Source organism: Pseudoalteromonas sp. SWN166 (genome assembly GCF_015864485.1).
Taxonomy (GTDB): Bacteria; Pseudomonadota; Gammaproteobacteria; order Enterobacterales; family Alteromonadaceae; genus Pseudoalteromonas.
This window is the reverse complement of record NZ_JADYXB010000004.1, coordinates 1-57,671: the sequence shown is the minus strand read 5'-3', so window position 1 is coordinate 57,671 and position 57,671 is coordinate 1. Positions and strand designations below refer to the sequence as shown.

The window sequence follows — 57,671 nt, the reverse complement described above, 5'->3', positions numbered from 1 at the left end:
GTTAATTAGCTCACTTAAATTACGCTGATAACCTCCGCCTAGGGCGCACATTAGTGGAGTTTGTTGTTGCTTACAAAAGTTGAGAACAAAAAAATCGCGCTTATATACGCCATCCAGTGACACATCAAACAAACCTAACTCGTCTTTAGCGTAAATATCAGCGCCTGCGTTATACAAAATAATATCTGGATTATGAATACGCACGCAAAAATCGAGTGCTTGCCATACTGTAGTAAGGTATTCAGTGTCGGTTGTTTTAGCAGGTAATGCAAAATCGTAAGTAGACTGTTGTTTATTACGCGGGAAGTTTTGTTCACAATGAATTGAGCAGGTAATTATTTGGTCATTTTTTTGAGTGATTTGCGCTGTGCCATCGCCTTGATGTACGTCGCAATCAAAAATTAAAACAGTGTCAGCTTGCTCTGTATTTATTAAATGTGCAGCGGTAATAGCTAAATCATTAAAAATACAAAAACCACTGCCAAAATCACTATAAGCATGATGATAACCACCGCTCAAGTTAAAGGTTAGATCGTGACTAAAAGCCGCTTCAGCTGCTTGAATACTCCCGCCAATTGATAAAAGAGTACGCTCTACAAGTTGTTGCGAGTAGGGGAATCCCATCTTTTTAATTGCTTTATTGCCTAGAGTCCCATTTAAAAAGTCATCTATATAACGTTGGTTATGACATAGCGCAAGTTGAGGTGCGGTTGCTTTTTTAGGTTCTTGAAAAGCACTTGCCAAAACACCGAGGCTTTCTATTTCGGTTTTAAGTAACTTATACTTTTGAATAGGAAACCGATGACGTTCTGGCAGTATAAGGTCTGAATACAATGGGTGATAATAAAGCTGCATAGTAAAGTGCGCCTTAACGCAGTTGTTGTTTTTCTACTTGTTGTATTTTGTCTTCAGTGGCAGAAATTGCTTTTCTGCAGCGACCTAACCGAGCATGTGTGCTTAATATTTCAAGGTTAAGCTTTTGTGCTTTAGCAGGCGAGGCTTTATCCATTTGCATTTTTCGCTCTTCAATCATGAGTACTAACCGACGTTCAAACTCATGGTTTTGTTTTAATTCGTCATAAAGCTCGTGCGATGATTGCATTATTTTTTGTACAGCGTGCTTATAAACAGTTTGCTTAGGGCGAGGTTTATAATGGCTTTTGTTTTCTTTAACCCAAATAGGCGTTGATTTAATAACATTAAACACGGCTTGTACTTGTGCGCCAATGCGTTCAAGTGCGTAGGTATAAGCATGACGATGCTCGCTTGGCGGTAATCGTGACACTTCGTCTTCAATTTCTATTACGTAATCGACTAGGTTCATGCTTTTTGTACTAAAAACTGCGCGGTCAAACAAGCTCGGTTGCGCCTGCATATAACGGTTTTTAGAAAACAGTTTAGCTTTATCAAATTGCTCAGCTTGTTGTTTTAGCGTTGCAACTTGTTGGCGTAGTTTATCTAAAGCCATTGAATGCATATTAAAAGTAAGCCTCGTAAATTAGTTTTAATGCTAAAAGTATAACCATAGTATTAAATACAGGGCGAATAAATTTACTACCAAAGCGTATTGCCGAATGCGCGCCAAACCATGCGCCTAGCATAATAAAAAAGCCCATCGTTATGCCAAGTAAAAAGTTTACATGGCCGAGTGCTACAAAGGTAATTAAAGATATAAAGTTAGAAACAAAGTTCATTGAACGCGCTAAGCCACAATTGAGTAGCAAGTTCATATTATAAAGCATGCCATTGGAGGCTGTCCAAAAAGTGCCAGTACCTGGGCCTGCTAAACCATCAAAAAAGCCTAATACTAAACCTTGTAGCCATTGTTTTATTTTCATCGCTTTGTTTAGTTTAGGAAGTTCATCGCCTTCCGTGGTGCTTAAATTACCAAATAAGCTATAGGCAGCAACTAAAATAATAATAATTGGGAGTAGTTTGTTTAAAAAATCGATACTTAAATGGTCAACAATAACAGTGCCTATCAATGCACCTATTGCGGTAGCAATAATGGAGGCAGCCCAAAACTTTGGACTAAATAAGTTCTTTTTATAATAGGTATAGCTTGCTGTTAAGGAGCCAAAACTTGCAGCTAGTTTATTGGTGCCTAATGTTAAATGTGGAGGTAAGCCAGCAGTTAATAAAGCGGGCACAGTCAGCATGCCACCGCCACCGGCGATAGCGTCTATAAAACCTGCGGCAAGTGCAACAGCACATAAAACAGCCCAGGTTGTTGGATCGAGTGCGAGTTCAAACATTAATAATCTATTTGTCTTTTAAAAGGTGGTAGGGTGTCGAGCATGGCTTTACCGTATCGCTTAGTAACTAAGCGTCTATCGAGAATAGTAATACAGCCTTCATCACTCTCTTTTCGCAGCAGTCTACCACAGCTTTGTACCAATTTCTTTGCGGCGTCTGGCACGGTAATCGTTAAAAACGGGTTACCGCCTTTGCTTTGTACAAATTCTGCTTGCGCTTCTTCTATTGGCGAAGTAGGTACAGCAAACGGGATTTTAGTAATTATTAAGTTCTCTAAATATTTTCCTGGTAAATCAAGACCTTCTGAAAGGCTTTGTGTTCCAAATAAAATACTGCCTTTGCCTTCGTCTACATTTTTGGTGTGTAACTTAAGCAACGCTTCTCGCGACATCTCACCTTGTACTAATAAGTTAAAACCTTTTGTTCTAAGAAACTTTGTTACGTGGTCCATTTGCCAATAAGAAGCGAACAATACAAGGTTCGCTTTTTTATCATCTAGGTACTCTGGTAAAGTTTTAGCTAAGTGGTCACTAAAGTCTTTATCGGTTGGCTCTACTTTTGATACAGGAATACGTAAAGTGGCTTGTTTGGGATAATCAAAAGGAGAAGGTACTTTAATAAATTTAACGCCTTCTTCTTTGGCAAGCCCAGTTTCGTAAGCAAAGTGATCAAATGAGCCGAGTGCACTTAATGTGGCTGAGCACAAAACAGCGCCCGCGCATTCGCGCCATAATTTATCTTTTAAGTAATAACCGACTTCAATAGGGCAGTCGCTTAATAAGTGATCGTGATGGCTTTTATATTCAAGGCGTTTTATCCACCGTGCATGCGGAGCACCTTCGCCTTTTTTAGCGTAGCTAAACCAAAGTTTGTTTAGCTGCTCTAATCTGTTTATGTATTGCCCGCTTTCGCCTAGTATTGGGTCGGCAACGTAAGGTTTTATATCGCCGTCACTTACATCTTGGGTAAGGGTGTCGTGCATTTTGTTTAAGCAGCGCAGCGCATCTTGCGTGGCTTCGCTTATGTCTTTTGCTTTACTGTGCAATGATTCTGGAATTTCACCGTGTTCAAAGCGATAAGTATCGTCTTTTGAGTACTCAAAATCGGCTTTGTCGAGAATATCACGCACTACTTTTAAATCTTTATTAGCATCGTTAATACTGTCGCAAAGCTTAAAGTTTTGCCCAATAGCCCTTTGCCCCACTAAAATTTTAGCCATTTTTCCGCTAAACTTGGTGAGCTTATCAAGCCATTCTATCGTGCCTTTAATTGTTGCAGCAGCTGATGAAAAGTCGCGTGTGATGTGCGCCAAATGATGCGCTTCATCAATAACATAAATAGTGTTGTCGGGTTCGGGTAAAATTTTACCACCGCCTAAGTCTAAATCGGCAAGTAGTAATGAGTGATTAATTACCAGAACATCCATTTGCATTAATTGATTACGAGCAAGTTGAAACGGACACGTTTGATGGGCCTTCATTTGACGTTGGCAAGAATGTTTATCGCAAGCTATTAAGTTCCACACTCTGTCGGGTACTGTGTCAGCCCAGCTGTCTCTATCGCCTTGCCATTTTTTATTAACATAGGCGTTGTATAACTCATTTAAACATTTGGTTTCCATTGCGCTCAGTGGTGAAGTAAGCGTTGGCATAAAGTCCATTTGTGTTTGGCTATCGCCGTTTACAGCATTATGTAATTTGTGGGCACAAATATAACGATGGCGACCTTTTACCAAATCAAATTTAAAGTCGAGGCCTGAATGTTTTTTAAAAAATGGCAGTTCTTTTGCTATTAATTGCTCTTGAAGTGCAACGGTTGCGGTAGAAATAACTAGCTTCTTTTTTTGCGCTAAGGCAAGAGGCAGTGCGCCTAAACAATAAGCAAGGGACTTACCTGTGCCGGTGCCAGCTTCAATAACACATATGCGCTGCTTTTTATGGTATTCACCTGCAAGGGTTTTTGCTATTTCAGCAACAAGGTAGTTTTGACTGCTGCGAGGGCGATAATCGTTTAGGTTACTAGCCACATGCTGGTGTACTTGCCTAATTGTTTTTTTTAGTGAGTCAGAAAGCATGGGATGATTTACCTAAAGTATGTATATAATTACAGTGCTATGGATTTTAGAGTTATAAGAGTGTAACTACAAGAAGTGATGAAATTAATTTAGCAAAATAAAGTCTCTGAGTGTTTATTTTGGTTGAATGTATGGCTTTAAAGCATTTTGAATTAAGTAAAAACTTACATATATATGTATAAGGTTTAGTAATAGTGTACTTAACAGGCGGTTTTATTGTTTCTTCTCATGCTTATGATACTGCAAACGGCATATGTTACGAAGCGTGGTTTTGTAGTGATAAAGGACCTATAAAAACGGTGTCGGCTAACGAAAATGCACTGTTTTTTATCAAAAGCAAAGATGCTGAAATAGCGAATGAAATATTAGTAGCTGAATCACTTAACTTTAATATTAAAAGTCTTGAGCTAAAAAACTTTCAGCAAGAAGATATGTCGGCCTGTTACTTCAAATCACTTAAACATTTTTATTCTGCTACTAAAGCTTTAAAGCAACGTGGAGTTGTATTATTTGAAGAAGATATTCGACCAATAGAGCGTTATTTAATGGAACGCTTTATAAAAGGTGGAGCTTGGATAACGGGTAATGTATTTAAACAAGATGGCTATACATTAATAACCGACGCTAAATTAAAAGCGAATGAAGAATATTCCCCAATCCTTAATAAGCTCTCGTTAGACATTGAATGTAACGAAAGTGGGGTTTTGTTTTCTGTTGGACTCGTGGGCTGTAATTTAGACTGTGTTTTAATGATTGGCGAGCCAGATAGAGAAGCTACCAACCTCGAGTTTGATATTATTTGGTGTGTAGATGAGGCTGAGCTGTTAAAGGGGTTAGAGCATTTTATTAAGCTTAGCGATCCTGATGTAATAATTGGCTGGAATGTAATTGAGTTCGACTTTGCTGTTATTCATGAAAGAGCTGAAGCACTCGGGATTAAGTTATTACTGGGTAGAGGAAATCAGCCTTTATATGTTCGAAAAGGGCACTTTACTCGAGTATCGATCCCTGGGCGATGTGTAGTTGATGGAATAGACACTTTAAAAAGTGGCACATATAGCTTTGAGAGTTTTTCGTTAGCTAATGTTTCAAATCAAGTGTTGGGTGAGTCTAAATTAATCGATACGGCTAATAGTCTGCAAGAAATTATTAGGCAATTTAATGAAGATAAGCTTTCTTTAGCAAAATATAATCGACAAGATTGTATTTTGGTAAAGAAAATTTTTGATAAATTAAAGCTACTCGATTTTTCTATTATAAGAACAAAGCTTACGGGATTAGAGCTTGAAAAAAAGGGCGGCTCTGTTGCTGCTTTTATTAATATGTATTTACCATTACTGCATCGCAGTGGTTATGTTGCCCCAAATATGGGCGATCATGGACTTACATTTGAAAGCCCTGGTGGTTATGTCATGGAGTCGATTCCTGGCCTTTATAAAAATGTCATTGTTTTAGACTTTAAAAGCCTATACCCCAGTATTATGCAAACTTTTTACATTGATCCACTAGGACTAATAGAAGGTCTGCAAAATCCTGAACATAGTGTGCAGGGATTTAATGAAGCCGTATTCTCGCGAGACAAGCATCACTTACCTTTACTCGTTAAAAGCTTAGCGTCTCAAAGGCAGCTTGCCAAAGACAACCAAGACCAAATGCTCTCTCAAGCAATTAAAATAATAATGAATAGTTTATATGGCGTTCTAGGCTCAAAAGGATGTCGGTTTTACGATCCTAGGTTATCGAGCTCTATTACGCTAAGAGGGCACGAAATAATGCTACAAACTAAAAAGTGGATAGAGGAACTTGGTTATAGCGTTATTTATGGCGATACCGATTCTACGTTTATTAAGTTGGATGATGAGCTAACACCAGATGAGTGTAATGAAATTGGTGCGTTTTTAGCTAAAAAGATAACTACAGATTGGGTTAATGAGACTAAACAAACGCACAACTTAACAAGTCATTTAGAAATAGAGTTTGAATCTCTTTATAGTCCTTTCTTTTTACCAACCATAAGGGGGAAGCTAGTTGGCTCTAAAAAGCGCTATGTCGGTAAATTAATTAAACCAAACGAATCAAAACTAGTATTTAAAGGATTAGAAACGGTAAGAAGTGATTGGACTAAACTTGCTCAACAATTTCAGTTCGATCTATTTACTGGTCTTTTTGATGGAAATTTAAACATAAATGACCTTGTAAAAGACTATACAACAAAGCTATTTAAAGGTGAGTTTGATGATTTACTCATATTTAAAAAGAGATTAGGTCAAAACTTAATCGATTATAAAAAGAATATCCCTCCTCATATTCAGGCAGTTAAGAAACATCAGAAAAAAAATAGCGAATTTACAGTTAATAGAGGTGAATTTGTTACATTCGTTTACACAACAGGCGGAGTTGAGCTGTATCAAGGCCTTCATAGCTATGACTATGCAATTTATTTAGAAAAGCAAATTGTACCGCTTTTAGATATGGTAGAGCCATTAATTAACCGAAATGTAAATAATTCGGAGAGAAATCAGTTTAAATTATTCTAATTTATACCTTAATGAGATGTATTTGATTACATAATCCACTTTTTCGCTCTTAAATTGTACGATAATTCCTGTTTTATAAATAAAATCACTAAAAAACCTCTTTAATAATTAATATTTAGTTAACAGAGGTTGGCTTTTTGGTTTTTTTTGTTTATTATTTGTTTAAATCACTGTTAATAGCATGTGATTATAAAAAAATAATTAAATAATAGTTGCTTCTATAAAGTTGTAACACCAGGGAGAATCAAATGTTAAATAATCAAGTTTCAAAAGCAGTTCGCTTAGCGATTGCGTTTGGTGCAGCATCCACTGCTGCATTTTCAGTAAGTTCATTTGCTGCGGAAGAAGACGGAGTAGAAAAAGTAGAGCGTATAGAAGTTACTGGTTCGCGTATCAAACGTACAGACCTTGAAGGTGCTTCACCAGTAAATATTATTACGGCTGAAGACATGCAGATCGAAGGTAACTTCACTGTAGCTGATGCACTTCGAGGCAGTAGCTTTAACTCGTTCGGTTCTTTTTCAGAGCGTTCAGGTAGCTCTGCACAATCTCAAGCTACGATTAACCTACGTGGTGCTGGCTCTAGCCGTACACTAGTGCTACTTGATGGCAAACGTATGCCTGGTTCACCAACTCTTGGTGGCCAATCAGCAAATCTAAACTCAATTCCAATGGCTGCTGTTGAGCGTATAGAAATTCTAACTGATGGTGCATCTTCAACTTATGGTTCAGATGCAATGGCTGGTGTTGTAAACATCATCATGAAGAAGAATTATGAAGGTCTTCAATTCCAAGGTGAAGCAGGACACCGTGATCAAGATGAAGGTACAACTTCATCTAGCTTCTCTGTAACTGCTGGTTACTCTACAGATAAAGGTAACGTAACATTTGCTTTCGATCATCAGAAACGTGAAGGTATATCTGATGGTGACCGCGATTACACTAAAGCTTCAGCAACAGACCTTGATGGTGATGGCGTAATTCAGGCGTACGAAGAAACTAAAGGCTGGTCTATCTATGGTGCTACAGTTGCATCACCTGACTTCTCAGAAGCGCAAGCATCACCAATATGTGATGATTTAACAGCAGAGTACGGTGAGGATACTTTCCGTAAGTTTGCAGCTGACAATGATTGGGGTAGTGAAGGTTCTACTTATTGTATGTTTGCTTTCGCAAATGTATCTTACAACAAAGCTTCTATTGACCGTAATACTGTATATTTAGATGCAAATTATGAATTGAATGACGATATAGAATGGTATGGCCGTGCTATGTTTGTTCAAAATAGCTCATTTGGTCGTTATGCTCCACCTGCCGCAGCATGGAATAACTTAGCAGCAGATAATGAAGCAAACCCTTATGATGAAGAAACAACTGGCTACTGGCGTTGGGCTGGTATTGGTAATCGTGATGGTAACGTTGATGATTACAGCCAAGACTACCTAATGGGTCTACGCGGTGATTTAGAATGGAATAACGCATCTTGGGATGTTTATTACCATACTAACAAGGCGGACAACAAATCTGTAGGTACTTACTATCTTAGCTACGGTGGTTTAGCTTATAACCAAGCAAATGGAATCGATTTAGGTTCTGATGAAGGTGTTGCAAATATGAAAGCAACAACTTTACAAAGTTCATCTTCTACTTTTAACCAGTACAATGCAGGTATCGGATTCGATTTGTTTGAGTTGCCTGGTGGAACTGTAGCGCATTATTTTGGTGCTGAATTTTTAGAACAAACGTATGCTGATATTTATGACGGCCAATCAGAAGCTGGTCTAATTGGTGGCTCTGCAGGTAACTCTGCGCTTGGTGATCGCGATATTACAGCTTTCTTTTATGAAGTTGCAATGCCTGTAGTTGACTCGCTAGAAGTTAATATTGCTGTACGTTACGATGATTACTCTGACTTTGGAGATAACGTTGCTCCTAAGATATCTGCTCGCTGGCAGGCAGCTGATACAGTTGTAGTTCGTGCATCTTACTCTGAAGCGTTCCGCGCACCAGGTCTTGATCAATTAAATGCTGCAACTACATTTAGTGCTGAATCAGCGATTGATTACTCTCAAGGTGATACATCATCTAAGCAAATTGATACATACTACAAATCAAATACAGAGTTAGGTCCTGAAACATCAGAATACACTAACTTAGGTATAGCTTGGGATGTGATAGAAAACTTCGGTGTTAAAGCTGATTACTTCAATCTATCAATTGATGATGTTATTCAAACTAAAACTGTTCAAGGTCTTCTATCTGATGAAGCTGCGGGTAGAATAACTGCTTTCGCACCTGGCTCTGATGTAAGTAATGAAACTTTTTACTTAATCCGTTCAGAAACAGGTCGTTTATTAGAAGCTGGTACTGGTTACTTCAACGGTAACGGTTTTGAGATTGAAGGCTTAGATTTAACTCTTTACGGTAATATCGATACTAGTGTTGGTGAATTCCGCATGAATACCGTAAATAGCTTTGTGTTATCTTACGATGAAGAGCGTGGCGGTAGAGTTTATAATACTGCGGGTTGGAGTGGTCAACCTGACTTCAAATCTAACACAACACTAACTTGGGCACTTGATGACCATAGTGTTGCTTGGAACATGAACTACACGTCATCTACTTCTGAGAATGAAGCACCAAATGAAGACGGTATATTAGAGCAAGATGGTGAGCTTGACGATTGGTTGATTCATAACCTTACATACAGCTATAACGCTGGTGTTTATGGTACAGTTCGCTTATCTGTAAGTAACTTAACAGATGAAGATCCTGTACTTACATCTACAGGTGCTTATGATAACGCTGATTTATATAATAACTATGGTCGTGATTATCGTATAAACTACACAATTAACTTTTAATCGTTAATTTGTTAGTAAAAAGGGCTGAATTTATTCAGCCTTTTTTTTATGGCTTGTATCCCGCTCTGATATGTATTTAAACATTTAGGATTTATACATAAAATATCTGATAACCTCTCGTACTAGATGTTTACGACAGTATTATAGTTTTGACTTTAAATTAGCCCATCATCAAATAAAACAGCCTAAAAGTTATAATATTTACCGTTATCTCGAAAAATAAAATGAAAAACTATACTGAATATAATGCTTTGAAGGTATGGTATGAGTTTAAGAATACGCTTTTATTAGGTCTCCAGTCAGGCAAAGAAGCCCGAAACAACAAGTTAACAACGGTTAAAGCTCTTCATTTGTAACAACACAAGCTCTATTTATTAGGCGGTTTAATATATTAAAAGGCAATGTTAATAGCTATTATCAGTAGGCGTTTTTTAATGATTTGAAAAACACATGACTAAGATAAGATATAGTGTTTTTTCATGCTCTTGCCTTGGGAGGGTGACCCACATGTTTATAAATATATACTAAACACAAAACGATAGATGACAATGTTTGCAATTAATATCAACATGTATTTACATAGAGAATAAACGAGATGTTTAAGCTAAAAATTTTATTGAATAAATGTAACCCACTAAATAAGCTTAATAATACTCGTTGAATAACTCATATTTATATACAATGAAACGAGACTACACTTAAGCTTAGGAATGAAAAAACCGGATTAAGTGAATAAAAAAAGCAATGACCCGAAGCGGTTAGCTTTCTATTAAAATCTTCAATCTATCTCAGAGCAGGGCAAGATATTTATGAAAAACTATTGGAGTGACTATTGGGCTCAAGGCTATCTGACCTCATTTGGGCAAGATATAAAGAGCAACTACACGGGTAAATTAAAATCTTGTTGGTTAAATTTTTCTGAAAAGTTAAATAGTAACGATAAAGTACTTGATATTGGTACTGGGAATGGTGCTCTTATTCAATTAATTCAAGATAGTAGTAGCGTTAAATTTAATTTTGTAGGGGTAGATAAAGCAGTTGTTAAAGAAAAGGTAGTGGGTATAGAGTCATCAATAATTTTATCTAATGTAAGTGCTGAACACTTGCCTTTTGAAACGGAAGAGTTTGATGCGATAGTAACTCAGTTCGCTATAGAATATAGTGAATTAGTGCGAAGTATTCCAGAACTTTTTAGAGTGTTAAAACAAGGAGGCTTATACCAAGTTGTATGTCACGAAATAGATTCAGACATAGTGAAACCTAATATACTAATATTAGAGTCTGCAATTCGGGTGCAGAGTGAATTATTAGCTCCTTTAAAACAATTAATAAACGCGCTAAAAAAAGAAGATAATGACCTGATTAATAATAATATTTCTATTGTTAATAAGTGCGTGGAGTTAGAAAAAAAGATACATCCACTTGCAATTAGAGGTACCAGGTATACTGATTTTTATCATTTCATTTTAAAAAATAGAAAAATCGATCTCGAAAAAGCCTATTACCTGTTTTCTCAAGAGTTAGAAGGGCTTATTTATAGATTATCAGACTTAAAGCAAGCTGCTTTAAGTGCCCAGTATCTTAAGCAAATATTAGCTTCAGAAGGAAGTGTGTATAAAGAAACTCTTATTGATTCAAATAAAGAGTATATAGGCACGCTTTACAGAGGCTATAAACTATAAAAGTGAGTTTTATTAGCTTGCTTGTAAGTTTATATTAATATTCCTACCTGTTTAAAAGTAATAAAATCTCTTCACCTATAGTGATGCCACCAGGGCAAATCTAATGAGGCTGTCACTTCAATTGATAAAGTCGCAGCCGCCTTCATATCCTTTAAACAAAGATTTATTAAATTGCGTCATTTAAAGCTCGCTTCAAGTTGACTCAACCGTCCGATGCATAGAGTCCCGTTCCAGTATTGTTGAGTTATAAGAGTCATCAATAGCGTCATATTGCATGGCTCATAACGATAGCGCATCTTCTCAGCTACTTTGGAAAAGGCACCATACATGTGCGCATATTTATACTCTTGCTTTATAATATTGTCCTTAGCCACTTTATTTTAAGACTTTCTGTGCGTGATTTTTGGTTCGTTTTTACCCCACTATCAGTTTGCTACTTTTACATATATGTTCTTCTATCGGAAGAAGATTAGTAACTTATACAAGGTCACTCTTAGAAATGTTTGATTCTGAAGTTTGACTTATTTTAGAGTTTTTTTGTTCAAAAAAAGGCAAAGAACAGTATTTCGCAATAATGCATAAATGGCATTGTGTTTATTTTTTGTTTCATTAAGGTGTTGTAAATAAAGAGATTTATTTGGTTGCCTAGATGTTGACCTTTTGCATAAATTGAGACTACTATTCAAATCGAAATAGGTACTGTGATTACTTACAGACCGTTTCGAAAACAAAATAATTAAAATAGTATTCTAGGGAAAATCATATGTTAAATAATAAAATTTCAAAGGCAGTTCGCTTAGCTATCGCTTTTAGTGCGGTATCCACCGCTGCTTTTTCTGTAAGCTCTATGGCAGCAGAAAAAGAAAAAGTTGAGCGTATAGAAGTAACTGGGTCTCGCATTAAGCAAGTTGATATGGAAACATCATCACCAGTAACTGTTATTACCGCTGCAGATCTACAATTATCAGGTGAAGCATCAGTTGCTGATGTTTTAAATAATACTTCTGTAAATAGCTTTGGTTCATGGCGTGGTATGTCTGGCTACGGTAACGGCGCAGCAGCAACAAGTAATATTAACATGCGTGGCCTTGGGGCTGAGTACACATTAGTGCTACTTGACGGTCGCCGTATGCCTGGTACAAGTTCTTCTTCAGGCGCTGCCGCAGATACTTCTCGTATTCCAATGGCAATAGTAGAAAGAATTGAGATTCTTCGCGAAGGTGCTTCTGCTGTATATGGCTCAGATGCTGTTGCAGGTGTTATTAACATTATTACAAAAAAAGACTTTAACGGATTAAGTTTTTCATATGATACTGAACTACCTAGTGCTGAAGGTGGTGATACAAATCGTTTTAACGTAAGTACAGGTTACTCTGGTGAGAAGGGTAATATTACATTAACTTATGAATATTATGATGCTGAATCAGTATTCGATAGAGATATTTGGAAATTAAATGATGAGACTTATGCTGATTATTCATCATATAGTTCAGTTCCAAATGGTAGTGGTGATAGTGGTTGGGTTACAAGCCCTACTATGTGTGCTGAATCAAATAATACTGTAGATGGTGGCACTCGTTGTTTATATAACTATGGTGCAGTAACTAAGTTATTTGGTGATACTACTCAGAACTCAATGCTTTCAAATTTCAATTATGAATTCACTGATAACTTAAAGTTCCGTGGTCGTGCAAGTGCATCACTTTCTGAAACAGATTCTCGTTATGCAGGCACACCTGTATCAACAAACCAACCAACTATGTTGGCTGATAATCCTTTAAACCCTGTCGGCGAAGATCTAACTTTATACATGCGTTCAGCTAATATTGGTGAGCGAGATACTCGAACTGAAATTAATAGTATTGATTTCTTAGGTGGCTTAGTAGGCTTTGTAGATGTTGCCAACGGTATTGACTGGGAATTTAATGTACAGCACAGTCGCTCTACAACAAACTCATTTAATACAAACCTTATAAATGATGATGTTGTTCAGAAGCTAATAGATAGCGGCGAATATGACATTTTTAATACATCAGGAATGAGCTTTGCTAACTGGGATAGCAGCATGAAAGACTTGTATGGCCAAGCTGCTCATACAGGCGTATATCAAGCTCGCTTTACAAGTACTCAATTTGACACAGTAGCGTCTACATTATTGTTTGATAATGGTGATGTTTCTATTGCTGGTGTAGTTGGTGCTGAATTTGAGCAAGTAGAATTTGAGCAAATGAGTGACCCTCAATCGGCTTCAGGTCGAGTATCAGGTGGTTCAGGTGGTGATGATGTTAATGCAGAGCGTGATAGAACATCTGTATATTCAGAGCTTCAAGTAAACCTACCTTACAATGTTGATATTAAAGCTGCTGTTCGATACGACAAGTACGAGCAAGAAGGTGATGTTGGTTCACAATTTGTATCAGGAACATTTGATAATGTTGCTCCTCAAATTGGTGTTGCATGGCGTCCTTCTGACGCGCTTTTAGTACGAGCTAGCTGGGGTGAATCGTTCCGTGCACCTAACATGGGCGAAATGTTCTCTAGTCAGGCACTAAGTTTTGAAAAAGCTTACGATACAATTTGGTGTGATACGCAAGGCAATGCAGGTTCTGATGCGATTTACTGTAACCCAAATGCTTCACAGCAGCATAAAACTTGGTTTGGTGGTAACCCAGATCTTGAGCCTGAAGAAGGTGAATCATTTACAACAGGTTTTGTTTGGAATGTAACAGATGACTTATCTGTAGAACTTTCTTATTACAATATTAAGCTAGAAAATAGAATTGCAGCAGTAAGTGTTGAGCGTCTATTAAAAGATGAGCAAGACAATGGTTCAAACCCTGCAGTAGTTCGCGATCCAAATACAGGTCGTATTGATGTAATGTATAGCTTTGACCAAAACATGGCGAGTTTAGAAACATCAGGTTTTGATTTTAAAACAGCTTACATGTTTGAATCTAGCATTGGTAACTTCGCTCTTAAAGGTGAATTAAGCTACGTAAGTGACTTTGAAGAAGTAACAGAGGAAGGTGCTGACGCATTCGATTACGCTGGTTTACAAGAGTACCCAGAGCTTCGTGGTAATGTTACTTTTGATTGGACAAACGATGCATTTGGTGCGGCATGGACCACTTATTACATAGGTGACCAAGACTCAGGTAATGAGGAGTATGGTGTAACATATTTAGCTGATATTCCAAGTTATATTAAGCACAATATCCAAGTATCATATAACCATGAATGGAATGGTAAGTTTGTACTAGGTGTGAACAATGTGTTTGATAAAGAGGCACCACAGTTAAACGATGGCACCAGAGGTTATCGCGATGCTTCAACATCATTGTATGATGTTTTAGGCCGAGCTGTATTCTTAAAAGTTGAACAAAACTTCTAAGAATATTCTTATTGATTATGTCTCGTCTTAAAATATATAGACGATTATAATAAAAGGTCAGTTGCTTATGCTTCTGACCTTTTTCCGTTGGTTTAGTATTTCATCTTGAAATTTAAATTATGGTTTATATTTACTTACTGGTTCAACTTCTTTAACCAGGAAAAATAAAAAATTATAAATTCAATGCCTTTCCAAGAACGAGTGTAGTGCTTATCGCTTTCTCCTATTTTGTTGGCATACCTTTGCTAAAACTCGTTTCAGCCTTTAACTGATTAAATTCGATATGTCTTTTAGTCATTCAAATATAGAGGCTGCACCTTCGCGCTGATTAGGTGCTTACCTTGCCAGTTTTACCTCTATTAAATGTACTGTACTGACATAGTACCTACGTCATAACTCTCTGCTAGCTTTGGCTTGTTTAAGGGATACATATTTTCTGCGATAATCAAACCTATCACAGTAAAAACATTTGCAATATGGGTATCTATACATAACGAAGATGACGGCTAAGGATATGATACAAAAAAGATTATAAACAACCTCCTCTTGTTTGCTATGGACATCATTTTTCGAAATATTTTTAAATGACCGAATATTAGGTATGGGAATGCTCCCAAGAAAAGGAATATAAGCTCAAATCAGCTAAAGTTTATGATATTGCTATGTGTTTATAGGTAAGTTCACCTCTGTTATCTTTTTCTAAAGCAACTAATTTAAAAGTGATTAAACGATCATTAGGAGTTCATTTTATTGTTAGTCTATACACGCCCCTACTTTTTATTGGAAAGCATCAATTTTATTAAATTTTAAATTAAATTGGGAAATATCTTAATTAATGTTTATATTTAACGTTGTATAACATTTGAACTTAGCAAGAAATAGAGTTTGAAACTGAACAATGGATATAATTCTTATAAAGAGGGAAATATGAAAACAATAATAAAGTTAGTATTTATTTTAAGTATAATGCTGTTTAGCCAAAATAGTAGCTCAGAAGAAATTACTGAGTGTGATACAAAAGAATGCAAACAACGGTTTAAAGATTTTAAAAAATACGCTCGGAAAGACATCCCACAGGCGACAGAGGTATTAGGAACATTTTATTACAAAGGATACGGCATAACAAAAAATCATAGTAAGGCACGACGCTATTTTTTGAATAGTGCTAAATATGGAAGTCCTACAGCCCAATTTAAACTAGGATTAATGTATTTAAATGGTGAAGGTGGGGATGTTGAAGTCAAGAAAGGTATTAACTGGCTTGAGTGGGCAGCTAAAAATGACGTTATAGCAGCAAATTACTTTTTAGGATTATATTATCTTGAGGGTAAGTTGATTGAAAAAGATTATAAAAAGGGTAAGGCTTATTTGGAAACTGCATCCAACGAAGACTACCATAAAGCTCAGTTTGTCTTAGCAAAGTACTATGAAGTAAAGGAAAATAATTTAGAAAAAGCTGTTGAGTATTATAAAAAGTCAGCATATTTTATAGAAGAGTCTAACCTTCGCTTAATAGCTTTAGGTATAAAATCACCAGAAACAGATCCTGACTTGTCAATAGAAAGAATTGAAGTTAAATCAGAATCGTTAAACGACATGTTTGATGAATTGTTAGCCGCGCTTAGATATATACCCGCTCCAGGTAAACCTACTGGCTCTAATGTTGTGGGAATGGGCTGCCGAAATCATGATTCTAATTGCGGATTTATTGTGGACCCAACTGAAATTGAAAGGTTTATTAGAGATATGCAATGGCAGTTTTCAGATCCAACACTAACACGTGCTATGAGACCAGATGATTTGTAAACTTAGCCCAATTAATGATATATACTTGGCTTGTACAAATGTATTAAATTACAATAATAGTGGTATTTAATTTAAAATAACGAGAGATATAAATGAAAGCAGTCCGATCTTTTATTAAAACAGCATCATTAACAGAGCTTGAAAAAGCTCAACAGCTTATCAATGATGCAATTTCAAAATATACCCAGCAGCAAAAAGCGAAACAGGAAGTTTTGGATCTTTTAAAAGAAAAAGGACTTACGCTAGAAGATTTACAAGATGGAGCATCAGACAAGCGCACTAAAGTTAAGCCTAAGTACCGTATGGAACTTAATGGTGAAACTATAGAATGGACTGGCCGTGGCCGTCGTCCTAAAGCGTTTGAAGGTGTTGAGCTTGAGAAGTTTTTAGCCTAAAGCTAAATATAAGAGAAGCTTCGGCTTCTCTTTTTTGTTTACCCCTCTATTAAATAAAATTAAAGTTTAAAACTCCTAGCCATTATTTGCTAAAATCTCCTTATTCAAATCCAATTATTTTCCCATGAGCTATAAACTAAGACCTTACCAGCAAGAAGCCGTAGAACGAACCGTTTTACACTTTAGAAAGAGTAATGATCCTGCCGTTATTGTGCTACCAACTGGTGCAGGTAAAAGCCTTGTTATTGCTGAACTTGCCCGTATTGCTAAGCAAAAAATATTAGTACTTGCGCACGTTAAAGAGCTGGTAGAGCAAAATTCGCAAAAATATAAAAGTTTTGGTTTAGAGGCGAGTATATTTTCAGCAGGTTTAAAAGAAAAGTCATTAAACCATCAAGTAACCTTTGCCAGTGTGCAATCACTTTCTCGTAATTTAAATAAATTAAATGAGCATTATTCGTTACTTATTATTGACGAATGTCACAGAGTAAACGGAGATAAAAAAAGCCAGTACGGAAAAGTAATAAACAGTTTAAAAGAGTATAACCCCCATTTAAAAGTATTGGGTTTAACCGCAACACCTTATCGATTGGGAATGGGGTGGATTTACCATCATCATTATCATGGATTTGTTAAAGGGACTAAAGAAAGCCCGTTTAAAAGTTGTATTTTTGAATTGCCGCTCAGGTATATGATCAAACATAATTATTTAACGCCGCCAAACGAAGTTGATGCAGCGATTAGCCATTATGATTTTTCATCTTTAGATAGTAATGCATTTGGGCAATATACGTCTGATGATATGAATGCGCTTTTAAAAAACAGTGAGCGCGCAACGAAAGCTATATTACAGCAAGTAATTCAATACAGTGAAGAGCGTGAAGGTGTTATGGTTTTTGCAGCCACGGTATTGCATGCTCAGGAAATATTAAGCTATTTGCCAGCTCATCAAAGCGCGCTTATAACAGGTGATACGCCAAATACTGAGCGCGATAAAATCATTAAGCAATTTAAAGCTAAGCAATTAAAGTATCTAGTTAATATATCGGTACTAACAACCGGCTTTGATGCGCCACATGTCGACTTTATAGCTATTTTAAGACCTACAGAATCGGTTAGTTTATATCAACAAATTGTGGGGCGAGGCTTGAGGCTATCTGAATCAAAAACGGATTGCTTAGTAATAGATTATGCTGGTAATGGTTTTAATTTATTTCACCCTGAAGTGGGTGATAAAAAAGGCGATAGTGATAATGAACCTGTGCAGGTACTTTGTCCTGGCTGTGGTTTTGCGAATATATTTTGGGGTAAAACTGATTCCGCAGGAAAAGTAATAGAGCACTTTGGCAGGCGCTGTAAAGGGCTGTTAGAAGATGATGATGGGCATAAAGAGCAGTGCGATTATCGTTTTAGGTTTAAAGAGTGTGAGCAGTGCGGTGCCCAAAATGATATTGCTGCACGACAATGCCATGATTGCGGCGCTGTAATGGCCGACCCGGATGATAAGTTACGTAATGCGTTAAACCTAAAAGACGCACTCGTATTACGTTGTAGTGGTTTATCAGTAACTCAACTTAAAGATAATTTAATTAAAATAACGTATTTTGATGAAGATGGCGCAAGTTGCGATGAGATATATAACCTCGCAAATAAAGGTGGGCAATTTATATTTAATAAGCAATTTGGTCTGCGAGTAGGGCTTGGGCAAACACCGATAGACTTTAAAACGGCAGAGCAGGTAATAAAAGCACAATTTGAATTAGTGCCACCGGATTTTGTTATTGCTCGAAAAAGCAAAAAGTATGGTTGGAAAGTGGCTGATAAGCTATTTGACTATAAAGGGAACTTTAGAAAGGCAAATCAGTTAAGCCGCTAAGCTTAACTGACAGGATATTTTAAACGAAAGATAATTAAGCTTCTTCTTCGCCGTCCATTAATCCCCAGCCGTCGCCGTAGCCATTAAAGCTATTAGCAATGCTTTCAATGTATTGCTCTGCTTGGCCTAGAAGAGTGTGTTCTGGCACCATTTGTACTTGAGTGATTACTTCCCAAACGCCAGTGTCTTTGCATTTTTCAAGCTCAGCATTTTGAACTAATGCATCAGATACTATTTCTTTAGCAAATTTTTCAGCATCAGCTTCTTTTTCAAATAAAATAAAAAAATCGACTTGGTGCATTTTATTTAAATCAATGCCAGCAGCGGCTATTTCGGCTAAAAGTTGGCCGTTATCATCATCAGGGAATTGCATTAAAAACTCATTTAAAATTAATTTTCTATTCGTAGGCACTATTGTAACCAAATTATTGTCTTAACGCGTACTAATTTTAATTATATCAACCTTTATACAATACATAATTTATCACCTTAGATTGCCATTAAGTTAATGTGTTGCTCATTATGGCTATGCTAATATGCCCTGATTATTCATCAATTGTATATTTAAGATATTAAAAGTAAGGATATTACTTGTTTATTAAGTTTTTACGTTGCATGTGTGTTGTGAGCGCTTTAATTGCGACAAATAGCTATGCGGCAGAAAAAGTCATAGAAGATTACGAAATTGAAGGGTTAAGTGGCGATTTAGAAAATAACGTAGCTCTTTACCTCAAGCAGTTAATTGGCGAGAAGCCAACCCGTACACTTCGTCGTTATGCTCAAAAACAAGTACAAAATAGTATAAAAGCACTTGGCTATTACAGCCCGACCGTCGAGGTTATTTATGATAAAGACGACAGTGAGTTAATTGTTAAAGTTGAGCGAGGGCCTGCAACTCGCATAGAAGCAATTAATATTACGCTAAACGGTGATGGTCAAAGCGATACCCAATTACAGGCATTGATTAAAAGCAATCACTTAAAGCAAGGTGATGTTTTAAATCATGGTAAATATGATTCTACTCATAAAAAAATAGAATCTATGCTACTAGAGCTAGGTTACTTTGATGCTAAGTGGCCAGCGCGCAAATTAGAAGTATCGCTTAAAAAAAATAGTGCTGTTATTACTTTCATAATTGATACCGGAGTTAGGTATCAGTTTGGCGATATACAAATTGCTAGTAATAACCCAGCTGAAAAATATATACGTTCTTTAGCCCCCTTTACTCAAGGACAGCCTTATAAGTCAACAAAAATAGCAGACTACAATCTTGACTTATCAAGCACTCCTTATTTTGCAAGCGTGCGTGTTTATACCGATATTGTTGCACGTAAAAATGGCCAAGTACCTGTTAAAGTAGAGGTATCATCCAAGCCTGCGAATAGTTTTGAAATAGGAGCAGGCTTCACTGAAACAGAGCCTAGGGTTCGCTTTAAATGGACGAAGCCTTGGATTACAGAAAATGGGCATTATTTAGAAACAAATCTCAATGTTTCTGAAAAACAGCAGAATATTTCAATGGCTTATACCGTACCTGTAGATGATCCTAACGATGATCTATGGCGTTTTTCTGTCGGTTATAAATTAGAAGATGAGCTCGCTGAAGATACCTACAGCGAAATATTAACTGGCCAATTACAGCGCCAATGGTTAACCGAAAATAAGTGGGTGCGTACTGCATTTTTACGCCGCGACCAAGAAACCTACCGCATCGGTGATGAAGACGAAGAAAGTACCGAAATGTTAATGCCTGGCATTAGCTATGCGCGCAAAAAATCAAAAGGCGGCACGACTCCTTATTGGGGAGAGCAGTGGCTTATATCTGCTGAGTTTGGCTTAGATGATGTGCTTTCGAGTACTAATTTGATTAGGGTGCAAATGCAACATGCATGGCTACGCACTTATTTTGACCGCCACTTGGTGTTTTTAAAAGCGAATGTGGGGGCAATGCTTGTTGATGATATTGAAAACGTACCTTACTCACTGCGCTTTTACGCTGGTGGTGATCAAAGCGTTCGTGGCTTTGCATATCAATCAATATCGCCAGAAAATGATGATGGCGACCTCATCGGTGGTAAATACTTACTAACCAGTACAATAGAGTACAACTATCAGTTTGCTAAAAACTGGCGAGCAGCTTTATTTGTTGATGGCGGTACTGCGACTAATGATTTTTCTGATGATTTTGAAGTAGGTGCTGGTTTTGGTTTTCGTTATTTAACACCCGTTGGCCCAGTGCGCATAGACCACGCTTGGGGATTAACAAAAGAAAGTAAAAGCACACGTTTAAGTATTACCATAGGGCCAGAAATTTAATGTCAGTATTAAAAAAGATAACAGCCGCCGTAAGTGCTATTTTTGTCACGTTAGTTGTTGCACTATTTTGTTTGTTATTTACCGCACCCGGTAATCAATTTATTGCTTATAGTGCAAATAAAGCGGTAGATGGACTACATATTGAAATTAAAGATGGCCGCTTTATTTATAATGACGCCTTTAATGTGCGCTTTGCTAACAACGGGCTGGACTTTAATGCTCAGCAATTGAGAATTGATTTGTTTTGGTGGCAGTGCGATGGAATTTGTATAGATAACTTAAGTGCTAAATCTATAAATTTAACATTACCAAAAACTGCAGATTCACAAGAAGAAGCCGCTGCAGAGCCGCTTGAAAAAGTCAGCCTACCTTTTAATATTGCTGTAAAAAATATAGCGATAAATAAATTCACTCTAGAGCACCCAAGTGCAAACGTAAGCGTTAATAATTTTAAACTCTCAGCAAAAGCAGAGGGTTCAAAGCTCACGGTTAAAAGTCTGAATATTCCCACCATACTTGTTGCTTTAAAAGAGCAAGAACAAGATGCGAAAACACAAACGGCGCAAAATACTCAAGCGCCTTTAACGCACCTACCCGCATTGCCTAATATAGAATTTACTTCGCCACTTGATTTAGTTGTTGAAGACTTTGAAGTAGCTAAAATTACGATTGAGCAAAACGAAGCCCAACATGTTATTGAAAACATCTCGCTGCAATTAAGTGTGGAAGATGCGGTTATTAATTTAGAGTCATTCTCAGCAAAGTATGAACAGTGGCAGCTTAATACGCATCTTAACGCTGAGCTTGCAGGAGAATTACCTTTAAAAGGGAGTGTGGTTTTACAAAGTGATGAACACCAAGCTAACTTGGAGCTAGATGGCGACTTATCAAACCTAAACCTAAATTTAGAAACGCAGGGGCAATATCCGCTTAGTTTAACGGCAACGGCAAATTTAAAGCAAAAAAACTACCCATTTGAGTTAAATGGCAAAATTAATCAGTGGCTTATTGATGCGCAAAGTAATGAGCTGAAGGTTAAAAATGTTAGCCTTAACGCTAAAGGCAATGCCGACGACTATCAGCTTACACTGCTGGCAAATAGTCAATTAGGCGCGTACCCAGCTGTAGATTTAAATACACAGCTAAGAGGAAGTCTTACAAAAGCAACGCTCGAAGCGCTTAGTATAAAAGCGAATGAGAGCAGCGCAGTGATTAAAGCCAATGTTGATTGGCAACAAGGTATAAAGGCTAACTTTAATGGCACGCTTGCTAATTTAAAAGCGCAGTATTTAACTGATGCCGTCACCAGTGATATTTCAGGACAGTTTGAAGGCTCGTTTAATGCTGCAACTGATGCGTGGCAGCTACAAATGAATAATACAAAGCTAAACGGATTACTTAACGATGTACCACTAGAGTTTGCTTCTAACTTTAAGCTCGACAATACGTTAAAAACGAACATTGATAGTTTTTACTTAAGTAGTGGCACCAACAAGTTAGCGCTAAGTGGGCAAGTTGACGACACTTGGCAGGTTGATGGCAAAGTAACGCTAAAAAGTGATGAAAAAGCTAATATTCCATTTACTGCAGATGGCTTTGCAGATTTAAAAGTGAGAGGCGAGCGATTAACGCCTTCAGTTGATTTAGCGTTAATACTAGATGGCTTTATTTTTGATGAAATAAACATTGATAAATTATCAGTAAAAGGGCAGTTAGATACCGCTGCCGATTGGCAAACCGATGTATCGGTGAGTGTTGGTTCGGCGCTTGTGGCTGACCAACAAATTAATAGCGTTAAAATTGATGCCAGCGGCGATAAAACAGATCATCAACTTACGGCATCAGTAGATGCAGAACAAGGCAATATAGAGCTTGAAGTTAATGGCAAAATTAATAATGCCACCTGGAATGGCGAGCTTAGCAATGTAACGCTCGGGGATAAAAAGCTAAGCTTTAGCAACACTAAAAATATCGCCATTATGTTTAATACTCAAACCAGCGACTTTAATGTGAGCGCGCATTGTTGGGCATCTGAGCAAAGTGAATTATGTATAGACACGCTAGCTCAAACAAAAGAACTCGGTCAACTAAATGCTAAACTGAGCAATTTAGCACTTGAAGAACTTAAGCACTTTTTGCCTGACAATATTCGTACTCGCGGTAATATAGCTGGCGATGTAGCACTTAACTGGCAAAGCGGTGCGCTTAAAACATTACGTGCAAATATCGATTCTACCGATTTAACAGCGGTACTTACCTCTGAAGAAGATCGTTTTAAATTACCTATTGAAACATTAAGCATTAGTGCGTTTTCGGACTCTCAAATTGGCAAGCTTGAAGCTAATTTAGAATCAAGTGTGCTTGGTAAAATAAATACACAAATTAATATTGACGATATACAAAATACGCAAGCGCTTAATGGCACAATTAATATTGATAGAATACTCCTTTCAGACTTACAACCATTTCTTGAAACTCTCGAGCAGTTAAAAGGTGATATTAGCGGTAAAGTGGCGTTAGCCGGTACGTTAAAAGACCCTTTATTAAATGGCGAGCTTAATGTTAGCGATATTAGTTTAGAGGGCGAGCAATTACCTATAGCGCTGCAAAAATCAAATATAAGCATATTGTTTGATAAAACAACAGCCACAATAAAGGGCAATTTAAACGACAACCAGGGCGGTAAAATAAACCTAACCGGTGATGTTGATTGGCAAGGTGCGCAGCCTGCCGTAAATGTTGCTGTGGTTGGCGAGCAGTTTTTTGTTCGGGCACAACAAGGCGTTACATTTAAAGTATCGCCAGACTTACAAATAGGCTTGGCTAATAATGCACTCAAGCTTGCTGGTGAGGTAGTTGTGCCTTACGGTCGTATAATGATTGAAGAGCTTCCTGAGGGCGCAGTGCAAGTTAGCGATGATGAAATTATTGTTGATCAAAAAACCGAGGCCACCGAAACAGTCCCGTTTGATTACGACATAGATTTAAAAGTGATTGTTAAAAACGATGTAAAAGTAGAATCGTTTGGCTTGGAATCAAAGGTTGCAGGTGATTTAGCGATAAAAATGAGTCAAGGTGCACCAATTATAGCCACAGGTGAGCTTAACTTAATTGAAGGTACTTACTTAGCCTTTGGGCAAGATTTAATAATCAGTACTGGGCAAGTAGGTTTTAGCGGTTCAATTGAACAACCATTTTTAAATATTAAAGCAATACGTAATCCCGATACGACTGCAAATGGTGTCATTGCAGGGGTTACGCTCACGGGTAATGTTGAACAACCAACGCTCAAAATATTTTCTGAGCCTGCGATGGACCAAGCACAAGCACTCGCATATTTACTTAATGGCCAACCTTTAGGTGATGGAGAAAGTTCGTCAAGCGATGCTATGCTTACGCAGCTATTACTCTCTCAAGGTGTTAGCCGCAGCGAAGGGGTTGTTTCTAAGGTAGGTGAAACCTTTGGTTTGTCAGATGTAAGTTTAAGCTCATCAGGTAGTGGTGATAGCACCAAAGTAGAAATATCAGGTTACGTAGCACCTAGCTTACAAGTTAAATATAGCGTGGGTGTATTTGATTCGCTCAGTGAAGTGGCTGTGCGTTATCAGTTACTTTCACAGTTATACATAGAAATAACGAGCGGCCTATACCAAAATGTTGATGTGCTATATAAGTTTGATTGGGAATAACCAAAACTATAATAATTATAAGGATATAAGCGATGAAAAAAATTATATTGCCAGCTCTGCTTAGTGTTTTATTGAGTGGTTGTGCTCAACAACTAGGTGATGGTGTTGCTAATCAAGAGCTACCTTTATTGAGCGCAAGTGAGGTAATTGCTAGTGCAAAAGATAATGACTGGCGAGTTGTGGATTCTCAAAATATTTTAAAGATAACACTGCCAACGGGTGATGTGTACATTGAGCTTAATGAACTGCTTGCTCCAAAGCACGTTCAAAACATTAAAAAGTTAGCGCGAGAAGGGTTTTATAAAAATACTGGCATTTATCGGTTTGTTGAAGGTTTTGTAGCTCAAGGTGGCGACAGCTCGGGTAAAAAATTAATTAAAACGGCAGATAAAACAGTCCCTGCTGAGTTTTATTTAACAACAAACAAAGCACTTTTAATTACAGAGCTAAATGGCGACGGATATGCACCAGTTACTGGCTTTTTAAATGGCTTTGCAGTAGCTCAAAACTCAGCACATACACAAACATGGCAAGTGCATTGTAGTGGCGTGTTTGCCATGGCGCGCGATAACGATATAAATAGTGCGAGCACGGAGTTTTTTATAACGATAGGGCAAGGCCCGCGCTACCTTGATAAAAACATTACGGTGTTTGGTCGAGTGTTAGAGGGTATAGAGCATTTTAACCGTTTAGCGCGCACACCAACTGAAGGTAAGGCATTTAACCCAATTACCAATATACAGGTGCTTGGCGATGTACAAAGCGATAAAAGTATATTTAAAGTGATGAAAACAAACTCACCGGTGTTTAAAAACTTAATCAGTGCTCGTAAAAACCGTAATGAGCCCTGGTTTGTTAAAGCACATAATTACGTTGATGTGTGTGGTATGCCCATACCCACTAAGCGCGAAGTTATACCAATCCGCAATAATACTTAATCATTTTACGGGGCTAAACGTGTCGCTACCTGCGTTAAAAGATTCTCATTTACGACTGCATGGATGCAGAAGGTAGAGCAATGCAGGAGCAATTGCCGAGAACAACTAAATAGCGAATTTTTTGCCTAGCTATCAACACGTTTTCCCAGCCTCAAAATAGCTCACTTAATTAAGCGAATTGGTATTAATTAAATATACAAATAGAAAAGGAGCCTAGGCTCCTTTTTCAATACTTATATTCCAGTTTAAAATAATCTACTGACGATTAATTTTAACTGCAAATGGTGTATCGTTATAATGCGTAGAGCGATACGGGTTTATATCAAGCCCACCGCGACGAGTATAACGCGCGTAAACCTCTAACTCTTTAATATTAAGTTGTGTTGTTAAATCGCTATAAATACGCTCAACACATTGCTCATGAAATTCGTTATGCGTTCTGAACGAAATTAAATAACGCAGTAACGACTCGCGACATATTTGCTCGCCAGTGTACCGTATAATCACACTTGCCCAATCAGGCTGGGAGGTAATTAAACAGTTCGATTTAAGTAAATGGCTGTAGAGCGTTTCTGTTACTACGTCATCACTTTTTGCTTTAAGTGAATTAGCATCAATATCGTAATTACTAATCTCAATATCTAAATCATCAATACATTCACCTGGCAGCGCCGTACACGGTAAGCAATTGTAATCATCAGGATTGTATAAAGTCACTTTGACAGAGCTGTTAACCGCGTTTGATAAATCATCAATTAGATGCTGTTTTACTACATCAATGCTTTCAAATCGGGTTTGATTAAAGCTATTTAAATAAAGTTTAAACGACTTTGACTCAATAATATGGCTGCTTTGGCATTCAAAGGTAAATAAGGCCACGGCAACTTGCGGTTTACCCTTATTGTTTAGCCATGAAAGCTCGTAACCAGTCCAAATATCTTGGCCTTTAAATGGCAGCTCTGCTTCGTCAATATTTAAAGCATCACGATTTAGTTTGCGCGCAATAGGGAAAAGCAAGCTTGGCGTGTACACATCTACATACTCAGTAGATTTGCCTAATACGCTACCTTTAAGGTCTGGAGAATTGCTGTAATCTGTCATGTTTGCTCTTAAATAGTTACAATAGGGACATTATATCTAATTTAAATGAGTTTCACAGTATGTCTGTTGCATTGCTTATAGAACAACTTCATCAAAAATTTAGCGAAAAGACCCTTAAAAACACCGCAAAGTACCCACTTATAGCGCACGACGAGCAATGGCCAAGCCCATCAGAAGTTGGGAAGGTTGACGAGCAAGGAAACATTCAATGGCAGGGGGCGTACCAGCAGCCTGCAGGCTCACTGAGTGATTTAGCCAATGCACTAGAGCTTGAGTTTCCAAAAGAGCTTAGCGAGTTATATGGGCATATGTACGGTGGAAGTATTTTAGCTGTAATTGATGGGCATCAAGTTGAGTTACTACAGGCATGGAATAGTGACGACTTTGACATGCTGCAACAAAATATAACGGGTCACGTTTTAATGAAACGCAAGCTCAAGCAGCCAGAAACAGTATTTATTGGGTTAACAGATAAAGATGATTTACTAGTAAGTGTATTGGTGCATTCTGGGGAAGTATGTTTAGAGCATGTAGGCAAAAAAACACACCATGTACTTGCTCCCAACATTAATGCTTTTTTAAAGGCATTAGAGGTTTAAAACGTATTTAATAAATCAGCTTAGCGTTATCACTAAGCTGATTTTAAGCGCTCATTACTAGGGCGTGTTGACCTTTCGTGATTGATTTTGCAGCTGTATGTTTGGTTTTTAGGCAAGGCAGAGCCTATGTAGTGTGGTTATTCCCCATAAATAGGCGATAACGAAGCATAAATGCCAAACATGCGCTGCCCTTTGGGTTCTTTCTAGGGACGATTTACTCTTTGTTGCTCGGTTTTTACTTAGCCCACTAGGTTACAAACCTCGCGCCGCGATTAAATCGTCCCTAGATTGAACAAATTTCAATCCACAAAGGTCAACACGCCCTAATGGTTACTGAAAATCCCACGATATATTAGACACTAAGCCACATGGCTCACATCTAAAGTCAAATAACCCAAACCACGATTCAGGTAATTTCCAATCGCCATTGCAGCTAGGGCATTTTCGTTCAAGCTCAGACGCTTTATCTACGCCGCCTACACGGTATAAGTAATAGTAAGTTGGTTTTTTTGTTAAAAAACTAATTCGCTTTGTTATGTCTTTTCCGCGTCTGTATAAATCGCTTTTAATGCTCGATATTTCTTCAAGTGCCGGAAACTCACAACGGGTTGCGCCGTTAATTTGAATTTGATCGCAGGCTTGCCAATCTTCTTGCCATTTAATCAGTGTTTTGTAATCACCATTAGCAATTGCCGGAATACGAAATAGTGGCACAGGCAAAAAGTCATCACCACAGTAAAGTGGGCTACACGTATGTACATAGGTTGTGTATAAAATATAACTCGATGGCTCTGTACAGCAATCCGCCCCGTTGGAATGTATATCTTGTCCAATCACTTTTACTTTTGGCGCAAGTAACCCAGCACTATGTAACTTTTCGATACTGTGCTTAACAAACGGGCTGTTATTTAGCGGGTGCATTGCATCTTCGGTCGGGCACATAACACGGGTAATAAAAAAGCCGTCTTTTAAAACGGTTGGAAATTCTTCACCCATTATTTGACCATTAAAACGCAGTGCATTTACTAAGCGGTTTATTGCCTGTTCGGCTTGTTCTAGGGTGGTGTCTTGGTAGCAATCAAAAGTTAAATCAACAACGAACATTTATAGTCTCAAATTATTTTTGTTCTAGCAGCGCAAGAAGTTTATCGAGCTTTTGCTCAATTCTATCTAATTGACTCGTTTTAAGCTCAGTATTATCTGACTGCTGTGGGTTTCTCATGAAGTTATTAATTGAATCAGGGTTATTTTTATATTGGCTTACTGCTGCAATAATCATCGGCATAGGAACCGGTTGTGCCAAACGGCTTTTAGTTAGTGCTACAGTAGGGGTTTTGCCTTCATCGAGAAGGGCTTTGATTGCATCAAATACAACTGAATTCATTAGATATATAACTCTTTAATAAAATAAATACGCAGCATATAAATGCTGCGCAGATGCTATGTTAGCAATAAATAAGGGAGGGTACATTAAATAAAGTTACTTACTTTGACGAAGGCGTACGTCTAATTCGTCAATTACTTCACTCCAATCACCATCCTCAGCAAGCGATTCAGCTAAAAAGTGCTGTTGCGCTTCATCCCAAAAAGGCGCTTCTTGGAGTAGTGTTGTGTCTTCTAATTCATGTGAGGCAATAAATGTATCTATTTGATCGTCTGAATTGGGTAATCCAAGCTGTGCAAATAGTGTATTGATGTCGTGTTTAGTCGTATCCATGATATTGCTCCTTAAATGATTAAAAGCCCATACTAGGGATTAACTGTACTCCTAGCTAGCTAAACTCTCGCTGAATTTACGGTTAATAATTTTAGGTATATAGTTAACGCAGTCTATAGCCAAAATAATCAAGGAAATACAATGAGTGTAACCACGCCTGCTGATACGTTCAGCGTACAGTATTTAGCCGCAGAAGATATTAGCACTGCAGCAAGCCTAATTTATCAGGCCTATCATGACGATCCTGTATTACAAAAAATGCTTAGCTACAATGACGAAAATAAATCAGTTTACGAAAAAAAATTACGATCATTAATTCGCGAAGAACTTAGTAGTTTTTGGCAAGAAAAACAGCCACTAATTGGTTTATACCGTAACGATAAATTAAAAGCAGTAGCCTGTGTATTTGAATCAAATAGCCAGCTTCAAGCGCAGCGTTATTGGCACTGGCGTTTAAAATTGATGCTTAGCGCGGGCTATTTACAAACAAATCAGTTAATAGACAAAGAACAAACAATTAGAGATGCCCTTAAAGAGAAAGGCAATTACTACTTTTTAGCTTTTATTGCCGTAGATCCGCATTTTCATGGACAAGGGTTTGGTCGTTACTTATTAAGGGGGCTTGATGATTTAGTTAAATGTAATGCGGAGTCAACGGGGATGGCTGTATTTGTAACGCGAAAAGAACACACTGAGTTTTTTAAAACTGAAAAGTTTGAGTCATTTAAGCACCTTACTTTTAATCAAGTAGAGGGTGAGTTACTGTTTAAATCAATAATTGAGCCAACTCTTTAAAATTATGATGTAAGCCAATGCGCCCAAACGGACATAAGACCGTGAGATATATCTTACATTGCCGTGAGCATTGTCAGTTAAAGGCTACTAGTAAGTAGCCTTTTTAAGTTTAAGCTGTTGTTATTTATTGTTTATTTTAATTTTTCATTTTTGTGACGTTTATTTATTTAATGTTAAGTCCTATTACTCCCCCCCAATTGCTTTAAACTTCACTTTGTCAAGACGACATAGCTCAATGATTGAGTTACTGCCAAGGATATGGAATAGGCAACATAGCAGACGCTAGCAGGAAGCATAAAGGACAAGTTAAAACGGATACAAGGAAGAATAAGGAAGTGCATGAAGCACTTAGTAACTAGGAGTTACTTTAGGATAATCACGGATGACGCTACAGGAAGTAGCAGGAGCGTTAGTTTACGTAGGACGGCCAAGATGGCAAGTGGACATTGCAGGATGCAAAAAGTGGCAGGAGCTACTTAAAAGGATGACCAGGGATGATGCTACGATATGTAGCCAAACGATAGATTTCGTGGGTTTGCCAAGGTGGCCATGGATATTGCAGGATGCAATGTGAGGGTAAACAAGGTTGTTTACTCGTTCAGGGGATGATAATACGGATTTAAGATAATGGATATCTAGCAGGATGCAGTCCAATTGGGGCGTAACTTTAGTTACGCCTTAGTTTTTTGTATTGAATTAATTTTTACTAAATCAAAACATACTCCCTTAAGGTATAAGCTTTATATTTTATGTGGCGGAACAACCACACTTTTCAAAAACTCATTTTCCATAATTAACACACCTTGATAAGCATTTTCACCATCGCTTGAAAACTCAAATATAAATTCGCTTTTGATGCCTGGCTTGCCGCTCTTTAAAAAACCAAAGCGGCGTTTAGCACATGCAACGCTCATCAACTGCACCTGTAACTGCTCACTTTGGCGTTTAGCATGAACATTCGCCGCTTCAGCAACCTTTCGATTAAGCCAAAATAAGTAAATTACACTACCAATAAGTATGAACGCCCATAAACTTGCCATTTAAGAGAATAACCTTCCAATTGCACGTGCGAGGGTTTCGCTACGATTTTCTTTACGTAATAAGCCTAATAAATGCGGGCGAATAGTCGGTATTGCAACTAAGTCAGCAAAAATACTTGGAAACAACTCATCAATTTTTTGATGGTGTGCGCAATTATCCATAAATACATGTAAGCGTTCAGGGTTTTCTAATTGCTTAAAACAACGCCCAGCTATTGTTAATAATACATCAGAATCTTGTCCCAATGGTGAGCTCAATACAGTATCCACTAATTGAGCGCATAGCCCTTGAGCTTGACCTTTTGATGCAGATCTTAGTGCTGCTGTTATAGCCACGGTGTCGTTGTTACTAATTGCAGCCTGCGTGTAATCAACAAGTAACTCACTCATTGATGTTGGTATTTCAACGTGTTCAAGCATAGCGCTGAGTGGTTGCAGTACTTCAATAGGTAAATGCGCCCATGCTTTTTGCAGATTACTTAAGTTTGTATCGCTGTTTAAGCGTAGTGCAAAATCGGCAATACCCTGTAGTGCAACACTTTGCCAATTATCAAAACCAATTTTACCGCTAAAGTAAAGCTGAGCATGCTCGTAATACTGTGATGCGGGTTGTTTCAGTAGTACTTTTACTTGAGCGTTAAATGCCGCTAATTTATTTGCGTTTGGCGTAAAAACATAGGGATTATTATCAAGCTTACCATCAGCTTGCTCACCTGTAATTTCAGTGCCTAGCGCTTGAATAATCATATCAGCAAAATGATCGCGACTTGCACTTACTAGTATACTTTGTTCATCAAGCGGCAACTTTAAAAACCATACATAAGGTTCTTTACTGGCCTTAGTATCCCAAAATTGAATAGCCAGCCAAGCATGCCCCGCAAGTGGGTAAGGGTAAGGCACTTGAGCTTGCTCAATAGCTAAAAATTGTTTTTTATCAAGCTTTGTTATATGCCTGCCAATATCAAAAGCACGCCACTGGGTACCCGCACCATCTAAAAGCTGACCTAATGTAGCTATGTGTTCGCTCATTGTTTTCTCAACTGTTTTTACTGCAAAATTACGTCAATTATACGCCATAGCCGCTTATGAGGGAACAGGGTATAATTGCATTACATATATAAAAGAGGGTGGTTATGTACCAGCAAACCCAAACTTATTTAGTGCAGCTAACGGCACTTTTACAAAAACACGCGCTTTGGCAAAGTGAGCCAATAGACGCTGATGCACTGCTTTCAAATACTCCTTTTTGTCACGACACGATGGCGTTTGAGCAATGGTTACAATTTGTATTTATTGAAAAAATACAGCAGTTAATAACACATAAGCAACCATTGCCACGTAACTTTGCTATTGCGCCTATGGCGCAAATGACGCTTGTTAATAAAGCAGGAAGTGCTGAAATTATTGAATTACTAACCGCCCTTGATACCTTTTTAGGAGAACCAAATGAGTGAGCGTCCAGCGCCTATTGAATATGGCGAGCTGACTATTTTGTATCAAGATGAAAACTATGTGGCTATAAATAAGCCTTCAGGTTTATTAGTGCATCGCTCGTTTTTAGATAAACACGAAACCCAGTTTGCCATGCAAATGTTGCGTGACCAACTAGGGCAGCATGTATTTCCAGTACACAGGCTCGATAGACCTACGTCGGGCGTATTGCTGTTTGCATTGAGCTCGGAAGCAGCTCGCGATATGAACCAATTATTTATTGAAGGCACCATCGCTAAGCGCTATTTGGCCTTAGTGCGTGGCTTTGCACCAGAGTCGGTATTTTTAGATAAACCGCTTAAAGAAGAACTTGATAAAATAGCCGATAAGTTTGCAGATCAAGATAAAGCACCGCAAGAAGCGCAAACTCAGTTTAATTGCTTGCACCAAGCTGCATTGCCTATTCCTATTGGTAAATATCCAACAGTGCGTTATTCGTTAGTGGAGTGTTTTCCAAAAACAGGGCGCAAGCATCAAATTCGCAGGCACTTAAAGCACTTATCACTGCCTATTATTGGTGATGTAAATCACGGTGATAACCAGCATAATCAATTTTTTAGAGAGCATTTTGAACTAAGGCGACTAATGTTATTTGCAACAGAGCTTAGTTTTGTGCACCCTTATAGTAATGAATCAATAACAATTAAAGCGCCACTAGGTGAAGACATGCTTAAAATATGTAAGCAGCTAGGTTGGCCAGAGCAAGAAAAGGATTATTAATGGCACATATTAGTATTTTTGTAGGCAGCGTTAATGGCGGTGCAGAGCGTTTAAGCGATGAAGTTGCAAGCACAATTGAGCAAGCGGGTCATACTGCAACAGTAATTACTGAAGCATCGCTTGATGATATAAAAAATGCATCGCATATTTTAATCGTTACCTCCACAACAGGCCAAGGTGATGTACCAAGCAATTTGGCTGGATTGTACTTTGCTATGAATAGCACCTTCCCAATGCTTACCGATAAACCATTTGGTGTAATTGCAATGGGTGACAGATGTTACGGCGATACATTTTGTGGAGCAGGGCGTAGCTTTGACGAGTTACTACGCGATTTACAAGCTAAGCCTGTGGGCAACCGTCTAGAAATAGATGCATGTGAAGATTTTGAACCATGGCCAGTAACCGAGCCTTGGTTAAAAGTATGGCTAGAAAAACTACCTGCTTAATTTTTATTACCCTGTCTGAGTATAGGGGAAAATAATTGAATAAAAACGTCTGAAATAATTTATTAGGCGTTTTTATTTTAAGAGCAAGTCTTCTTTGAGCATATAAAAACCACTGACTCCAAACTATTTTTCACTCCATCTCTATTTTTATTTAAAACACATTTATGTGAAGTAGCATATTATCGAGTTTTCAAATGACGCTTAATCAGTTCTATCTTTAAGCTTACTAAATCTTCGATAATACAATTTCCATACTTTGGTTTACGTGTTAATCAGATATAGCGTCAGTATAGTATTAGCCAATGATGCATATTTATTAGACGCTTGTGATATCAAGCTTTTGCTCAACGACCTCTATACATTTATCCCTGCCCAAATTTAGTTGACCACCACATAAGGCAATTAGGGATATTAAAATGAAAGTGAATATTTAATAGGGGATTACTTGATTAGTCGATTTAATGAAGCTGCAATACAGCGGCAATATCTTGCGACACAGCCGCCAGTAATCATTATTGAGATCGTATTAAACCAATACCTTTATTTTTTAACCTTACCCTTAAGAACATAAATTTCACCATCGAAACTGCCTTGAATCGTCAGTCCTTGGCTTGCCAACTCTTGTAAATATTCGATATGATCTTCAGTAATATGCTGGCCCGGTACTAAAAGCGGAATGCCCGGTGGATATGGAGTAACTAAACCGGCACAAATGCGGTTGTTACTTTTGCTAATAGGCACAGATTCGCGATCGCCATAAAATGCATCACTTGGAATACATGCTAAGTCGATAGCAGGTAAATTTTCAGGTAAGCGGGCTCTACGCGTCGATTTCGACAGCTTCACCTTACCGCTGTCTAGCTTTTTCAACGCATTGTACAAACGGATGATTTTCGAGCGCGTGCCACCAAGCGTAAGTAAAACTAAAATGGTGCTGTGCGTGTATTTTTCTATCTCAAGGCCAATTTCATCCAGTAAGTATTTATGAATATCTTTTAATGAATAAGGTAGTTCACTAATATCAATAAGGATTTTTAGCGGATCGTGACCCATGTTATCGCCACTAAAGTGCGGGAATATTTTCATAAAATCTTCTTTACCGAGCACTTTAATTTGCTTGAGTGATGCCATTTGTTGTTTAAACTCTTCAACATGATTTAGCAGCGCATTAAGCAACTTATAGCCTTCCATCTCTAATTGCTTTTGGCATACGTCGAGAGACGCAATAAGCTGATATTTAGGCGATGTGCTGGCGTAGATACTGTAAATATCGCGGAAGAAATCTGCATCAAAATCTGGGTCGTTAATATGAATATAAGACGCCTGAGAAAATGCTGATACCACTTTATGCGCGGAATGTGTAATGTAATCAGCCCCAGCATGTATGGCAGAATAATGACGAAAACTTGGGTGAAACAAAGAATATGCAAACCAGGCTTCATCTATAAACACTTTAATACCATGTTGATGAGCGTAATCTACCACTTGTTTAAGATCGCTAAGTAGACCATCGTAAGTACAACCAGTAAGCACCAATAATTTAGCATCTGTATTGTTTTCAATTGCCAACTTAATATCGGCCAACGACGGTGGCGCGAAAATACCGTATTTTGGATTTAGTATACTCGCCAAATAAATGGGGTAACTGGCTGATTGTAAAATGCCATAGTGCACAGATTTATGGCAATTACGGTCTACAATGACTTTATCTCCCTTGCGAAGTAGTGTCTGCAAGATGATTTTATTTGAGGTAGATGAACCGTTTGTAACAAAGTAGGTGTGCTTAACTTCAAACGTTGCCGCTGCTGATTCTTGAGCACGGCCAATGGTATTGGTGCTGTCTGACAATGAACCTAGTGAGTCTACCGAAACTGACAGATCGCCAACAAATACATTGCGACCGTAAAACTGATAAAAATCGTTTATATAAGGAGAGTTTCTAAAGCTAGAACCGCCGCTATGACCCGGTGTATGCCAAGAGTCATTCGCTTCGCCAACATAACGACGATACGCGGTCCAAAATGGCGTTTCAGAGCGATCATCGAAGTCGTTGATCATATAACCTAAAATGGCCTCTGGGTCAGAAATCACCTCATCTTTAAAAAAGAAGGATTCGATTTCTTCCGATTCGTTGATGATTTCCAGTCCTTTAGTGTCGTCGCCGATAACATAAACTGGTAACTCGAGACGAATTGCCTTTAAATCCTCGATAAAGCGACTATAAATTTGTTCACCCACTTTATTGTGTACATCCCAACTGAGAACCACGGCTTGAATATCGCCATCTTCCTTTACACATTCCAGTGCTTGCTTCAGATCGAGACGTTCAATAATATCGATATCAATATCAACTCGCTCAAAATTAGGAATCGTTTTTGACAGGTTAGCGCAAAGCTCTTGCAGGATGATTGGGTCTTGCTCAATTATCAAGATACGAAGTAAAGGTAGCATAGGGATTTCACAATAAAATTTTATAATGCTCAACAGCATAACTAAAGGAGTGAGACTTGTGAAATTAATACTTTGAAAAGTTTACCTGCTAGTCTTAAACGCTCTAGTGAGTTGGGTAAAAGATGATAGTAGAGAAAAATTTTGGTGTTATGTTTGTAGGCGCGGCTTTATGCGGCGCTTTTTGGGTTTTGAGGTTTGTGTTTTATTGCGCGAGGTAAACTCGCGACTACGGGTTTGGCTTATATTTGTAGGCGGGGCTTTATGCGGCGCTTTTGGGGTTTTGAGGTTTGTGCTTTATTGCGCGAGGTAAACTCGCGACTACAGGGTTGGTGTTATGTTTGTAGGCGCGGCTTTATGCCGTGTTTTTGGGTTTTTTGGGGCTTTGGGGTTTGTGCTTTATTGCGCGAGGTAAACTCGCGACTACGGGTTTGGTGTTATGTTTGTAGGCGCGGCTTTATGCGGCGCTTTTGGGGTTTTGAGGTTTGTGCTTTATTGCGCGAGGCAAACTCGCGACTACAGGGTTGGCGTTATGTTTGTAGGTGCGGCTTTGTGCCGCGCTTTGGGGTTTTGAGGTTTGTGCTTTATTGCGCGAGATAAACTCGCGACTACAGGGTTTGGTTTTGTATTTGTAGGCGCGGCTTTATGCCGCGTTTTTGGGGTTTTTTGCTTTATTGCGCGAGGTAAACTCGCGACTACAGGGTTGGTGTTATGTTTGTAGGCGCGGCTTTATGCCGCGCTTTTGGGGTTTGTGTTTTATTGCGCGAGGTAAACTCGCGACTACAGGGTTGGCGTTATGTTTGTAGGCGCGGTTTTGTGCCGCGCTTTTGGGGTTTTGAGGTTTATGCTTTATTGCGCGAGATAAACTCGCGACTACAGGGTTGGTGTTATGTTTGTAGGCGCGGCTTTATGCTGCGTTTTTGGGTTTTAAGGCTTGTGCTTTATTGCGCGAGGTAAACTCGCGACTACATGCCGTGCTTTTGGGGCTATTCCGTTTTTTCTTTAAACTCACACAAGTCTTCAATAATACAGCTTCCACATCTGGGCTTACGGGCTACGCAGGTATAACGTCCGTGAAGTATTAACCAATGATGCACGTCTACTTTAAATTCAGCAGGCACTACTTTTTCAAGTTTTTGCTCAACGGCTACAACATCTTTACCCATTGCAAGCTTGGTACGGTTAGATACACGAAATATATGTGTATCCACGGCTATTACAGGCCAGCCAAAGGCGGTATTGAGTACAACGTTAGCTGTTTTTCTGCCAACGCCTGGTAGAGCCTCTAACGCTTCACGATTTTCTGGCACGATGCTGTTGTGCTCATCCACCAATATTTGGCACATTTTGTACACATTGGCGGCTTTAGAATTAAATAAGCCAATGGTTTTTATATAATCACGCAGTGTATCGTGGCCTATATCTAATATGGCTTGGGGTGTGTTAGCAACAGGGAACAATTTACGAGTGGCTTTATTAACACCTACATCGGTTGCTTGCGCTGAGAGCGTAACGGCAACCAGCAATTCAAATGGGCTTGAATATTCAAGCTCTGTTACTGGGTGTGGATTATCGTCGCGCAGGCGCGATAGTATTTGGTGACGTTTTTCTTTATTCATGCAACTTAAAACGCATTAACTATTTACTAAGTTAGTGCGTTTTCCCCTTAAGTTAAGCTAGTAACGCGTGCGCGAGGGCCTTTTTCTGCCTCTGGCGGTGCAATTTGTTTTGATTTTATTTGTGCGTCAATTACGTTTTTAGCGGCAATAAGTAACCCAAGGCCTAAAAAGGCACCCGGTGGTAAAATAGCGAGTAAAAACTGGTTGTCAAAGTTAAACACTTCTATGCGTAAACTTTGTGCCCATGGGCCAAGTAATAAGTCGGCACCGTCAAATAAAGTACCTTGGCCAATTAGTTCGCGCATTGCGCCTAAAACAACAAGCACAATCATAAAGCCTAAACCCATCATTAAGCCGTCAAATGCTGATAAATGAACAGGATTTTTAGAGGCGTATGCTTCGGCGCGGCCAATAATGGCGCAGTTAGTTACAATGAGCGGAATAAAAATCCCCAATGACTGATACAAACCAAAGGTGTAAGCGTTCATCAGTAATTGAACAATAGTTACAAAGCCTGCGATGATCATGACAAATACAGGTATGCGAATATCTTTTGGCACCCAGTTACGTACAACCGATACGGTCACGTTTGAGCCTATGAGTACCAATAAAGTAGCTAAACCTAAACCCAAGGCATTTGTAACAGTGGATGTAACGGCAAGTAACGGGCATAAACCTAAAAGCTGCACAAGTGCAGGGTTATTTACCCATATACCGTCTTTATATAGTGTTTTTAACTCACTCATTTAGTTACCTCTACACATTCACCATTAGGTGCTGCAAAAATATCATCAAAATTAGTTTGTGCGAACAATACGGCGTTTTTAACCGAACCCACAACAGCACGAGGCGTTATGGTTGCACCTGTAAATTGATCAAACTGGCCGCCATCTTTTTTTACAGCCCAACGAGCGTCATCTTCACCTTCAACTGTTAAGTTTTTAAAGGTAGTGATCCAAAGCGATTTTTTAACTTCTACTTTGTCACCAAGCCCAGGTGTTTCTTCGTGTTTAGTGGTACGAACGCCAGCAATAGTGCCATCGCTCAATACGGCTGTTAATAAGTTAATATCGCCACTGTAACCGTTTGGCGTAACATGCCTAATAACAACAGCGACCGGTTTATTGTTTTTACGAGCACGATAAATTACTTGGTCTGCGTGTGGGCCTAGCTTTTCATCAGTAATAATTACGCAATCTTGTGATAATTGATTATCGTACGATTTTGGGTCGAGTACTTCTTGTAGTTGCGCAGTAAGTTGCAGCTGTTCTTGCTCTGCAATTTTATCAGCAGTAAGTGCGTTGATAGAGGCAACTAAACCCGTTGTTACCAGCGCAAAGGCCGTTAAAATGGCGCCGTTTTTGGCCATTGAAGAAATAATCATTTTACTGCCCCATGACCGTAAGTTCTCGGCTGTGTGTAGTAGTCAATTAGCGGTACTGCAATATTAATCAATAATACGCTAAAGGCGATGGCATCAGGGAAGCCACCAAAAGTGCGAATTAAATAAATTAGTAAGCCAATTAGCGCGCCATAAATTAAGCGCCCTTTATTGGTGGTTGCTGCAGATACCGGATCGGTCGCTATAAAAAATGCACCCATCATAGTGGCACCACTTAATAAGTGAAATAGGGTGCCCGGCTCAGTACCTGGTGCAGCAATATAGCCAATTGCGCTGCATACAGCTAAACTTGCAATAAAACTGACGGGAATATGCCAGTTAATTATTTTTGCTTTTAATAAGTATAAACCACCGGCTAAAAAGCCTAAGTTAACCCATACCCAACCAAGGCCAGCCCATTCGTTAAATAATGGTTTTTGCATGCTTTCGGTTACGGTTAAACCGTGGGCTATATCTGTTTTAACTGTGTCCAGTGGTGTTGCCATTGTTAGGCCATCAACACCTGCACGTACTTGATCTAGGCTGAACCCAGAGGCCGTAAAATCGGTAAATATGAGCCTGAGCTGATCTGCAAAGCCTATTGGCGTGTTTATTAAATCGGTGACAGGCAGCCACGCGGTCATTTGTACAGGGAACGACACTAAAAGCAGTACATAAGCAGCCATTGCTGGATTAAATAAATTAAACCCAAGGCCGCCATAAAGCTGTTTAACTATAACAATAGAAAATAAACAACCAATAACAATTACCCACCAAGGCGCAAGGGGCGGAATACTCAATGCCAATAACACGCCAGTAAGCCATGCACTGCCATCACTCAGTGCAGGCCAAACAGGGCGCTTTCGCATTAGCATTATGGCAGCTTCAAAAGCGCTTACAGCAACGAGCGCGAGCACCAGTTGAATAAGTACGCCGGTTCCAAAAAAGAAAACTTGAGCAATTAGCCCAGGAATACACGCAGCAATAACGCTAATCATTAATCGCGTTAACGATTTATGGCTGTGATTATGCGGCGAACTGGCCATGGTTAATTTCATGACTGATTATTTCCTTCTTTTTGTAACTTTTTAGCTTTTGCTCTCGCAATTGCTGCGGCCACGGCGGCTTTTTTCTTATCGTCGGCTGATTTAGGTTTATCTGCTTCAGTAGAATTGGATGAGTCATCGGTATTATTGTCTGCACCCTTTGGTGCAACACTATCAATTTGTAGCTCTTGAGTTTGCTCGGCTTGTGCAAGTGCTTTAGCCGCTTTTGTGGCTTTTGCGCGCGCAATGGCCGCAGCTACCGCTGCTTTTTTATCATCAACGGGGGCCGCGCTTTGTGGCGCTTCACTCACGGTTTGCTCGGCTTCTTCTAATGCTTTAGCTTCTTTTTTAGCTTTTGCACGAGCAATGGCCGCCGCAACTGCTGCTTTTTTATCATCAACAGGGGCATCGGTTTGTGGCTCTTCACTCACTGCTTGTGCCGCTTTTTTAGCTTTAGCGCGTGCAATGGCTGCCGCAACTGCTGCTTTTTTATCATCAACTGGGGCATCGTTCTGTGGCTCTTCACTTGCTTGTGCTGCTTTTTTAGCTTTAGCACGAGCAATGGCTGCCGCTACTGCTGCTTTTTTATCATCAACAGGAGCATCGTTCTGTGGCTCTTCACTTGCTTGTGCTGCCTTTTTGGCTTTAGCACGAGCAATGGCTGCCGCTACTGCTGATTTTTTATCATCAACGGGTGCAGTATCGGTTGATACCTCTGTTTGAGATTTTTGTTCTTTATATTGTCGAGCTTGTTCTTTGCGCAGTGCACGCTCTTTTGCTACTTCGCTATTGTCTGGCTCTAATTCAGCAGATTGATCGCCTAGCTTTTTAGCTTTAGCACGAGCAATAGCGGCTGCAACAGCTGATTTTTCACCGCCGTTATCGGGTTTATTTTTAACTCGGGCGAGGGCATCGGCCACTTTTTGCTTTTCGTCGTCTGATTTAGCTGCAGGTTTACGCTTATGACGATTTTTACGTTCTTCTTGCTCGCGCTCTAGGCGCTCTTTTCTTGCGTCAAAGCGCTCTTTTGCTCTGTCGGCTTTAATTTTGTCAGCTTGTTGTTCTTTGATTTCAACTTTGGCCACTCGATAGTATTGTACGAGTGGAATTTCGCTTGGGCACACATATGCACAGGCACCACATTCAATACAATCAAATAAATTATGTTCTTGTAGCTTGTCGTACTCTTTTGATTTAGCAAACCATTGTAGTTGCTGAGGCAATAAAGAAGCCGGGCAAGCATCGGCGCATGCGCTACATCGAATACAGGCTTTTTCAGGGCCAGGTTCTGCGAGCTCTTTATGATCAGGTGCTAAAATACAGTTAGTTGTTTTAACTATACCAATACGAACTGTTGGTAGCGTAAAGCCCATCATAGGGCCGCCCATTACAACACTTTGTTGCGGTACAGGTGAGAACCCTTGGCAATCAAGTAAGTGCTTTATTTCAGTGCCAAGGAGCGCCCATACATTCCCTGGATTATGTATAGTGTTACCCGTTACGGTAACTACACGTTCAATCAGTGGTTTACCTTCATAAACGGCTTGCTGTACGGCAAATAAAGTACCCGTGTTATGCACTAAAATACCAATATCGGCTGGTATACCAATGCTGGGAACTTCACGGTTGGTAAGTAATTTAATTAATTGCTTTTCACCACCCGATGGGTAAATAGTGGGAACCGTTTGAATAATAATTTTTGAGTTATGCTCAGCTGCTTGCTTCATTGCTGCAATCGCTTCAGGCTTATTATCTTCTATACCCACAATGCATAGCGTTGGGTTTAAAAGCTGCTGCATTATTTCAATGCCTTGGATAACTTCTTTAGCGTGTTCGCGCATTAAAACGTCATCGGCAGTAATATAAGGTTCGCACTCAACGGCATTTACAATCAAAAATTCGATAGGTTGCTTGGTATCTGCTTTCACATAAGTAGGAAAACCAGCACCACCCATGCCGCTAATACCGGCTTGGTGAATAATATTTATCAGCTCATCATGACTAAGTTCAGCAGGGTTTTTATTTTTATTAAGTGCTGTCCATTCGTCTTTGCCGTCTGGTTCAATAATAACACTTAGCTCAGGTAGAGCCGAAGGATGTGCCGATGGCATTGGTACTATATCGGTAATAACACCAGAGCTTGGAGCATGCACAGGTACCGACCAGTTAGCAGCAGGCGCTGTGAGTGCTTGGCCTTTTAATACATGCTGACCTTTTTCTACCAGTAACTTGCCATTTGCGCCTATGTGTTGCTTAAGCGCAACAATAAGTTTATCGGGCAACGGTAGGCGAGTAATACTCGCACTATTAGAGAGTGATTTTTGTTGTGGTGGGTGTATGCCGCCAGGAAATGCCCACACGGTGCCTTTTTTTATTTGTTCAAGTAACTTGTCCACTCAAACCTCTAATCTATTTGTGTAACAGGAATAGCATCTAGTTGCCATTTCCAGTTTTGTTTAGTTTCGGCTACAGGTAGCATATCAATGCAATCTACAGGGCAAGGCTCAACACATAAGTCGCAGCCGGTACATTCATCAATTAACACGGTATGCATTTGACGAGTTGCGCCTAAAATAGCGTCAACAGGGCAGGCTTGAATACATTTGGTACAACCAATACATTCATCTTCGCGAATATAAGCCACTGTTTTTATGGGTTCTGCTTGCTCGCCGCCAGCAAGTGGTTTTTCATCAACACCCATTAAGCCGGCAAGCTTTTTCATGGTTGATTCGCCGCCCGGTGGACATTTATTTATTTCATCGCCATTGGCAATTGCTTCGGCGTATGGGCGACAACCTGGGTAGCCACATTGCCCGCATTGAGTTTGCGGCAAAATAGTATCAATTTGTTCAACAATAGGGTTTCCTTCAACACGAAAGCGTATTGCTGCAAATCCTAAAATAAGTCCAAAAACGAGTGCTAGCGAGCCAATCGCTATCAAGGCATAAAACAAGGTCATATTAAAACTTCACTAATCCAGTAAAACCCATAAACGCCATCGACATTAAGCCTGCGGTGATCATAGCAATGGAGGCGCCTTTAAAAGGCGTAGGAACATCAGCCGCCGCTAAACGCTCTCGTAGCGCTGCAAATAATACAAGCACTAAAGAAAAACCAACGGCAGCACCAAAACCATAAACTGCGGATTGTAAAAACGAATGATCTTCTTTGATATTTAATAGAGCAACACCTAATACCGCGCAGTTAGTGGTGATCAGCGGTAAAAATATGCCTAGTAAACGATATAGGGTAGGGCTTGTTTTACGTACAACCATTTCGGTAAATTGCACTACAACGGCAATCACTAAAATAAAACTCATGGTACGTAAAAATTCGATATCCAGAGGGATTAAAATATATTGATTAACTAAATAGCTAGTCACCGAGGCAAGAGTAAGCACAAACGTGGTTGCCAAAGACATACCAATCGCCGTATCAAGCTTACCTGATACGCCCATAAACGGACATAAGCCTAAAAATTGTACTAATACAAAGTTATTAACTAGAACGGTTCCAATCAATAACAAGACATATTCTGTCATGTGTGCCTCACGCTATTAAAGTCCTGCGTATTATCCTTTTTTCTGCCCCGATAAACAACATTTGCGAGTCGTTATCAGTTAAATAAACGCGAGGACAAACATATTGATCACAAGGCTGTAAAATTAATGTGATTTTGATGTAAGGATAAAATAGCAGAAACAAAAAAAGAGCAACGAATGCTCTTTTTTGTATTTGTTAAAACTAATTAAATGTCTTTAGGTTTTTCTATGTAATAACCTTGAACGCCATCTAAACATAAAGTTTCTATAATATGTTTTTCTTCTTGGCTCTCAACACCTTCAGCAAATACGCTAACACCTATACGGTGGGCTAAGTCGACCATTAAGCGCATAAAGTACTGATTGTTTTTATCATCTTCTAGGCCGCGAGTGTAACTTGCATCCATTTTAATAAAGTCAGGTTTTAAATCGCGGAAAAACTTAAATGAGGTTAAACCAACACCGAAGCGTTCAACTGTTACGCGGGCGCCTACGCGGTGCACCATATCAATAAAGCGCTTACTGGCTTTAATATTTTGTTGTAAGCCAAACTCACTTACTTCAAAAATAAGCTTTGATGCAATATGCGTGTCTTTTAATAAGCGGCGTTCTAGCCAAATAACAAACTGATCGTTGTGCGCACTTGAGGCTGTAACGTTTAAACCAAAAAACTTTTCAGATAAATTACGGCTTTTCACTTTTTCAAGGGAAGAGTCGATTATCAGGCGGTCAATTTCTATTGCCATATCAAGCTTTTCGGCCATCGCTAAAAAAGAGGCCGTAGGAAGTACTTGATTGTCTTCTGTTTTAAATCGCACTTGTATTTCAGCATAGGCTTTAATGCTTTTACCAAGCGGCATAATGTTTTGCACAACTAAATGTACTCGTTTAGATTCAATTACCTCGTTAATAACCTTACGCCAGTTTTGATTACCAAAACCTGCACTTACGTTATTAACTAAATCGGTCTCGCGTTGTACGTGCCATGCGTTTACTTGTTTTGATTGCGCCATACTCATCGCGTTATCAACAACCGAAAGTAGCTCACCCAAAGGCTTACCTTTTTCGTAACCGACAATACCCGTGTTAGCAACAGAGCTTAGCTCTTGATTTTGTTGATACTGAGTAAAGCGCGATTGTAGATTTTCACCAAAGCGCTCTGCTTCTTTCAATGGAGTGTGGGGCAGTACTACAGCAAAGTCAGAGCTGTTTAATCTAAACACTTGGCTACCCGTGTAAGTGCCGCTTATGTGCTTAATAATATCGGCAACGCCTTTAACGTACTCGTCACCTTTTTGATAACCACGGCTTTGGTTTATAGCTTGTAGCTCGCTACAACGAACCATAGCTAAAGAACCAAATGTACTTTGCTCACTGTTTTCAATATTTTTTTCGTAATACTCAACAAACATATTACGGTTGCCAAGCGAAGTAATTACATCTTTATATGCTTCATGTTTAATGTTTAATGCAGCGCTTTTTATATCTTCACTTTTACTTTTCAAAAAGTGAGATAAACGATTAAAGCTAGGAACTAAATCTTTACCTAGTTTTTTTAATCGAGTGCCATCTAATGCTGTTTCTAAATCATTATCAACTTGGTTTTGGTTGATATAAATATCGATAATGTCAGCTACCGTTGTACTTATGTTTTTATTTAAACGGTAAAAAATAGATTGCATTAGGATTATTGGAATAATAACCAAAATAGCAGAAATCAAAATAACGATAAAAAGGGATGTTTGCAGCTGAGCAGCTAAATGCTCAATGTTAAGTACAAATTCAACTTTTATATCTGCTGCATCGTTTACAGCAAATTGAGGGCGTACAGAGTTCAATTTTGATAGTACAAAATCAGCAAACATTGGTAATTGGGTAGGGGGGTTAACGCTGAATATTTCAGCCCCTTGGTAGTCTCTTAGAGTAAAGCTTGTAAACGTTTTACCATCTGCAATTGATTGTTTTAGATTTTGAGCAGAAATATCGTCTAAAGAAAGGTCATTAATATACTTAGTAACAGTAGTTTGTGCACTTTTTTGTGCATCACTTACCGCAGTATCAAAGTTTATAGATATGAAGTAGCTTCCTGCTGCCACACACAATAACCAAGAGATAATTTGTATAAAAATAAGTTTTTTAAATCCAGCCATGTTTTCAGTCTTTTAATAATTCAAAAGGGAAGGAATCAAGTCCTTGATTAATAAACTAAGTACAGCGCATCAAGGAATAAACTAATGCTTTAGTTATATAAGGAAGAGTAGTGGAATTAGCTTGAGATGTCTATGAAATTCTTAGAATTGGCTCCCCCTCCCCGACTCGAACGGGGGACCTGCGGATTAACAGTCCGTCGCTCTAACCAACTGAGCTAAGGGGGAACTAAAGTAGTGATATTATTATGATGATTTGGCTCCCCCTCCCCGACTCGAACGGGGGACCTGCGGATTAACAGTCCGTCGCTCTAACCAACTGAGCTAAGGGGGAACTACATCATAAACATAAACTTGGCTCCCCCTCCCCGACTCGAACGGGGGACCTGCGGATTAACAGTCCGTCGCTCTAACCAACTGAGCTAAGGGGGAATCGTTTATGGTTGAAAAACTTGGCTCCCCCTCCCCGACTCGAACGGGGGACCTGCGGATTAACAGTCCGTCGCTCTAACCAACTGAGCTAAGGGGGAAGCGTCTTGCCTTTCAACGGGGCGAAATATTAATGACCGAGCCGCAAAGTGTCAACATATAAAAGTCATAAATTGAAAAAAGAGGTTTATTCGTTGTTTTTGTGTTCGATCTGCGTGTTTTGTAGCTCTATTAAAGTTATTTTTATGAGAATTTAAGAACACCAATGTGACTTTTATTATTGTTGAGTCTTTAAATTGGTTAAATTAAACACGCTATTAAAGTCACTTGTAATTAAAAAACAGCCCAAAAACATAAAAACTCATTTTTTACTTAGTGGTTATTCTTCGCATTTATTTACTTTTTTGCTTTAATTTTCTAAAAATATACCAGCGTGAATATTTACATGAGTATTTTTTACCTTCAATTGTGATCTAATCACTATTTATAAATAGGGTATTTATTTTCTGCGTTCAAAAATAGAACAATCAATAACTTAACTTTGTCTTAAACGTTTTTTGTTTACCAACGTACAACTATGTTAAGAAGAAAAACCGGTGAGCTACAATTTTTAGTGTGAGTTTATAAAAATGCCACAATTAGCAAATGATTAATTGGTTGGACCTCATCGAAAATTGCGGCCCTCTCAAAGCCTTTATAAATGCGGGTTTGAATGAGTTATCCACGGTTTCTGTGGATAACTCTGTTTATGAAACTTTAAGAACATCATTGGCACCAATGGTCTAGGGCGCTACAACGATTTCAAGCTTTTAAATCATTATTTTTAATTTGTTTAAAAACAGTCAGTTATGTTTTTATGGCTAAAGGGTGTAACTCGATGAGTGAATTTTTTCGTAACGATAAATCAAGTCATGCCTTTGTGTAAAAAAGCACCAGATAATACAGCGTGTTTGTAATAAAAGTTATAAAAATGTGTTTTAATTGTTTTTTGGAGTGTTTAGGCTCTATTTTAACAAAAAGATGCAAAAACGGAGTTTTACTATTTTTTCGAATCTTTACTTCATTAATTACATCAATTGTATTGATAAATCCGTGGCTTGAACTGCCTTGATGCTTTAAAATGATTCGTTCAGTAAAAGAGGCCTATTTATTCCATGCGCGCAATTTCAAAATCTCAGACTCGCCCAGATTTACTAAACGATCCCATTTTGCCCACATTAAAGACCATGACCATCCCGATGATATTCGGCATGATCACGCTAATGATGTTCAATATTGTAGATACCTTCTTTATAAGTTTACTTGGCACCGAGCCACTTGCTGCCGTGAGCTTTACGTTTCCGGTTACTTTTACCGTTATTAGCTTAGCAATCGGACTGGGTATTGGCACATCTGCGGTTATTGCTAAAGCACTCGGTAGTAATAAAATTGATGAAGCACGCTTTGATGCCAGCATTTCTTTAATGGTTGGTGTGGTTTTAGTTATTGTGTTGTCGTCGGTTGGGTATTTAATGATTGACCCAATATTTACTTTACTAGGAGCGGGCGCACAAGTATTACCGTTAATACACGAATACATGAATGTATGGTTTATTGGTAGCTTATTTTTAATAACCCCAATGATTGGTAATTCGGTACTGCGCGCCAGTGGTGATACAAAAACGCCAAGTATAGTAATGGGCGGAGCAGGGCTTATAAACGCGATACTTGACCCAATACTGATATTTGGGTTTGGGCCAGTACCAGTGTTAGGTATTCAAGGCGCGGCCATAGCAAGCGTTATTGCATGGGCAGTCGCAGTAGTTATTATTTTGTATATATTAATGTTTAAAAAGCGTTTGTTGAGCCTAAAAGCGGGCAAGCAAACGGTTGTTGGTGCTATTCGTAAAATATTAAAGATTGGTTTACCTGCAGCAGGTGCCAACATGCTTACACCGGTTGCAATGGCCGTAATGACCGCTATGGTCGCGCACCACGGCCCAGAGGCTGTAGCTGCATTTGGGGTAGGCAGCCGTATAGAATCTATTGCAAGTATATTAGTGCTTGCGCTATCTATGACCTTACCGCCATTTGTTAGCCAAAACTTTGGGGCTGGCAAATTGTGCCGCGTTAAAGAAGCGTACACAGGCACGCTAAAATTTGTGATGATTTGGCAATTTGCTATTTACGTATTACTCATTGCATTTTCAGGTGTTATAAGCCAATTGTTTGGTAAAGAACAAGCCGTAATAGATGTAATTAAGCTCTTTATTTATACCATCCCGTTAAGCTATGGCTTACAAGGGGTGATCATATTATCAAACTCATCGTTTAATGCTTTACACAAACCAATGTACGCACTGGTATTAAGTGTCATTCGGTTATTCATATTTTATGTACCATTTGCTTATGTAGGCAACGAAATAGCCGGATTATTAGGGCTGTTTATTGGCGCTGCTTTAGGTAACTTATTTACAGCAATAGTGGCGTATAAATGGTTTATGAAAAAACTAGAAACGCTGAGCGGCGAATCGTTACAGGAGTGCAATAATTGAGCGACCATTTTCAGTTGAAATCACATTTTAAACCAGCAGGCGATCAGCCCACAGCGATTAAGCAGCTATGTGAAGGATTAGAAGCTGGCCTTGCACACCAAACTTTATTAGGTGCCACCGGTACAGGTAAAACCTTTACCATGGCTAATATTATTAACGATTTAAACCGTCCGACAATAATAATGGCGCACAATAAAACGCTTGCCGCACAGCTATATGGGGAAATGAAAGAGTTTTTCCCTAAAAATGCGGTTGAGTATTTTGTATCGTATTACGATTACTACCAGCCAGAAGCCTATGTTGTATCTAGCGACACCTTTATTGAAAAAGATGCCTCGATAAACGAGCATATAGAGCAAATGCGTTTAAGTGCGACCAAAGCACTGCTTGAACGCCGCGACACCATTATTGTGGCGTCGGTATCGGCTATTTATGGCTTGGGCGACCCTAAGTCATACATGAAAATGATGCTGCTTTTAAAAGTGGGCGAAAAAGTAGACCAACGCGACATGCTACGTCGCCTAGCTGAAATACAATACACCCGCAACGATATAGATTTTAGCCGTGGTACGTATCGTGTACGTGGTGAAGTGGTTGATATATTTCCTGCAGAATCTAGCACTTTCGCAATTCGCGTAGAAATGTTTGATGACGAAATAGAGCGCTTAAGTATTTTTGACCCGCTTACTGGCGCCGTCGAAAAGCATATAATACGCACCACTATTTATCCAAAAACACACTACGTTACCCCGCGTGAAAAAATACTCGGTGCTATCGATAAAATACAAGAAGAACTAAAAGATCGAAGAGCCCAGTTACTCAGTGCTAATAAATTAGTAGAAGAGCAACGCGTAACACAGCGTACGCAATACGATATAGAAATGATGCGAGAGCTAGGTTATTGCTCGGGTATAGAAAACTACAGCCGCTATTTGTCGGGCCGTACGGCAGGCGATCCGCCGCCTACGTTACTTGATTACCTCCCAGACGACGCATTGATGATTATTGATGAATCGCACGTAACCGTATCGCAAATTGGCGCAATGTATAAAGGCGACAGAAGCCGTAAAGAAAACTTAGTTGAATATGGCTTCAGAATGCCCTCTGCAATGGACAACAGACCGCTGCGCTTTGAAGAGTTTGAAGCTATTTCACCACAAACAATTTATGTATCGGCAACGCCAGGCGACTTTGAATTAGAGCGTTGTGTAGGCGCAATTGCAGAGCAAGTAATTCGCCCAACTGGGCTGCTTGACCCACTTATTGAAGTGCGCCCGGTAGGCGATCAGGTAGATGATTTACTTTCAGAAATTTATAAAAGTGTAGAGAAGGGTGAACGCGTACTTGTAACTACACTTACTAAACGTATGTCTGAGGATTTAACCGATTACTTAAGTGAGCACGACGTAAAAGTGCGTTACCTACATTCAGACATAGACACGGTTGAGCGCGTTGAAATTATTCGTGATTTACGTGCGGGCGTGTTTGATGTGTTAGTAGGCATTAACTTACTTCGTGAAGGCCTGGATATGCCAGAGGTGGCGCTAGTAGCCATACTTGATGCCGATAAAGAGGGCTTTTTACGCTCAGCGCGTTCAATTATTCAAACCATTGGTCGTGCTGCACGTCACTTAGATGGTCGCGCTATTTTGTACGGTGATAAAATTACAAAATCGATGGCTAAGGCCATGGACGAAACAGCGCGCAGACGCGAAATTCAGCATGCTTATAATATTGAACACGGTATTGAACCGCATTCACTAGCCAAAAAGATTCTTGATGCGATGGATGTAGGCGAAGAAGCCGGCCCTAAAGATAACCTTAGACTTGTTCGTAAAGACTCTAAAAAGGTACTTAGTGCGAAAGAAATTACAGTGCAAATTAAGCAGCTTGAAACCAAAATGCATGCATATGCAAGCGACTTAGAATTTGAAAAAGCGGGCTCTGTTCGCGATGAAATACATGAACTACAACAACAGTTGATTAATTAAAAATGACAGCAAACTTTACTCCTCTTATTACTGCGCTTGAAGATGCGCCAATTTTAAAAAATGAACTGTGCCGTGTTTTTCATGGCCGAGGCCACAGTGTTGAGGCGTTAAGCCATATTAATTTAGACTTTTACCCGCCAAGTTTGTTTTTGGTTTCGTACGACGAAATTGACGAGCAAATACTAAGCGAGCTTACCGATGTTGTGTGGCAGTGGGCGCAAGCAAACCAGCCAGAACTTATTACGTCACTTGTTTATCAGCAGCGCGCTGGTGTGCAAAGCCAAAACACCGTGGTTTATGGGCAATTACCTCACCCGCATGTTGTAACCGAAAACGGCATTCGTTTTTTGGTTGATTTACAGAGCCGCCAAAATACCGGAATATTTCCAGATATGCGCAGCGGCCGTGAGTTTGTTATGGCTAATAGTAAGCATGGCAAAGTGCTTAATTTGTTTTCGTATACGTGTGGGTTTTCGCTTGCAGCAATGCAAGGCGGGGCAGATCATGTAATGAACATGGATATGAGCAAAGGGGTGCTAAAAGTCGGCAAGCAAAACCATCAACTAAATGGTTTTGAGCGCGGCGTCAGTTTTTTACCGCACGATATTTTAAAGTCGTTTGGAAAACTAAAAAAAGCAGCCCCGTTTGACTTAATAATAGTTGATCCGCCAAGCTTTCAAAAAGGCAGTTTTATTTTAACTAAAGACTACCAAAAAGTGCTGCGCAGGTTGCCAGAGCTACTTTGCGACACAACACAATTGTTATTGTGTGCTAATAGCCCAGAGCTTAGTGAAGACGCGTTTAAAGCATTAATAAACGAGCACACCGAAGGCGCAATTGAATTTGTTGAGCGTCTAGCCCCTACCGAACGCTTTATTGAAGTAGACAGCAACAGAAGCTTAAAAGCCCTTATCTACAAAACGTCACAATCTGCTGATTAAATGAAGCTCAGTAAACGCCTAACTGCCATTGATACATTAATTTCGCAGCATCACGATATTATTTGGGATTGCTGCTGCGACCATGGTTATTTAGGCATGGCGCTACTAAAACGCGCAGCTGCAAACCAAGTCATATTTGTTGATATAGTCGCCACTTTAATGGACGACTTAAGCGCGCAATTATCATCGATTAATAAATTACAAAAAAACTGTAATAAAAAACCACAGTGGCAGGTCTTATGTCAGGATGTAGGCAAAATTGAAATTACTCAAAGTAAAAGCCAAGTAGTTGTAATTGCAGGTGTTGGCGGTGAGCTGTTGTTAAGTTTAATACAACAAATTACTGCTAATAACGTAAGTGAGCATTTAAATAATGTTCGGTTTATTTTATGTCCAGTGCATCACACTTATAAGTTGCGAGTCGGTTTAAAGCAATTAGGTTTAGGGCTTGTAAGTGAGCAAATAGTTTACGACAACAAACGTTTTTATGAAGTGATTGAAGTAGGCTTTAGTACCAATAATGAGATTAGTCATACCGGCAATAATATGTGGGATTTTACTTGTGCAGAGCACGGTATGTATCAGCGCCAACTTATAAATCATTATAATAAAATGCTCAATAAAGATAAGCCATACTATCAAAAAGTTATAACTGACTATCAAGAACTCACCGATAGTTAAAAAAGCCCGAAAGAAGGGCGTACATGTGATCTAATTACGACATTGACGACGTAATGTGTTCATAGTTTATATCGCACAACGCGAGTTTATTTGGTTTATTTATGTCAGATAACAAGAGTCACATTAATCATTTGCTTAGTAATGAGCAAAAATGGCAACACAGTTACGAGCAACCTATTTCTTATGCACCCCTTGTGCAATTGGCTAATAGTAGCTGGGTGGTGCCACAACATTTTTTACGCTACAAGCACACGCTTGAAAGCGTAAACGAAGTACTTGAGAGTATTGAGTTTTCGGCTCACTTTAGGGTACTCGCTGCACAAAAAGGTGAAGAAATTTACCTGCAAGTAGCAGTGCTGAGCCCTGATAACTACCAAAAAAGTGCATCTGCAAATGAAGGCAAAGCTAAAAAACTGTTATTTGGTAGACGCTGGATAGTGGAGGAAAACTTACCGACTTCAGAGCTTATTCAAACTGCATTTTTAGCGTTAAAAGTAGCGCGTGAACATGAAGTAAGAGAGCTTTTTCAGTTAATGCAAAGCGGCGCAACAAGTACGCCATTTAATAACCATCACGACTTACCGGTAATGGCGCAAAATCCTGAGCTTGTTAAAAGTGAAAGTGCAAAAAGCCGTGTTGATGAAGTGCTTAAACGTATTGTATTTGCAGGAAAAAGTATTGAGCTTAAGAGCCAGCAGCAAATAGCCGAGCAACATTTATATACTGTTGAGCTGTTGTGTGAAGATTGCCAACTTAGCGAGTTTAATAAAAAAACAATCGCGTTTTTAACAGCAGACTCATCTGCTAATAGTTTTTTACACGCCTTAATTACAGCATTAGTAGCCACAAGCAATGATTACGTAAACGAGCAATTTAAGTACAAAGGTTTTGCCCGCTTTAGTAAACACGTTGCGGTTGAACAAATAGGTAACTTAAGTATCGCTATGCGCTCGCCAAGTACCGTAGGGCTTTGTTCTATGGGTAAGCAACATGCTAATCAGTTAAACTTTGAGATAGATAGCGGGCGAGCACCACAGGGCTGCGGGCAAGCTATTGGTGGCTTTTTAGCTGCACATGGTATTGAGCAGCCAGAAAACGCTCATTTATATCCAAATTATTTATAACAATTTAAAGCTTATTAATTTCATCTTTAACGCTAAAGCTTGAATCAGTAACAATAGCTTCAAGTGTTTGTACACGCTCTTTTAGTGCAAGCACTTGTGCGTTTGTTTCAGCTAATTGTTTGTGAGCATCGCTGTTGTTGTTTTGCATTTTATGCTTAAACTCAAGATGCTTTTTATACATATCGTAAAGTACCCCTGAGCCAACCGAAATTAGCACAATAAGTACAATCATCGTAGTTCCAGACATAATCTCATTCCTTATCATTTTATTATTTGTTTATGGTTAAAGTATAACCTTTAAGCGCTTTTGATAAAGCTGACAATTGTAACTTAATTTGTATACTTTACTTAAGCTCAGCTTTGAGCGTGTTCATCATTTATACACTTTAGATATTGTTTAATAACGTCAGTGTCACCATATAATAAACATACTTTAGCCAATACAGTGAGTTGCCATGTTAAATAATAAAATACCTCCCGTTATTGTTGTGCTGTTTTTTGCAGGCATAATGGCGCTTATTGCGCATTACAGTGTTATTGATTTCACCGCATTTATTACCTACTTAGCAGCAAGTTTGGTCATTATAGGCTGTGTTTTTTGTATTGCAGGGGTGGTGAGTTTTAAAATAGCAAACACCACTGTAAACCCTAATAAACCTGAGCAAGCGTCAAAACTTATTACTAGCGGTATTTATCGGATTTCGCGTAACCCAATGTACGTAGGTTTTGCATTTATTTTAGCAGGGTGGGGTATTTGGTTAAGTTCCTTGTGGGCACTTTTATGTATTATAGGGTTTATTGCGTATTTAACGTTTTTTCAAATAATACCCGAGGAGCGTGCGCTCACTAAATTATTTGGCGAAGAGTTTACCGCTTACAAAGCGCGCGTAAAACGCTGGTTGTAATTTATATCAACTCGTTAAAATTAAACAAAAAAGGCTATCGATGATAGCCTTTTTTGTTTACAGCAATTGTACTACTAATTAATTGGTGCTTATTCGTATTCTAACGGGTCTGTAATGTTATTTAGTGCAAATGCTTCAAGACGTTCTTGGCACGCGCCACATTTACCACAGGCCTTTTCACGGCCGTTATAACAAGTCCACGTTTGGCTGTAATCTAAACCCATTTCAATACCGTCGGTTAAAATACCAATTTTAGTATTGTTTAAGTATGGGCTAAAAATTTCTACAGCGTCGTAATTTGCAATACGACACACATCATCCATTTTTTGCACAAATTCAGGACGGCAGTCAGGGTAAATAGCATGATCCCCAGAGTGAGCGCCGTAATAAACTTGGCCAGCTTTAAGTGATACCGCGTAACCAACAGCAAGCGAAAGCAAAATCATATTACGATTAGGTACAATCGTACTTTTCATGCTTTCTTCTTCGTAATGGCCTTCAGGCACATCAATGTCATCAGTAAGTGATGAGCCACCAATAAGTTGGTTAATCGCCGAAATATCAACAATCTTATGCGGAACGTTTAATTTTTCACACACACTTGCCGCCACTTTAAGCTCTTTTACATGACGCTGACCATAGTCAAATGATAGGGCATATACATCATGGCCTTGTTGCAGGGCTTTATTTAATACGGTAAATGAGTCCATACCGCCGGAATAAATAACAACTACTTTTTGCGTCATATCTGTTTTGCTCTTAGTTTTAATAGAGGTTTATATCAGGGCGCGATATACTACACGCCCGCAGCTTAAATAACAATTTTTGCACAGCGCTTTTTGGTTTTTTAATAGTAGCAATTTGGCTGCTAGGTAGTAAGTGAGATCTCTTTTGTACAAAATTAATGAAGTGTTTGAAACCATTCAAGGTGAAGCTAGTTTTACTGGCACACCCTCAATATTTTTACGTTTGCAAGGCTGCCCAGTAGGCTGCTCTTGGTGCGACACTAAGCAAACGTGGGATGTTGATAATGTATATAAAGTATCGCTGGATGAAACCGTAGAAAAAAAAGCCGACTCTGATCATTGGGCTAACGCCAGTGCAGAGCAAATTTTAGCGTTGTTTCAATCGCGTGGTTATACCGCAAAGCACGTAGTAATTACCGGCGGCGAGCCATGCATGTTTGATTTAAACCCAGTATGTAACTTATTACACGAACACGGCTTTAGTACACAAATAGAAACCAGCGGTACGTTTGAAATACTCGCCCCAGAGCAAACATGGGTAACGGTATCGCCAAAAATTAATATGCGCGGTGGTTATGAAGTACTTACCAGCACAATGAAGCGTGCAAACGAGATTAAACACCCCGTTGCTATGCAAAAGCACGTAGAAGAGTTAGAAGAACTATTTGTTAAAACAGGTGTTAACCCAAAGCTTGTTTACTTGCAGCCAATTAGCCAAAAAGTATCGGCAACCAAATTAGCAATCGACACCTGCATTGCCAAAAACTGGCGCCTATCTATACAAGTACATAAGTATTTAGGAATTAGTTAAAGAGCAGTTTAAAGTGATAGTACGTAGGTTGGGTAGAGCGTAGCGAAACCCAACGAACCTCCTATTCCACACCGTTTTATAACAACGCTCTATAATATTTAAATTACGTAGGTCGTGTACTTAGCTCGGATAACCGAAGCGCCATCCGACAACTCTAAATTTTATAGCCTGAACTTTATAACCTAAGATTACATCTACCTAAAAGCTCATATCTTCTTCGCTAATAGCCATAACTAGTTTACTATGCGCGACTCAAAATATGTTACTACAAACCACTAGGCTTATATGTCCGCTAATGCGCTTTACACCGACCTTTCTGATTACTACGACTTAATGTGCGCAGATATAGATTATCAAGCCCAAAGCAATTCTATTCACCGGCTGCACCAAATTTTTGGTAATGGCGGAAATACCCATCTTGATTTAGCATGTGGCACCGGCCCGCATGTACGCCACTTTATTGACTACGGCTATAAAAGTAGTGGGCTTGATTTAAACCAGCCAATGCTCGATAAAGCACAAATTCGTTGCCCAGAAGCGCAATTTTCATTGCAAAATATGAGTGAATTTAAGGTAACTGAGCACGTGGATTTAATTACCTGCTTTTTGTATTCAATCCATTACTGCGACGGTATTAATAAGTTAAAAGAGTGCCTTGCTAGCGTACACAATGCATTAAACGTGGGTGGAATATTTTGTTTTAACACGGTTGATAAAAACAAAATCGACAGCGATTCATTTGTAGAGCACACAGCAACAAGCGAAAATAGCTTCTTCACATTTCGCTCTGGCTGGCATTACAGTGGCAGCGGCAGTAAACAGTTATTAAAACTCAGCATAGAAAAAACCACCGCAGATAAAACACTCGTATGGCACGACGAGCACCCAATGGTTGCTTTTAGTTATACCGAGCTGAAAGAAGCCTTAAAGCCGTACTTCGAAATCCACATATTTGAACATGACTACGACAAAATAACCCCATGGGCAGAGCGCTCAGGCAACGCCATTTTTGTCTGCGTAAAAATTTAAGGCAAACATTCATCAAGAAGAGATAAAAGTTTGGGTAGAGCGTAGCGAAACCCAACGAACCTCCAATATCCACGCCCCTAATAACCCCGCATTATATATTTGAAAACGTAGGTCGGATAAGCGAAGCGCCATCCGACACAGTAAATTTTATCCCAAAGTAATAACCTTTAGCCCAATTATTTTATTAATAACTTCTTCTATCTATTGTGGTTGAGATTTACTTGAGCGAATATCTAGAGACTCAACTAAATTGAGTAGTGAGATCTTTTAAAGTGAATACCAGTATAAAATTACAAAATATTGATATATTTATTAGAAAATGATTATTTATTGTATTTAAGGCTAAGGAAAGCAAATGAAAACCCTATCTATAAATCTCGAAAATTGTTACGGAATAGAGCAACTAAACGAAACACTTAGCTTTGAAGGTGTAAATGCGAATTGTAGTGGTCAATAAAATTTGGCCACAGTTTTAGAATCTTGATATCTAACCTCAGATTCATTTGGCGCTAAACCGGCATTATAATGATGCGGCCTAACGTTGTTGTAATATCCGTTGAT

Annotated in this window: 45 protein-coding genes and 4 tRNA genes (1 of these 49 running past the window's edge); 23 read left to right on the top strand and 26 right to left on the bottom strand. The window is 38.9% G+C overall.

From position 1 onward, the window contains the following. The 4 genes in view from I6F49_RS03625 to dinG are tightly spaced (at most 13 nt apart) and all read right to left on the bottom strand, a layout consistent with a single transcriptional unit that may run on beyond the window. Nucleotides 1-855, bottom strand: partial view of a histone deacetylase family protein gene (locus I6F49_RS03625; protein ID WP_197178476.1) — the 5' portion only. It extends 39 nt beyond the left edge of the window; 855 of the gene's 894 nt are visible here — the first part of the coding sequence; the start codon lies at nucleotides 853-855; the stop codon falls past the left edge of the window. Between the two features lie 13 nt (nucleotides 856-868). Then, nucleotides 869-1,477, bottom strand: coding sequence for a primosomal replication protein (locus tag I6F49_RS03620; protein ID WP_165735671.1), 609 nt, complete (start codon nucleotides 1,475-1,477; stop codon nucleotides 869-871). Nucleotide 1,478: 1 nt separating this feature from the next. Next, on the bottom strand, nucleotides 1,479-2,255 hold the full coding sequence (locus tag I6F49_RS03615) for a sulfite exporter TauE/SafE family protein (RefSeq protein ID WP_197178474.1): 777 nt from the start codon (nucleotides 2,253-2,255) through the stop codon (nucleotides 1,479-1,481). Beyond that, a complete protein-coding gene (dinG, locus tag I6F49_RS03610; RefSeq protein WP_197178472.1) occupies nucleotides 2,255-4,330 on the bottom strand; it encodes an ATP-dependent DNA helicase DinG in 2,076 nt (691 codons plus the stop codon). The genes I6F49_RS03615 and dinG overlap by 1 nt, the downstream gene beginning before the upstream one ends. 194 nt (nucleotides 4,331-4,524) lie before the next feature. Between dinG and I6F49_RS03605 the strand changes: the two genes are divergently transcribed. From I6F49_RS03605 to I6F49_RS03575, 7 genes are all read left to right on the top strand, one after another. After that, nucleotides 4,525-6,867 carry a DNA polymerase II gene (locus I6F49_RS03605; RefSeq protein WP_197178470.1) on the top strand — a complete coding sequence of 781 codons (2,343 nt, stop codon included), beginning with the start codon at nucleotides 4,525-4,527 and terminating at the stop codon, nucleotides 6,865-6,867. A 248-nt stretch (nucleotides 6,868-7,115) separates the two neighbouring features. Beyond that, entirely contained in the window at nucleotides 7,116-9,731 is a 2,616-nt protein-coding gene (locus I6F49_RS03600) for a TonB-dependent receptor domain-containing protein (protein ID WP_197178468.1), read from the top strand. Between the two features lie 809 nt (nucleotides 9,732-10,540). After that, complete coding sequence (locus I6F49_RS03595; protein ID WP_197178466.1) at nucleotides 10,541-11,413, top strand: class I SAM-dependent methyltransferase; 873 nt, start codon at nucleotides 10,541-10,543, stop codon at nucleotides 11,411-11,413. Between the two features lie 763 nt (nucleotides 11,414-12,176). Next, on the top strand, nucleotides 12,177-14,804 hold the full coding sequence (locus I6F49_RS03590; protein ID WP_197178464.1) for a TonB-dependent receptor plug domain-containing protein: 2,628 nt from the start codon (nucleotides 12,177-12,179) through the stop codon (nucleotides 14,802-14,804). 927 nt (nucleotides 14,805-15,731) lie between these two features. Next, nucleotides 15,732-16,610, top strand: coding sequence for a tetratricopeptide repeat protein (locus I6F49_RS03585; RefSeq protein ID WP_197178462.1), 879 nt, complete (start codon nucleotides 15,732-15,734; stop codon nucleotides 16,608-16,610). A 92-nt stretch (nucleotides 16,611-16,702) separates the two neighbouring features. Continuing rightward, the gene (locus tag I6F49_RS03580; RefSeq protein WP_197178460.1) at nucleotides 16,703-17,005 is read left to right on the top strand and encodes an H-NS histone family protein; all 303 of its coding nucleotides are present in this window, start codon (nucleotides 16,703-16,705) and stop codon (nucleotides 17,003-17,005) included. A gap of 124 nt (nucleotides 17,006-17,129) precedes the next feature. Then, complete coding sequence (locus I6F49_RS03575; RefSeq protein WP_197178458.1) at nucleotides 17,130-18,881, top strand: DEAD/DEAH box helicase; 1,752 nt, start codon at nucleotides 17,130-17,132, stop codon at nucleotides 18,879-18,881. Nucleotides 18,882-18,915: 34 nt separating this feature from the next. On the opposite strand, the gene I6F49_RS03570 is transcribed toward I6F49_RS03575, so the two are convergent. After that, nucleotides 18,916-19,254, bottom strand: a complete 339-nt coding sequence (locus I6F49_RS03570) for a ribonuclease E inhibitor RraB (protein WP_197178456.1) — start codon at nucleotides 19,252-19,254, stop codon at nucleotides 18,916-18,918. A gap of 218 nt (nucleotides 19,255-19,472) precedes the next feature. Between I6F49_RS03570 and I6F49_RS03565 the strand changes: the two genes are divergently transcribed. Genes I6F49_RS03565 through I6F49_RS03555 form a run of 3 tightly spaced genes read left to right on the top strand, consistent with a single transcriptional unit; the run spans nucleotide 19,473 to nucleotide 25,824 of the window. After that, entirely contained in the window at nucleotides 19,473-21,197 is a 1,725-nt protein-coding gene (locus I6F49_RS03565) for an autotransporter assembly complex protein TamA (RefSeq protein ID WP_197178455.1), read from the top strand. Then, a complete protein-coding gene (gene tamB / locus I6F49_RS03560) occupies nucleotides 21,197-24,886 on the top strand; it encodes an autotransporter assembly complex protein TamB (protein ID WP_197178453.1) in 3,690 nt (1,229 codons plus the stop codon). Before I6F49_RS03565 ends, tamB begins: the two co-directional genes overlap by 1 nt. 32 nt (nucleotides 24,887-24,918) lie before the next feature. Next, nucleotides 24,919-25,824 carry a peptidylprolyl isomerase gene (locus tag I6F49_RS03555; protein ID WP_197178451.1) on the top strand — a complete coding sequence of 302 codons (906 nt, stop codon included), beginning with the start codon at nucleotides 24,919-24,921 and terminating at the stop codon, nucleotides 25,822-25,824. Nucleotides 25,825-26,079: 255 nt separating this feature from the next. On the opposite strand, the gene queF is transcribed toward I6F49_RS03555, so the two are convergent. Beyond that, nucleotides 26,080-26,925 carry an NADPH-dependent 7-cyano-7-deazaguanine reductase QueF gene (gene queF / locus I6F49_RS03550; RefSeq protein WP_166420276.1) on the bottom strand — a complete coding sequence of 282 codons (846 nt, stop codon included), beginning with the start codon at nucleotides 26,923-26,925 and terminating at the stop codon, nucleotides 26,080-26,082. A 59-nt stretch (nucleotides 26,926-26,984) separates the two neighbouring features. On the opposite strand from queF, the gene syd reads away from it, so the two are divergent. Then, nucleotides 26,985-27,524 (top strand): SecY-interacting protein, encoded by a 540-nt coding sequence (syd, locus tag I6F49_RS03545; protein ID WP_197178450.1) that lies wholly within the window; start codon nucleotides 26,985-26,987, stop codon nucleotides 27,522-27,524. A gap of 330 nt (nucleotides 27,525-27,854) precedes the next feature. Here the strand turns inward: syd and I6F49_RS03540 are convergent, their stop codons facing one another. From I6F49_RS03540 to I6F49_RS03530, 3 genes are all read right to left on the bottom strand, one after another. Beyond that, nucleotides 27,855-28,628: a Zn-ribbon-containing protein gene (locus tag I6F49_RS03540; RefSeq protein WP_197178448.1), complete on the bottom strand. Its 774-nt coding sequence runs from the start codon at nucleotides 28,626-28,628 to the stop codon at nucleotides 27,855-27,857. A gap of 13 nt (nucleotides 28,629-28,641) precedes the next feature. Then, nucleotides 28,642-28,908, bottom strand: a complete 267-nt coding sequence (locus I6F49_RS03535) for a hypothetical protein (protein ID WP_007378199.1) — start codon at nucleotides 28,906-28,908, stop codon at nucleotides 28,642-28,644. 96 nt (nucleotides 28,909-29,004) lie between these two features. Then, on the bottom strand, nucleotides 29,005-29,241 hold the full coding sequence (locus I6F49_RS03530; protein ID WP_166379253.1) for a DUF2789 domain-containing protein: 237 nt from the start codon (nucleotides 29,239-29,241) through the stop codon (nucleotides 29,005-29,007). 141 nt (nucleotides 29,242-29,382) lie between these two features. Between I6F49_RS03530 and I6F49_RS03525 the strand changes: the two genes are divergently transcribed. Next, nucleotides 29,383-30,036: a GNAT family N-acetyltransferase gene (locus I6F49_RS03525; protein ID WP_166379255.1), complete on the top strand. Its 654-nt coding sequence runs from the start codon at nucleotides 29,383-29,385 to the stop codon at nucleotides 30,034-30,036. 740 nt (nucleotides 30,037-30,776) lie between these two features. Here the strand turns inward: I6F49_RS03525 and I6F49_RS03520 are convergent. Beyond that, nucleotides 30,777-31,076: a DUF3301 domain-containing protein gene (locus I6F49_RS03520; RefSeq protein WP_197178446.1), complete on the bottom strand. Its 300-nt coding sequence runs from the start codon at nucleotides 31,074-31,076 to the stop codon at nucleotides 30,777-30,779. Next, a complete protein-coding gene (locus I6F49_RS03515; protein ID WP_197178444.1) occupies nucleotides 31,077-32,105 on the bottom strand; it encodes a DUF3549 family protein in 1,029 nt (342 codons plus the stop codon). A gap of 104 nt (nucleotides 32,106-32,209) precedes the next feature. Here I6F49_RS03515 and I6F49_RS03510 point away from each other — a divergent pair, with 104 nt between their 5' ends. The 3 genes from I6F49_RS03510 to I6F49_RS03500 are packed head-to-tail and all read left to right on the top strand — an operon-like array spanning nucleotide 32,210 to nucleotide 33,736. Further along, nucleotides 32,210-32,530, top strand: coding sequence for a YqcC family protein (locus tag I6F49_RS03510; protein WP_197178442.1), 321 nt, complete (start codon nucleotides 32,210-32,212; stop codon nucleotides 32,528-32,530). Further along, the gene (truC, locus tag I6F49_RS03505; RefSeq protein ID WP_197178440.1) at nucleotides 32,523-33,287 is read left to right on the top strand and encodes a tRNA pseudouridine(65) synthase TruC; all 765 of its coding nucleotides are present in this window, start codon (nucleotides 32,523-32,525) and stop codon (nucleotides 33,285-33,287) included. The genes I6F49_RS03510 and truC overlap by 8 nt, the downstream gene beginning before the upstream one ends. Next, the gene (locus I6F49_RS03500) at nucleotides 33,287-33,736 is read left to right on the top strand and encodes a flavodoxin (protein ID WP_197176773.1); all 450 of its coding nucleotides are present in this window, start codon (nucleotides 33,287-33,289) and stop codon (nucleotides 33,734-33,736) included. Before truC ends, I6F49_RS03500 begins: the two co-directional genes overlap by 1 nt. 540 nt (nucleotides 33,737-34,276) lie before the next feature. Here the strand turns inward: I6F49_RS03500 and I6F49_RS03495 are convergent. The 13 genes from I6F49_RS03495 to I6F49_RS03435 form a co-directional block, all read right to left on the bottom strand. After that, entirely contained in the window at nucleotides 34,277-36,187 is a 1,911-nt protein-coding gene (locus I6F49_RS03495; RefSeq protein ID WP_197178438.1) for an aminotransferase class I/II-fold pyridoxal phosphate-dependent enzyme, read from the bottom strand. Nucleotides 36,188-37,170: 983 nt separating this feature from the next. Then, complete coding sequence (gene nth, locus I6F49_RS03490; protein ID WP_166421073.1) at nucleotides 37,171-37,803, bottom strand: endonuclease III; 633 nt, start codon at nucleotides 37,801-37,803, stop codon at nucleotides 37,171-37,173. Nucleotides 37,804-37,850: 47 nt separating this feature from the next. Then, entirely contained in the window at nucleotides 37,851-38,549 is a 699-nt protein-coding gene (locus tag I6F49_RS03485; protein ID WP_197178437.1) for an electron transport complex subunit E, read from the bottom strand. Then, entirely contained in the window at nucleotides 38,546-39,187 is a 642-nt protein-coding gene (rsxG, locus tag I6F49_RS03480; protein WP_197178435.1) for an electron transport complex subunit RsxG, read from the bottom strand. The genes I6F49_RS03485 and rsxG overlap by 4 nt, the downstream gene beginning before the upstream one ends. Further along, nucleotides 39,184-40,242, bottom strand: coding sequence for an electron transport complex subunit RsxD (rsxD, locus tag I6F49_RS03475; protein WP_166421070.1), 1,059 nt, complete (start codon nucleotides 40,240-40,242; stop codon nucleotides 39,184-39,186). Before rsxD ends, rsxG begins: the two co-directional genes overlap by 4 nt. Then, the gene (gene rsxC, locus I6F49_RS03470; protein ID WP_197178433.1) at nucleotides 40,239-42,626 is read right to left on the bottom strand and encodes an electron transport complex subunit RsxC; all 2,388 of its coding nucleotides are present in this window, start codon (nucleotides 42,624-42,626) and stop codon (nucleotides 40,239-40,241) included. Before rsxC ends, rsxD begins: the two co-directional genes overlap by 4 nt. 8 nt (nucleotides 42,627-42,634) lie before the next feature. Next, nucleotides 42,635-43,189, bottom strand: coding sequence for an electron transport complex subunit RsxB (rsxB, locus tag I6F49_RS03465; RefSeq protein ID WP_002960333.1), 555 nt, complete (start codon nucleotides 43,187-43,189; stop codon nucleotides 42,635-42,637). 1 nt (nucleotide 43,190) lies between these two features. Next, nucleotides 43,191-43,772 (bottom strand): electron transport complex subunit RsxA, encoded by a 582-nt coding sequence (gene rsxA, locus I6F49_RS03460; protein ID WP_008134172.1) that lies wholly within the window; start codon nucleotides 43,770-43,772, stop codon nucleotides 43,191-43,193. 206 nt (nucleotides 43,773-43,978) lie between these two features. Next, the gene (locus I6F49_RS03455) at nucleotides 43,979-45,922 is read right to left on the bottom strand and encodes an EAL domain-containing protein (RefSeq protein ID WP_166421068.1); all 1,944 of its coding nucleotides are present in this window, start codon (nucleotides 45,920-45,922) and stop codon (nucleotides 43,979-43,981) included. Between the two features lie 148 nt (nucleotides 45,923-46,070). Next, nucleotides 46,071-46,147: transfer RNA gene (locus I6F49_RS03450), tRNA-Asn, on the bottom strand. A gap of 29 nt (nucleotides 46,148-46,176) precedes the next feature. Beyond that, nucleotides 46,177-46,253, bottom strand: a tRNA-Asn gene (locus I6F49_RS03445). 21 nt (nucleotides 46,254-46,274) lie between these two features. Next, nucleotides 46,275-46,351, bottom strand: a tRNA-Asn gene (locus tag I6F49_RS03440). 21 nt (nucleotides 46,352-46,372) lie between these two features. Next, nucleotides 46,373-46,449, bottom strand: a tRNA-Asn gene (locus I6F49_RS03435). Between the two features lie 1,053 nt (nucleotides 46,450-47,502). Between I6F49_RS03435 and I6F49_RS03430 the strand changes: the two genes are divergently transcribed. The 5 genes from I6F49_RS03430 to I6F49_RS03410 all read left to right on the top strand — a co-directional run bounded on the left by I6F49_RS03430 (nucleotide 47,503) and on the right by I6F49_RS03410 (nucleotide 53,619). Beyond that, nucleotides 47,503-48,882 carry an MATE family efflux transporter gene (locus tag I6F49_RS03430; RefSeq protein WP_197178431.1) on the top strand — a complete coding sequence of 460 codons (1,380 nt, stop codon included), beginning with the start codon at nucleotides 47,503-47,505 and terminating at the stop codon, nucleotides 48,880-48,882. Then, entirely contained in the window at nucleotides 48,879-50,873 is a 1,995-nt protein-coding gene (gene uvrB, locus I6F49_RS03425) for an excinuclease ABC subunit UvrB (protein ID WP_197178430.1), read from the top strand. The genes I6F49_RS03430 and uvrB overlap by 4 nt, the downstream gene beginning before the upstream one ends. Before the next feature lie 2 nt (nucleotides 50,874-50,875). After that, entirely contained in the window at nucleotides 50,876-51,814 is a 939-nt protein-coding gene (locus tag I6F49_RS03420) for a class I SAM-dependent methyltransferase (protein ID WP_197178428.1), read from the top strand. Continuing rightward, on the top strand, nucleotides 51,815-52,495 hold the full coding sequence (locus I6F49_RS03415; protein ID WP_197178426.1) for a tRNA (adenine(22)-N(1))-methyltransferase TrmK: 681 nt from the start codon (nucleotides 51,815-51,817) through the stop codon (nucleotides 52,493-52,495). Nucleotides 52,496-52,596: 101 nt separating this feature from the next. Further along, the gene (locus I6F49_RS03410) at nucleotides 52,597-53,619 is read left to right on the top strand and encodes a hypothetical protein (RefSeq protein WP_197178424.1); all 1,023 of its coding nucleotides are present in this window, start codon (nucleotides 52,597-52,599) and stop codon (nucleotides 53,617-53,619) included. A gap of 4 nt (nucleotides 53,620-53,623) precedes the next feature. On the opposite strand, the gene I6F49_RS03405 is transcribed toward I6F49_RS03410, so the two are convergent. Continuing rightward, nucleotides 53,624-53,866: a hypothetical protein gene (locus I6F49_RS03405; protein WP_197160671.1), complete on the bottom strand. Its 243-nt coding sequence runs from the start codon at nucleotides 53,864-53,866 to the stop codon at nucleotides 53,624-53,626. 208 nt (nucleotides 53,867-54,074) lie between these two features. Between I6F49_RS03405 and I6F49_RS03400 the strand changes: the two genes are divergently transcribed. After that, on the top strand, nucleotides 54,075-54,524 hold the full coding sequence (locus I6F49_RS03400) for a methyltransferase family protein (RefSeq protein ID WP_007583901.1): 450 nt from the start codon (nucleotides 54,075-54,077) through the stop codon (nucleotides 54,522-54,524). 89 nt (nucleotides 54,525-54,613) lie between these two features. Here the strand turns inward: I6F49_RS03400 and queC are convergent, their stop codons facing one another. Further along, nucleotides 54,614-55,270 (bottom strand): 7-cyano-7-deazaguanine synthase QueC, encoded by a 657-nt coding sequence (gene queC, locus I6F49_RS03395; RefSeq protein ID WP_007583902.1) that lies wholly within the window; start codon nucleotides 55,268-55,270, stop codon nucleotides 54,614-54,616. A gap of 145 nt (nucleotides 55,271-55,415) precedes the next feature. On the opposite strand from queC, the gene queE reads away from it, so the two are divergent. Together queE and I6F49_RS03385 are read left to right on the top strand one after the other, a co-directional pair. Next, the gene (gene queE / locus I6F49_RS03390; protein ID WP_197120016.1) at nucleotides 55,416-56,081 is read left to right on the top strand and encodes a 7-carboxy-7-deazaguanine synthase QueE; all 666 of its coding nucleotides are present in this window, start codon (nucleotides 55,416-55,418) and stop codon (nucleotides 56,079-56,081) included. A gap of 285 nt (nucleotides 56,082-56,366) precedes the next feature. Next, nucleotides 56,367-57,110 (top strand): class I SAM-dependent DNA methyltransferase, encoded by a 744-nt coding sequence (locus I6F49_RS03385; RefSeq protein ID WP_197178422.1) that lies wholly within the window; start codon nucleotides 56,367-56,369, stop codon nucleotides 57,108-57,110. Nucleotides 57,111-57,671 lie beyond the last annotated feature (561 nt).

Excerpts from the sequence above, each read along its gene's own strand:
- I6F49_RS03620 (WP_165735671.1), bottom strand. The coding sequence starts at position 1,477 with ATGCATTCAATGGCTTTAGATAAACTACGCCAACAAGTTGCAACGCTA.
- I6F49_RS03615 (WP_197178474.1), bottom strand. The coding sequence starts at position 2,255 with ATGTTTGAACTCGCACTCGATCCAACAACCTGGGCTGTTTTATGTGCT.
- dinG (WP_197178472.1), bottom strand. The coding sequence starts at position 4,330 with ATGCTTTCTGACTCACTAAAAAAAACAATTAGGCAAGTACACCAGCAT.
- I6F49_RS03600 (WP_197178468.1), top strand. The coding sequence starts at position 7,116 with ATGTTAAATAATCAAGTTTCAAAAGCAGTTCGCTTAGCGATTGCGTTT.
- I6F49_RS03595 (WP_197178466.1), top strand. The coding sequence starts at position 10,541 with ATGAAAAACTATTGGAGTGACTATTGGGCTCAAGGCTATCTGACCTCA.
- I6F49_RS03590 (WP_197178464.1), top strand. The coding sequence starts at position 12,177 with ATGTTAAATAATAAAATTTCAAAGGCAGTTCGCTTAGCTATCGCTTTT.
- I6F49_RS03585 (WP_197178462.1), top strand. The coding sequence starts at position 15,732 with ATGAAAACAATAATAAAGTTAGTATTTATTTTAAGTATAATGCTGTTT.
- I6F49_RS03580 (WP_197178460.1), top strand. The coding sequence starts at position 16,703 with ATGAAAGCAGTCCGATCTTTTATTAAAACAGCATCATTAACAGAGCTT.
- I6F49_RS03575 (WP_197178458.1), top strand. The coding sequence starts at position 17,130 with ATGAGCTATAAACTAAGACCTTACCAGCAAGAAGCCGTAGAACGAACC.
- I6F49_RS03570 (WP_197178456.1), bottom strand. The coding sequence starts at position 19,254 with ATGCAATTCCCTGATGATGATAACGGCCAACTTTTAGCCGAAATAGCC.
- tamB (WP_197178453.1), top strand. The coding sequence starts at position 21,197 with ATGTCAGTATTAAAAAAGATAACAGCCGCCGTAAGTGCTATTTTTGTC.
- I6F49_RS03555 (WP_197178451.1), top strand. The coding sequence starts at position 24,919 with ATGAAAAAAATTATATTGCCAGCTCTGCTTAGTGTTTTATTGAGTGGT.
- queF (WP_166420276.1), bottom strand. The coding sequence starts at position 26,925 with ATGACAGATTACAGCAATTCTCCAGACCTTAAAGGTAGCGTATTAGGC.
- syd (WP_197178450.1), top strand. The coding sequence starts at position 26,985 with ATGTCTGTTGCATTGCTTATAGAACAACTTCATCAAAAATTTAGCGAA.
- I6F49_RS03540 (WP_197178448.1), bottom strand. The coding sequence starts at position 28,628 with ATGTTCGTTGTTGATTTAACTTTTGATTGCTACCAAGACACCACCCTA.
- I6F49_RS03535 (WP_007378199.1), bottom strand. The coding sequence starts at position 28,908 with ATGAATTCAGTTGTATTTGATGCAATCAAAGCCCTTCTCGATGAAGGC.
- I6F49_RS03530 (WP_166379253.1), bottom strand. The coding sequence starts at position 29,241 with ATGGATACGACTAAACACGACATCAATACACTATTTGCACAGCTTGGA.
- I6F49_RS03525 (WP_166379255.1), top strand. The coding sequence starts at position 29,383 with ATGAGTGTAACCACGCCTGCTGATACGTTCAGCGTACAGTATTTAGCC.
- I6F49_RS03520 (WP_197178446.1), bottom strand. The coding sequence starts at position 31,076 with ATGGCAAGTTTATGGGCGTTCATACTTATTGGTAGTGTAATTTACTTA.
- I6F49_RS03515 (WP_197178444.1), bottom strand. The coding sequence starts at position 32,105 with ATGAGCGAACACATAGCTACATTAGGTCAGCTTTTAGATGGTGCGGGT.
- I6F49_RS03510 (WP_197178442.1), top strand. The coding sequence starts at position 32,210 with ATGTACCAGCAAACCCAAACTTATTTAGTGCAGCTAACGGCACTTTTA.
- truC (WP_197178440.1), top strand. The coding sequence starts at position 32,523 with ATGAGTGAGCGTCCAGCGCCTATTGAATATGGCGAGCTGACTATTTTG.
- I6F49_RS03500 (WP_197176773.1), top strand. The coding sequence starts at position 33,287 with ATGGCACATATTAGTATTTTTGTAGGCAGCGTTAATGGCGGTGCAGAG.
- I6F49_RS03495 (WP_197178438.1), bottom strand. The coding sequence starts at position 36,187 with ATGCTACCTTTACTTCGTATCTTGATAATTGAGCAAGACCCAATCATC.
- nth (WP_166421073.1), bottom strand. The coding sequence starts at position 37,803 with ATGAATAAAGAAAAACGTCACCAAATACTATCGCGCCTGCGCGACGAT.
- I6F49_RS03485 (WP_197178437.1), bottom strand. The coding sequence starts at position 38,549 with ATGAGTGAGTTAAAAACACTATATAAAGACGGTATATGGGTAAATAAC.
- rsxG (WP_197178435.1), bottom strand. The coding sequence starts at position 39,187 with ATGATTATTTCTTCAATGGCCAAAAACGGCGCCATTTTAACGGCCTTT.
- rsxD (WP_166421070.1), bottom strand. The coding sequence starts at position 40,242 with ATGAAATTAACCATGGCCAGTTCGCCGCATAATCACAGCCATAAATCG.
- rsxB (WP_002960333.1), bottom strand. The coding sequence starts at position 43,189 with ATGACCTTGTTTTATGCCTTGATAGCGATTGGCTCGCTAGCACTCGTT.
- rsxA (WP_008134172.1), bottom strand. The coding sequence starts at position 43,772 with ATGACAGAATATGTCTTGTTATTGATTGGAACCGTTCTAGTTAATAAC.
- I6F49_RS03455 (WP_166421068.1), bottom strand. The coding sequence starts at position 45,922 with ATGGCTGGATTTAAAAAACTTATTTTTATACAAATTATCTCTTGGTTA.
- I6F49_RS03430 (WP_197178431.1), top strand. The coding sequence starts at position 47,503 with ATGCGCGCAATTTCAAAATCTCAGACTCGCCCAGATTTACTAAACGAT.
- I6F49_RS03420 (WP_197178428.1), top strand. The coding sequence starts at position 50,876 with ATGACAGCAAACTTTACTCCTCTTATTACTGCGCTTGAAGATGCGCCA.
- I6F49_RS03415 (WP_197178426.1), top strand. The coding sequence starts at position 51,815 with ATGAAGCTCAGTAAACGCCTAACTGCCATTGATACATTAATTTCGCAG.
- I6F49_RS03410 (WP_197178424.1), top strand. The coding sequence starts at position 52,597 with ATGTCAGATAACAAGAGTCACATTAATCATTTGCTTAGTAATGAGCAA.
- I6F49_RS03405 (WP_197160671.1), bottom strand. The coding sequence starts at position 53,866 with ATGTCTGGAACTACGATGATTGTACTTATTGTGCTAATTTCGGTTGGC.
- I6F49_RS03400 (WP_007583901.1), top strand. The coding sequence starts at position 54,075 with ATGTTAAATAATAAAATACCTCCCGTTATTGTTGTGCTGTTTTTTGCA.
- queC (WP_007583902.1), bottom strand. The coding sequence starts at position 55,270 with ATGACGCAAAAAGTAGTTGTTATTTATTCCGGCGGTATGGACTCATTT.
- I6F49_RS03385 (WP_197178422.1), top strand. The coding sequence starts at position 56,367 with ATGTCCGCTAATGCGCTTTACACCGACCTTTCTGATTACTACGACTTA.